This is a genomic window from Enterobacter sp. UPMP2052 (assembly GCF_053709675.1).
Window position 1 is genome coordinate 1 of the sequence record NZ_JBSKJR010000006.1, and the last position, 57671, is coordinate 57671.

Annotated in this window: 55 protein-coding genes and 1 other RNA gene (1 of these 56 running past the window's edge); 31 read left to right on the top strand and 25 right to left on the bottom strand. The window is 55.0% G+C overall.

The window, feature by feature from the left end; all coding sequences use genetic code 11:
* Positions 1-233: 233 nt before the first annotated feature.
* Positions 234-1475 carry a serine/threonine transporter SstT gene (gene sstT, locus ACWKX3_RS16040; protein ID WP_137903677.1) on the top strand — a complete coding sequence of 414 codons (1242 nt, stop codon included), beginning with the start codon at positions 234-236 and terminating at the stop codon, positions 1473-1475.
* Between the two features lie 138 nt (positions 1476-1613).
* On the opposite strand, the gene ACWKX3_RS16045 is transcribed toward sstT, so the two are convergent.
* Positions 1614-3101: a UxaA family hydrolase gene (locus ACWKX3_RS16045; protein ID WP_042322348.1), complete on the bottom strand. Its 1488-nt coding sequence runs from the start codon at positions 3099-3101 to the stop codon at positions 1614-1616.
* Positions 3102-3118: 17 nt separating this feature from the next.
* Positions 3119-4531 carry a glucuronate isomerase gene (gene uxaC / locus ACWKX3_RS16050; protein ID WP_042322071.1) on the bottom strand — a complete coding sequence of 471 codons (1413 nt, stop codon included), beginning with the start codon at positions 4529-4531 and terminating at the stop codon, positions 3119-3121.
* Between the two features lie 475 nt (positions 4532-5006).
* Here uxaC and ACWKX3_RS16055 point away from each other — a divergent pair, with 475 nt between their 5' ends.
* From ACWKX3_RS16055 to ACWKX3_RS16105, 11 genes are all read left to right on the top strand, one after another.
* Positions 5007-6305 carry an MFS transporter gene (locus ACWKX3_RS16055; protein ID WP_006178677.1) on the top strand — a complete coding sequence of 433 codons (1299 nt, stop codon included), beginning with the start codon at positions 5007-5009 and terminating at the stop codon, positions 6303-6305.
* Positions 6306-6421: 116 nt separating this feature from the next.
* Positions 6422-7198 carry a transcriptional regulator ExuR gene (gene exuR / locus ACWKX3_RS16060; protein ID WP_006178678.1) on the top strand — a complete coding sequence of 259 codons (777 nt, stop codon included), beginning with the start codon at positions 6422-6424 and terminating at the stop codon, positions 7196-7198.
* Positions 7199-7540: 342 nt separating this feature from the next.
* Entirely contained in the window at positions 7541-8203 is a 663-nt protein-coding gene (gene yqjA, locus ACWKX3_RS16065; RefSeq protein WP_006178679.1) for a DedA family general envelope maintenance protein YqjA, read from the top strand.
* A 2-nt stretch (positions 8204-8205) separates the two neighbouring features.
* Positions 8206-8589 (top strand): EnvZ/OmpR regulon moderator MzrA, encoded by a 384-nt coding sequence (gene mzrA, locus ACWKX3_RS16070; protein ID WP_454542067.1) that lies wholly within the window; start codon positions 8206-8208, stop codon positions 8587-8589.
* 142 nt (positions 8590-8731) lie between these two features.
* The gene (locus ACWKX3_RS16075; protein WP_042322076.1) at positions 8732-9100 is read left to right on the top strand and encodes a DUF1090 domain-containing protein; all 369 of its coding nucleotides are present in this window, start codon (positions 8732-8734) and stop codon (positions 9098-9100) included.
* Between the two features lie 29 nt (positions 9101-9129).
* A complete protein-coding gene (locus ACWKX3_RS16080) occupies positions 9130-9435 on the top strand; it encodes a DUF883 family protein (protein WP_006178686.1) in 306 nt (101 codons plus the stop codon).
* A 2-nt stretch (positions 9436-9437) separates the two neighbouring features.
* A complete protein-coding gene (locus ACWKX3_RS16085) occupies positions 9438-9836 on the top strand; it encodes a phage holin family protein (protein WP_006178687.1) in 399 nt (132 codons plus the stop codon).
* Positions 9833-10129: a YqjK-like family protein gene (locus ACWKX3_RS16090; RefSeq protein WP_006178688.1), complete on the top strand. Its 297-nt coding sequence runs from the start codon at positions 9833-9835 to the stop codon at positions 10127-10129. Before ACWKX3_RS16085 ends, ACWKX3_RS16090 begins: the two co-directional genes overlap by 4 nt.
* A gap of 280 nt (positions 10130-10409) precedes the next feature.
* Positions 10410-10802 (top strand): DoxX family protein, encoded by a 393-nt coding sequence (locus ACWKX3_RS16095; RefSeq protein WP_006178691.1) that lies wholly within the window; start codon positions 10410-10412, stop codon positions 10800-10802.
* Positions 10803-10872: 70 nt separating this feature from the next.
* Positions 10873-11859 carry a glutathione S-transferase family protein gene (locus ACWKX3_RS16100; RefSeq protein WP_454542068.1) on the top strand — a complete coding sequence of 329 codons (987 nt, stop codon included), beginning with the start codon at positions 10873-10875 and terminating at the stop codon, positions 11857-11859.
* A gap of 106 nt (positions 11860-11965) precedes the next feature.
* On the top strand, positions 11966-12331 hold the full coding sequence (locus ACWKX3_RS16105; RefSeq protein ID WP_006178697.1) for a DUF805 domain-containing protein: 366 nt from the start codon (positions 11966-11968) through the stop codon (positions 12329-12331).
* Between the two features lie 41 nt (positions 12332-12372).
* Here the strand turns inward: ACWKX3_RS16105 and ACWKX3_RS16110 are convergent, their stop codons facing one another.
* Complete coding sequence (locus ACWKX3_RS16110; RefSeq protein ID WP_006178698.1) at positions 12373-13275, bottom strand: LysR family transcriptional regulator; 903 nt, start codon at positions 13273-13275, stop codon at positions 12373-12375.
* Between the two features lie 104 nt (positions 13276-13379).
* On the opposite strand from ACWKX3_RS16110, the gene ACWKX3_RS16115 reads away from it, so the two are divergent.
* On the top strand, positions 13380-14081 hold the full coding sequence (locus tag ACWKX3_RS16115; protein WP_006178701.1) for a pirin family protein: 702 nt from the start codon (positions 13380-13382) through the stop codon (positions 14079-14081).
* Positions 14082-14169: 88 nt separating this feature from the next.
* Here ACWKX3_RS16115 and ACWKX3_RS16120 read toward each other — a convergent pair whose 3' ends face one another.
* From ACWKX3_RS16120 to ACWKX3_RS16160, 9 genes are all read right to left on the bottom strand, one after another.
* Positions 14170-15471: an L-cysteine desulfidase family protein gene (locus ACWKX3_RS16120; RefSeq protein ID WP_101736930.1), complete on the bottom strand. Its 1302-nt coding sequence runs from the start codon at positions 15469-15471 to the stop codon at positions 14170-14172.
* A gap of 21 nt (positions 15472-15492) precedes the next feature.
* The gene (locus ACWKX3_RS16125) at positions 15493-16824 is read right to left on the bottom strand and encodes an SLC5/6 family protein (protein WP_006178704.1); all 1332 of its coding nucleotides are present in this window, start codon (positions 16822-16824) and stop codon (positions 15493-15495) included.
* Positions 16825-17097: 273 nt separating this feature from the next.
* The gene (pflB, locus tag ACWKX3_RS16130) at positions 17098-19392 is read right to left on the bottom strand and encodes a formate C-acetyltransferase (protein ID WP_454542069.1); all 2295 of its coding nucleotides are present in this window, start codon (positions 19390-19392) and stop codon (positions 17098-17100) included.
* Between the two features lie 15 nt (positions 19393-19407).
* On the bottom strand, positions 19408-20616 hold the full coding sequence (gene tdcD / locus ACWKX3_RS16135) for a propionate kinase (protein WP_006178707.1): 1209 nt from the start codon (positions 20614-20616) through the stop codon (positions 19408-19410).
* 30 nt (positions 20617-20646) lie between these two features.
* A complete protein-coding gene (gene tdcC / locus ACWKX3_RS16140; protein ID WP_006178708.1) occupies positions 20647-21978 on the bottom strand; it encodes a threonine/serine transporter TdcC in 1332 nt (443 codons plus the stop codon).
* A gap of 10 nt (positions 21979-21988) precedes the next feature.
* Positions 21989-22978, bottom strand: coding sequence for a bifunctional threonine ammonia-lyase/L-serine ammonia-lyase TdcB (gene tdcB, locus ACWKX3_RS16145; protein WP_006178709.1), 990 nt, complete (start codon positions 22976-22978; stop codon positions 21989-21991).
* A 100-nt stretch (positions 22979-23078) separates the two neighbouring features.
* Positions 23079-23999, bottom strand: coding sequence for a transcriptional regulator TdcA (gene tdcA, locus ACWKX3_RS16150; protein WP_006178710.1), 921 nt, complete (start codon positions 23997-23999; stop codon positions 23079-23081).
* Positions 24000-24839: 840 nt separating this feature from the next.
* Positions 24840-25535 (bottom strand): hypothetical protein, encoded by a 696-nt coding sequence (locus ACWKX3_RS16155; protein WP_454542070.1) that lies wholly within the window; start codon positions 25533-25535, stop codon positions 24840-24842.
* A 76-nt stretch (positions 25536-25611) separates the two neighbouring features.
* Positions 25612-25800 carry a hypothetical protein gene (locus ACWKX3_RS16160; RefSeq protein WP_454542071.1) on the bottom strand — a complete coding sequence of 63 codons (189 nt, stop codon included), beginning with the start codon at positions 25798-25800 and terminating at the stop codon, positions 25612-25614.
* Positions 25801-25980: 180 nt separating this feature from the next.
* On the opposite strand from ACWKX3_RS16160, the gene ACWKX3_RS16165 reads away from it, so the two are divergent.
* The 3 genes from ACWKX3_RS16165 to ACWKX3_RS16175 all read left to right on the top strand — a co-directional run bounded on the left by ACWKX3_RS16165 (position 25981) and on the right by ACWKX3_RS16175 (position 29704).
* Positions 25981-26736 carry an OB-fold protein gene (locus ACWKX3_RS16165; protein ID WP_454542072.1) on the top strand — a complete coding sequence of 252 codons (756 nt, stop codon included), beginning with the start codon at positions 25981-25983 and terminating at the stop codon, positions 26734-26736.
* A gap of 391 nt (positions 26737-27127) precedes the next feature.
* On the top strand, positions 27128-28879 hold the full coding sequence (locus ACWKX3_RS16170; protein WP_454542073.1) for a hypothetical protein: 1752 nt from the start codon (positions 27128-27130) through the stop codon (positions 28877-28879).
* Positions 28880-29125: 246 nt separating this feature from the next.
* Positions 29126-29704 (top strand): recombinase family protein, encoded by a 579-nt coding sequence (locus ACWKX3_RS16175; RefSeq protein WP_454542074.1) that lies wholly within the window; start codon positions 29126-29128, stop codon positions 29702-29704.
* 220 nt (positions 29705-29924) lie between these two features.
* Here the strand turns inward: ACWKX3_RS16175 and ACWKX3_RS16180 are convergent, their stop codons facing one another.
* The 9 genes from ACWKX3_RS16180 to ACWKX3_RS16220 form a co-directional block, all read right to left on the bottom strand.
* Positions 29925-30587 (bottom strand): YagK/YfjJ domain-containing protein, encoded by a 663-nt coding sequence (locus ACWKX3_RS16180; RefSeq protein ID WP_454542075.1) that lies wholly within the window; start codon positions 30585-30587, stop codon positions 29925-29927.
* Between the two features lie 273 nt (positions 30588-30860).
* Positions 30861-31187, bottom strand: coding sequence for a hypothetical protein (locus tag ACWKX3_RS16185; protein WP_454542076.1), 327 nt, complete (start codon positions 31185-31187; stop codon positions 30861-30863).
* Positions 31188-31483: 296 nt separating this feature from the next.
* A complete protein-coding gene (locus ACWKX3_RS16190; protein WP_454542077.1) occupies positions 31484-31828 on the bottom strand; it encodes a hypothetical protein in 345 nt (114 codons plus the stop codon).
* A 93-nt stretch (positions 31829-31921) separates the two neighbouring features.
* Positions 31922-33370: a tyrosine-type recombinase/integrase gene (locus ACWKX3_RS16195; protein ID WP_454542078.1), complete on the bottom strand. Its 1449-nt coding sequence runs from the start codon at positions 33368-33370 to the stop codon at positions 31922-31924.
* Positions 33371-33612: 242 nt separating this feature from the next.
* An RNA gene (gene rnpB / locus ACWKX3_RS16200) (RNase P RNA component class A) lies at positions 33613-33991 on the bottom strand.
* Between the two features lie 32 nt (positions 33992-34023).
* Entirely contained in the window at positions 34024-35169 is a 1146-nt protein-coding gene (gene garK / locus ACWKX3_RS16205) for a glycerate 2-kinase (protein WP_006178713.1), read from the bottom strand.
* A gap of 59 nt (positions 35170-35228) precedes the next feature.
* Positions 35229-36119 carry a 2-hydroxy-3-oxopropionate reductase gene (gene garR, locus ACWKX3_RS16210; protein WP_006178715.1) on the bottom strand — a complete coding sequence of 297 codons (891 nt, stop codon included), beginning with the start codon at positions 36117-36119 and terminating at the stop codon, positions 35229-35231.
* A 20-nt stretch (positions 36120-36139) separates the two neighbouring features.
* Entirely contained in the window at positions 36140-36910 is a 771-nt protein-coding gene (gene garL / locus ACWKX3_RS16215; protein ID WP_454542079.1) for a 2-dehydro-3-deoxyglucarate aldolase, read from the bottom strand.
* A gap of 15 nt (positions 36911-36925) precedes the next feature.
* Complete coding sequence (locus ACWKX3_RS16220) at positions 36926-38260, bottom strand: MFS transporter (protein WP_006178718.1); 1335 nt, start codon at positions 38258-38260, stop codon at positions 36926-36928.
* 412 nt (positions 38261-38672) lie between these two features.
* On the opposite strand from ACWKX3_RS16220, the gene garD reads away from it, so the two are divergent.
* Positions 38673-40244 (top strand): galactarate dehydratase, encoded by a 1572-nt coding sequence (garD, locus tag ACWKX3_RS16225; protein WP_454542080.1) that lies wholly within the window; start codon positions 38673-38675, stop codon positions 40242-40244.
* Positions 40245-40336: 92 nt separating this feature from the next.
* Here the strand turns inward: garD and ACWKX3_RS16230 are convergent, their stop codons facing one another.
* Complete coding sequence (locus tag ACWKX3_RS16230) at positions 40337-41140, bottom strand: DeoR family transcriptional regulator (RefSeq protein WP_006178723.1); 804 nt, start codon at positions 41138-41140, stop codon at positions 40337-40339.
* Positions 41141-41379: 239 nt separating this feature from the next.
* Between ACWKX3_RS16230 and kbaZ the strand changes: the two genes are divergently transcribed.
* The 10 genes from kbaZ (at position 41380) to ACWKX3_RS16280 (ending at position 51573) form a co-directional block, all read left to right on the top strand.
* Positions 41380-42687 (top strand): tagatose-bisphosphate aldolase subunit KbaZ, encoded by a 1308-nt coding sequence (gene kbaZ, locus ACWKX3_RS16235; protein WP_454542081.1) that lies wholly within the window; start codon positions 41380-41382, stop codon positions 42685-42687.
* 20 nt (positions 42688-42707) lie between these two features.
* The gene (agaV, locus tag ACWKX3_RS16240; protein ID WP_006178725.1) at positions 42708-43181 is read left to right on the top strand and encodes a PTS N-acetylgalactosamine transporter subunit IIB; all 474 of its coding nucleotides are present in this window, start codon (positions 42708-42710) and stop codon (positions 43179-43181) included.
* Between the two features lie 10 nt (positions 43182-43191).
* Positions 43192-43971 carry a PTS N-acetylgalactosamine transporter subunit IIC gene (agaW, locus tag ACWKX3_RS16245; protein WP_006178726.1) on the top strand — a complete coding sequence of 260 codons (780 nt, stop codon included), beginning with the start codon at positions 43192-43194 and terminating at the stop codon, positions 43969-43971.
* Entirely contained in the window at positions 43961-44839 is an 879-nt protein-coding gene (gene agaE / locus ACWKX3_RS16250) for a PTS N-acetylgalactosamine transporter subunit IID (RefSeq protein ID WP_088208481.1), read from the top strand. The genes agaW and agaE overlap by 11 nt, the downstream gene beginning before the upstream one ends.
* Before the next feature lie 16 nt (positions 44840-44855).
* On the top strand, positions 44856-45290 hold the full coding sequence (agaF, locus tag ACWKX3_RS16255; protein WP_006178729.1) for a PTS galactosamine/N-acetylgalactosamine transporter subunit IIA: 435 nt from the start codon (positions 44856-44858) through the stop codon (positions 45288-45290).
* Complete coding sequence (gene nagA, locus ACWKX3_RS16260; RefSeq protein ID WP_454542082.1) at positions 45287-46420, top strand: N-acetylglucosamine-6-phosphate deacetylase; 1134 nt, start codon at positions 45287-45289, stop codon at positions 46418-46420. Before agaF ends, nagA begins: the two co-directional genes overlap by 4 nt.
* 243 nt (positions 46421-46663) lie before the next feature.
* Complete coding sequence (locus ACWKX3_RS16265; protein ID WP_202561262.1) at positions 46664-47812, top strand: SIS domain-containing protein; 1149 nt, start codon at positions 46664-46666, stop codon at positions 47810-47812.
* A 12-nt stretch (positions 47813-47824) separates the two neighbouring features.
* On the top strand, positions 47825-48697 hold the full coding sequence (gene kbaY, locus ACWKX3_RS16270; protein ID WP_101736919.1) for a tagatose-bisphosphate aldolase subunit KbaY: 873 nt from the start codon (positions 47825-47827) through the stop codon (positions 48695-48697).
* Positions 48698-48816: 119 nt separating this feature from the next.
* Entirely contained in the window at positions 48817-50388 is a 1572-nt protein-coding gene (malX, locus tag ACWKX3_RS16275) for a maltose/glucose-specific PTS transporter subunit IIBC (protein WP_368747308.1), read from the top strand.
* 12 nt (positions 50389-50400) lie between these two features.
* Positions 50401-51573: a MalY/PatB family protein gene (locus ACWKX3_RS16280; protein ID WP_454542083.1), complete on the top strand. Its 1173-nt coding sequence runs from the start codon at positions 50401-50403 to the stop codon at positions 51571-51573.
* Between the two features lie 25 nt (positions 51574-51598).
* On the opposite strand, the gene ACWKX3_RS16285 is transcribed toward ACWKX3_RS16280, so the two are convergent.
* Both ACWKX3_RS16285 and rsmI read right to left on the bottom strand, forming a co-directional pair.
* A complete protein-coding gene (locus tag ACWKX3_RS16285; RefSeq protein WP_454542084.1) occupies positions 51599-52579 on the bottom strand; it encodes a Fic family protein in 981 nt (326 codons plus the stop codon).
* 3 nt (positions 52580-52582) lie between these two features.
* A complete protein-coding gene (gene rsmI, locus ACWKX3_RS16290) occupies positions 52583-53446 on the bottom strand; it encodes a 16S rRNA (cytidine(1402)-2'-O)-methyltransferase (protein ID WP_454542085.1) in 864 nt (287 codons plus the stop codon).
* A 61-nt stretch (positions 53447-53507) separates the two neighbouring features.
* On the opposite strand from rsmI, the gene ACWKX3_RS16295 reads away from it, so the two are divergent.
* The 4 genes from ACWKX3_RS16295 to dolP are packed head-to-tail and all read left to right on the top strand — an operon-like array spanning position 53508 to position 57210.
* Positions 53508-55661, top strand: a complete 2154-nt coding sequence (locus tag ACWKX3_RS16295) for a penicillin-binding protein activator (protein WP_446187740.1) — start codon at positions 53508-53510, stop codon at positions 55659-55661.
* Positions 55619-56014 (top strand): YraN family protein, encoded by a 396-nt coding sequence (locus ACWKX3_RS16300; protein WP_102890138.1) that lies wholly within the window; start codon positions 55619-55621, stop codon positions 56012-56014. Before ACWKX3_RS16295 ends, ACWKX3_RS16300 begins: the two co-directional genes overlap by 43 nt.
* 20 nt (positions 56015-56034) lie before the next feature.
* Positions 56035-56625 (top strand): DnaA initiator-associating protein DiaA, encoded by a 591-nt coding sequence (gene diaA / locus ACWKX3_RS16305; protein ID WP_006178740.1) that lies wholly within the window; start codon positions 56035-56037, stop codon positions 56623-56625.
* Positions 56626-56634: 9 nt separating this feature from the next.
* On the top strand, positions 56635-57210 hold the full coding sequence (dolP, locus tag ACWKX3_RS16310; RefSeq protein WP_058609413.1) for a division/outer membrane stress-associated lipid-binding lipoprotein: 576 nt from the start codon (positions 56635-56637) through the stop codon (positions 57208-57210).
* A 50-nt stretch (positions 57211-57260) separates the two neighbouring features.
* Here the strand turns inward: dolP and ACWKX3_RS16315 are convergent, their stop codons facing one another.
* Positions 57261-57671, bottom strand: partial view of a permease gene (locus ACWKX3_RS16315; RefSeq protein ID WP_454542086.1) — the 3' portion only. 627 nt of this gene lie beyond the right edge of the window; 411 of the gene's 1038 nt are visible here — the last part of the coding sequence; its start codon lies off the right edge, out of view — the gene reads right to left on this strand; the stop codon is at positions 57261-57263.

A 57671-nucleotide genomic window follows, 5' to 3' on the forward strand; every position in this document is an offset into this window, starting at 1 on the left:
CGCTTACCGGGCCTACAACGTGACCCCGAAGGCCGGGTAAGCGCAGCGCCACCCGGCACTTTCGTTAATCAATAGTTAAAAAATATGACGCAACACGTAAAATCCAGCATTTTACGCTTCCCTCCTTTCGCGCATTCCCTATACTCGACCAGGCAAACATTTTCTTACATCCGGACATAAATGTGACTTAGAGCACATCCGGAATGGAACACAATTTCACTTAAGGACTTCCTATGAGCGTATCGTCATCGGGTCTTCTTGCGCGTCTGTCGCGTGGCAGCCTGGTTAAGCAAATCTTGATTGGTCTGGTGTTGGGCGTGGCGCTGGCGCTCATTTCCAAACCTGCCGCCGAGGCCACCGGCCTGCTCGGGACGTTGTTCGTTGGTGCACTAAAAGCGGTCGCGCCGGTTCTGGTGCTGACGCTGGTTATGGCCTCCATTGCTAACCATCAGCAAGGACAAAAAACCAACATCCGCCCGATCCTGTGGATGTACCTGCTGGGCACGTTCTCTGCGGCGCTGACGGCGGTTGTAGTGAGCTTCGCATTTCCCTCCACGCTGCAGCTTACGACCGGTGCAACCGACATTACCCCACCTACGGGAATTGTGGCGGTGATGCACGGCCTGCTGATGAGCATTGTCGCCAACCCTATCCATGCCCTGATCAATGCCAACTACATTGGCATCCTGGTGTGGGCCGTCGGGCTGGGCTTTGCCCTGCGCCACAGTAATGACACGACCAAACATCTGATCACCGATGTGTCGAATGCCGTAACCTTTATCGTCACCGTCGTGATTCGCTTTGCGCCCATTGGCATCTTCGGTCTGGTGGCGTCGACGCTGGCAACTACCGGCTTTGGTGCGCTATGGGGCTACGCCCAACTGCTGCTGGTGCTGATTGGCTGTATGGCCGTGGTGGCGCTGGTCATTAATCCGCTGCTGGTTTTCGTACAGACGCGTCGCAACCCCTATCCGCTGGTGTTGATGTGTCTGCGTGAGAGCGGCGTGACCGCCTTCTTCACCCGCAGCTCGGCGGCGAATATTCCGGTTAACATGACACTGTGCGAGAAGCTGAACCTGGACCGCGATACCTACTCGGTGTCGATTCCGCTGGGCGCAACCGTCAATATGGCGGGCGCGGCCATCACCATTACCGTGCTGACGCTGGCGGCGGTGCATACGCTGGGTATTCCGGTGGATCTGCCCACGGCGCTGCTGCTGAGCGTGGTGGCATCGCTGTGTGCCTGTGGTGCATCCGGCGTGGCGGGCGGTTCGCTGCTGCTGATCCCGCTGGCGTGTAATATGTTCGGCATCCCGAACGAGGTCGCCATGCAGGTGGTTGCCGTAGGCTTTATCATCGGCGTGCTGCAGGATTCCTGCGAGACCGCGATCAACTCCTCAACCGACGTGATGTTTACCGCGGCCGTGTGCCAGGCGGAAGACGCGCGTTTAGCGAAGAACGCCCTGCGCAGTTAAAAAGAAAAGCCCGGTGGCGGCTACGCCTTACCGGGCCTACAAGGTAAATGCAAAACGGCAACATGTGTTGCCGTTTTTTAATGTTTGTACCCTCTCCCCGTGGGAGAGGGCCAGGGTGAGGGCATCAGGCCGCACCGATTAAAGCGTCACTCCACTCTTGAAGATCGCCAGCTCGCGGAAGTCGTTTTTCTCGTTGCAGGTCTGCTTGCCGTTAGCAAATTCCACGATGGTATCGACAAATTCATTAAGTAGCTGCGGCATCGCTTTGCCGTGGATCAGCTGTCCCGCATCAAAGTCGATCCAGTGTTTCTTCTTCGCCGCCAGCTCGCTGTTGGTGGCGATTTTTACCGTCGGCACAAAGCCGCCGTAAGGCGTACCACGACCGGTACTGAACAGCACCATATGGCAGCCCGCCCCGGCCAGCGCGCTGGTCGCCACCGCATCGTTACCCGGCGCACTCAGCAGATTCAACCCGTGCGTTTTCAGACGTTCACCGTAGCGCAGAACGTCGACCACCTGGCTGGCGCCTGCTTTCTGGGTACAGCCGAGGGATTTCTCCTCAAGCGTCGTAATGCCGCCCGCTTTGTTGCCCGGCGACGGGTTCTCATAAATAGGCTGGTTGTGGGCGATAAAATACTGTTTGAAGTCGTTCACCATCGCGACGGTCTTTTCGAAGGTCTCTTCGTCGCGGCAGTGGCTCATCAGAATACGCTCAGCGCCGAACATCTCCGGCACTTCGGTCAGCACCGTGGTGCCGCCGTTGGCAATCATATAGTCCGAGAAACGGCCCAGCATCGGGTTGGCGGTGATGCCCGAAAGCCCGTCCGATCCGCCGCACTCAAGGCCAAATTTCAACTCGCTCAGCTTGCCCGGCTCACGTCTGTCGTGGCGCATCACCTCATACAGCTGGTGAAGTTGCTCCAGACCCGCTTCCACTTCGTCGTCCTGATGCTGACACACCATAAAGTGCACGCGCTCAGGATCGAACTCACCCAGCGTTTCGCGGAAGGCATCCACCTGGTTGTTTTCACAGCCCAGGCCAATCACCAGCACCGCACCCGCGTTCGGGTGGCGCACCATGTTTTGCAGCATCGTGCGGGTATTGATGTGATCGTCACCCAGCTGCGAGCAGCCGTAGGTGTGGCTGAAAAGATGTACGCCGTCGGTGCCTTCAGCGTCATTGGTCTCTTTCAGGAAACGCGTCTGGATTTGACGCGCAATCCCGTTTACGCAGCCAACGGTTGGCAGGATCCACAGCTCATTGCGGACCCCTACCTCGCCGTTCGCACGGCGGTAGATCTGTACGTCACGATCTGCCGCCTGCGCCTCTTCCGTCTGGAAATCCGGTTGATAGCTGTACTCGTCCAGATCGCTAAGATTGGTGCGGGTATTGTGGGAATGAATATATTCACCCGGCGCAATGTCCGCCAGCGCATGACCAATTGGCAAACCGTACTTCACGACGTTTTCCCCTTTGGCGATGGGGATCAGGGCAAACTTATGCCCGCGTCCAACGGCCTGGCGCAACGTCACCGACTGCGTATCGAAAGTCACTTCCGTGCCTTCGGACAGATCCGCCAGTGCGACGGCAACGTTATCCAGCGAATGGATTTTGATGTATTGCATATCAACCTCAGACAGCACTAGTTCAGTTCAATGGCGAAGTAGTCACGCGCATTGTTAAAGCAGATGTTTTTCACCATCTCGCCGAGCAGCTGGATATCCGCCGGAGCTTCGCCAGCCTGTACCCAACGGCCAATCATCTGGCACAGAATGCGGCGGAAATATTCGTGGCGAGTGTAAGACAGGAAGCTGCGGCTGTCGGTCAGCATGCCGACAAAGCGGCTTAACAGGCCAAGCTGCGCCAGCTGCGTCATCTGACGTTCCATGCCGTCTTTCTGATCGTTGAACCACCAGCCGGAACCGAACTGCATCTTGCCCGGCATCCCTTCACCCTGGAAGTTGCCGATCATAGTGCCCAGCACTTCGTTATCGCGCGGGTTCAGACAGTAGAGAATGGTTTTTGGCAGCAGGTTTTGTTCGTTCTGCTTGCTGAGCAGCTTAGAGAGCTCTTCCGCCATCGGACGGTCGTTAATGGAGTCGAAGCCCACGTCTGCGCCCAGCAGTTTGAACTGGCGCAGGTTGTTGTTGCGCAGCGCCCCAATGTGGTACTGCTGCACCCAGCCGCGACGGGCATATTCCGCGCCGAGGAACACCAGTACCGCGGTTTTGAACTGCGCCACTTCGTGTTCGCTTAACGTCTCACCCGACAGACGACGCGCCAGGATACTGTCCAGCTCGGCTTCGTTTGACTCGGCAAACAGCACCACGTCAAGCGCGTGGTCAGAGACCTTACAGCCGTGCGCCGCAAAGTGGTCCAGACGTTTGGTCAGCGCGCTTTGCAGGTCAGCGAAGCGGCGGATGTCGGTGTCGGACACGTCCGCCAGCTTAGCCATATAGTCGTTGAAGGTCGCCTGCTCAATGTTGAAAGCCTTATCCGGACGCCAGCTCGGCAGGACCTTAACATCGAAAGTGCTGTCTTTCGCCACGACGGCGTGATGTTCCAGCGAATCGATTGGGTCGTCGGTGGTCCCGACCATTTTGACGTTCATCTGCTTCATGATGCCGCGCGCGGAGAAGGCATCCTGCGCCAGCAGCGCGTTGCACTCATCCCAGATTTCATCTGCGGTAGCCGGAGAAAGCAGCTTGCCGGTGATGCCAAACGGACGGCGCAGCTCGAGGTGCGTCCAGTGGTATAACGGGTTACCGATGGTGTGCGGCACGGTTGCCGCCCAGGCGTCAAACTTCTCGCGGTCAGTGGCATCCCCCGTACACAGACGCTCCGCGACGCCGTTGGTGCGCATCGCGCGCCATTTATAGTGGTCACCTTTCAGCCAGATGTCATACAGGTTTTTGAAGCGGTAATTTTCGGCAACCTGCTGCGGCGGTAAATGGCAGTGGTAGTCGAAAATCGGCTGGTCTTTTGCATAGTCATGATACAGGCGACGGGCAAATTCGGTATCTAACAGAAAATCGTCGGTCATAAACGGGGTCATTATCGTCATCCTCTGTAACGGGAGCGTCAGAAAGCATATGTTCAGATGCTGCAAAGTTATCACACCAATTTCCAGCACCCGAAGGTTTTTTCGTGAGTTAGATCAATAAACGCCGACAAATAAATTACCCTCAAAGGAGTAAACCCGCCTGTAAGCCGCGCCAGTTCTGGCTTCCCACGACTGAGCGAAAGCCCCTACAAAGATTCCAGCATTTGTGATGTCACTCACCTTTTAAAGTTGTATGACAAGTTATCTTTTCGCCGTCGCAAACGATAAGCCGACTAAATGCATTCCCGGTGAGAGATACACCGGATTTACGGTACGGATACCGACTTAAGCACGATTACTTATGGCAAGGTTCGGGCCGTACCGGGAAATACCGCCGGTAGCGCCCCTCCCGTTAACAGCCACTCCCGAACACGGTTGAGAGGTTGCCGCGCCCCGGTGCAGAAATAACATAACGATGAGGTTTTAGATGCGTAAAATTAAAGGGTTACGTTGGTACATGATCGCGCTGGTGACGCTCGGCACCGTGCTGGGCTATCTGACACGTAATACCGTGGCAGCGGCCGCACCCACGTTGATGGAAGAGTTACATATCTCCACGCAGCAATATTCTTACATCATCGCTGCTTATTCCGCTGCTTACACCATCATGCAGCCTGTGGCGGGCTATGTCCTTGATATTCTGGGTACGAAAATCGGTTACGCCTTCTTCGCCGTGGCCTGGGCCGTGTTCTGCGGCGCGACGGCGCTGGCCGGCAGCTGGGGTGGCCTGGCGCTGGCACGTGGTGCAGTCGGTGCCGCAGAAGCCGCGATGATCCCGGCGGGCCTGAAAGCCAGCTCCGAGTGGTTCCCGGCGAAAGAGCGTTCCATTGCGGTGGGTTACTTTAACGTTGGCTCCTCTATCGGGGCGATGATTGCACCGCCACTGGTGGTGTGGGCTATCGTGATGCACAGCTGGCAGATGGCGTTCATTATCTCCGGTGTGCTGAGCTTTGCATGGGCGATGGCGTGGCTTGTCTTCTATAAGCATCCGCGCGATCAGAAAAAACTGTCCGAAGAAGAACGCGATTACATCATCGGCGGTCAGGAATCTCAGCATCAGACCAACAACGGCAAAAAAATGTCCGTCTGGCAGATCCTGGGTACCCGCCAGTTCTGGGGTATTGCCCTGCCACGCTTCCTGGCCGAACCCGCCTGGGGGACCTTCAACGCGTGGATCCCGCTGTTCATGTTCAAGGTCTACGGCTTTAACCTGAAAGAGATCGCCATGTTCGCCTGGATGCCGATGCTGTTTGCCGACCTCGGCTGCATCGTGGGCGGCTACCTGCCACCGCTATTCCAGCGCTGGTTTGGCGTGAACCTGATTGTCTCCCGTAAAATGGTGGTCACCATGGGTGCGCTGCTGATGATTGGCCCGGGCATGATCGGCCTGTTCACCAGCCCATACGTCGCCATTGGCCTGCTGTGCATCGGTGGTTTTGCTCACCAGTCGCTGTCCGGCGCGCTGATCACCCTCTCTTCTGATGTCTTTGGCCGTAACGAAGTGGCGACGGCAAACGGCCTGACCGGCATGGCCGCCTGGACAGCAAGTACAATGTTTGCTCTGGTCGTGGGTGCGCTGGCCGATACCATTGGCTTTAGCCCACTGTTCGCGGTGCTGGCTATCTTCGACCTTTTGGGGGCCGTGGTTATCTGGACGGTGCTGAAAAGCAAATCCGCAGATGAGTTGGCAAAAGAGTCGCTCGGACGACCGGCCACGCAGAGTTAGCGCGAGCGGCACCCGGCAAAAGCCGCCTTCGGGCGGCTTTTTTGATGGCAAAATCTGGAGACTGGCACGCAGAAGTGGTATAACAAATAATCCGCCGTACCCTGCCTGGAGCGCATATGGAAATCACCGAACCACGACGTTTATATCAACAACTTGCTGCCGAGCTGAAAGATCGCATCGAGCAAGGGGTGTATCTTGTCGGTGACAAACTTCCCGCTGAGCGCTTTATCGCGGATGAAAAGAGCGTGAGCCGCACGGTTGTGCGCGAAGCAATCATCATGCTGGAAGTCGAAGGCTATGTTGAGGTGCGCAAAGGCTCCGGCATTCACGTCATCTCGAATCAGGCAAAACACTCCCCGGCACCGGACGAAAGCCTGGAGTTCGCCAACTACGGTCCGTTTGAACTGCTGCAGGCCCGCCAGCTGATTGAGAGCAACATCGCTGAATTTGCCGCCACGCAGGTGACCAAACAGGACATCATGAAGCTGATGGAAATTCAGGATAACGCGCGTAAGGAAAAATGCTTCCGCGATTCTGAATGGGATTTACAGTTCCACGTGCAGGTCGCCCTGGCAACCCAGAACACGGCGCTGGCGGCAATCGTTGAAAAAATGTGGACTCAGCGCGTTCATAACCCGTACTGGAAGAAACTGCACGATCACATCGATTCCCGCACCGTCGATAACTGGTGCGACGATCACGACCAAATCCTTAAGGCGTTGATTCGCAAGGACCCGCACGCGGCCAAACTGGCGATGTGGCAGCATCTGGAAAATACCAAGCAGATGTTGTTCAACGAAACCAGTGACGACTTCGAATTTAACGCAGACCGCTATCTTTTTGCCGATAATCCTGTCGTTCATCTCGATACGGCGTCCAGTCTGGCAAAATAGCTTGCCTTATCGCTGGCAGGCGCTTCGTTGCGCCTTACGCCAAAGGTGGGTAAGCAAATATATAGAGTGTCAGCCTTTGTAAATCCCCTCGCGCCCCTCCAGGGGTTACGCCAAAATCATCTCATCCCTGCAAATTCTGTGACGCAGATGGTTGGGCTTTGTTACAATTGGATTCAATTCGCTATTTTTAAGTTAGTGCTTGCTAACCAGCCAATTAACAGGGAACAGTGTTGGCCACATCGTAATGTGTCCGCGAGCGACCACAATGAAATCACAATAATGTCGCCGTGCTGTTTTACCCGGATAACAGGCGTGACGTTAACCGATTTCCAGGAACACTGAATGGAACTTTTGACCCAACTTCTGCAGGCCTTGTGGGCGCAGGATTTTGAAACGCTGGCCAATCCCTCCATGATTGGCATGCTCTATTTCGTCCTCTTTATGATCCTGTTCCTTGAGAACGGATTGCTTCCTGCCGCCTTTTTACCCGGCGACAGCCTGCTGGTTCTGGTTGGCGTGCTGTGTGCCAAAGGGGCCATGGCGTTCCCGCAAACCGTCTTGCTTCTGACTATTGCCGCCAGCCTCGGCTGCTGGGTGAGCTATATTCAGGGCCGATGGCTGGGCAATACGCGCATCGTACAAAACTGGCTCTCGCACCTCCCGGCCCATTACCACCAGCGAGCGCATCACCTTTTCCATAAGCACGGGCTATCTGCCCTGCTGATTGCACGCTTTATCGCGTTTGTTCGCACCCTGCTGCCGACTATCGCCGGCCTTTCCGGGCTGAGCAGCACGCGCTTCCAGTTCTTCAACTGGATGAGCGGCCTGCTGTGGGTGCTGATCCTCACCACGCTCGGCTACGCCCTTGGTAAAACACCGGTATTCATGAAATATGAAGATCAGCTGATGTCCTGCCTGATGCTGCTGCCGGTTGTGCTGCTGGTTGTCGGTCTGGTCGGTTCGCTGGTCGTGCTGTGGAAGAAGAAATACGGGGCAAGGAGCTAACCATGGTTATCTCTCCGCTCGCCCTTCGCCGCTTGTCCTGGTCCATGATTGCGTTATTGATGTTCATCGCCCTGTTCCTAGCATGGACGGCGGTGCAGAATCAGGAATCTACGCTGGCGATACGTTCTGTGAATCAGGGTGCCAGCGTGCCGGACGGTTTTTCCGTCTGGCATCATCTGGATGCGAACGGCATTCGCTTTAAGAGCATTACGCCGCAAAACGACGTGCTGCTGATAAAGTTTGATTCCAGTGCGCAAAGCGCCGCCGCGAAAGCGGTGCTCGACCGAACGCTGCCGCGCGGTTACATCATCGCGCAGCAGGATGATGACAGCCAGCCAGCGGCGTGGTTATCACGTCTTCGCGATACCTCGCATCGGTTTGGTTAATTACCAGGATTCCGAATCTTTTCACTAACTTTGGTGAATCCCCCGTTTACTTACTATGCTTAAGTACGCGGAGCACCCCTCAGATGTTCTCCGCAATGAACTGGAAACGGCTCACGCCGTAACACAATGGAAGGTTTCGATAATGAAATACCGCATGACTCTGGCTCTGGCCCTTTTTTCTTTAAGCACAGCGTCCTTCGCGAACACTCTCTGTCAGGAGAAAGAAAAGGACATTCAACGCGAAATCAGTTATGCCGAAAAGCATAATAATCAGCACCGTATTGACGGTCTGAAAAAAGCGTTAAGCGAAGTGAAAGAGAACTGCACGGACAGCAAACTGCGTGCCGATCATCAGAAAAAAATCGCTGAACAAAAGGACGAGATCGCCGAGCGCCGTCAAGACCTGCAGGAAGCGAAAGAGAAAGGTGATGCGGAAAAAATTGCCAAGCGTGAGAAAAAGCTGCAAGAGGCGCAGGACGACCTGAAAGCGCTGGAAGCTCGCGAATATTGAGTTAACGGAAATCTCAACAGGAGAGAATCATGTCAAAAGATACGACGTCAGAAAACCTACGCGCTGAACTGAAATCCCTGGCAGACACCCTGGAAGAGGTGCTTAGCTCCTCTGCCGACAAATCAAAAGATGAAGTCAGCAAACTGCGCAGCAAAGCCGAGAAAGCACTGAAAGAGAGCCGTTACCGCCTGGGTGAAACCGGCGATGTGCTGGCAAAACAGACGCGTGAAGCTGCCGCGCGCGCTGACGAATACGTGCGTGACAATCCATGGACTGGCGTAGGTATTGGTGCCGCGATTGGCGTGGTGCTGGGTGTCCTGTTGACGCGTCGTTGATTATGGAAGATCCACGTCACGCACAAGGGCCTGCTAATAACGTCCTCGGCATCGGTCAGCGTATCTTAACGACGCTGGTCGGGATTGCCGAAACGCGCGTCCGCCTGGCGGTAGTCGAGCTGGAAGAAGAGAAAGCCAACCTCTTCCAGATGCTACTGATGCTCGGGCTTACCATGCTCTTCGCCGCGTTTGGTCTGATGAGCCTGATGGTATTGATCATCTGGGCTATCGATCCGCAGTATCGTCTTAACGCGATGATTGCAACAACCGTGGTTCTGCTGGTTGGGGCCTTGATCGGTGGCGTCTGGACGCTTCACAAAGCCCGCACGTCTACCTTCATGCGCCACACTCGCCAGGAGCTAGCCAACGATCGCTCGCTTCTGGAGGATGACAAATCGTGAGCAGCGCAGCCGAACGTCAAAAACGAAAAGCGTATCTGTTGAGCCAGATCCAGCAGCAACGGCTGGATCTGTCCGCCAGCCGTCGTGACTGGATAGCATCCACGCGTCGTTTTGACCGTGGCTGGAATACTGTCCTGAGCCTGCGCTCCTGGGCGCTGGTCGGCAGTAGCGTCATGGCTATCTGGACGGTTCGGCATCCCAATATGCTGATCCGTTGGGCCCGCCGCGGCTTTGGTGTCTGGAGCGCCTGGCGTCTGGTCAAGACCACGCTGCGCCAGCAGCAGTTGCGGTAGCCTTCTCGTCGGGTGGCGGCTTCGAGGTAAAAGCAAAACGGTAACTCAGGTTACCGTTTTTTGTTTTTGCGCCATCTCCCCGTGGGAGAGGGTTGGGGTGAGGGCACCAGCGCGCACCTCTTCTTACTCAATATCTTTGAAGAAGATTGACAGTTTTCCTAGCTAACAATTCTTTTCCGCCCCGTTTACACTCCTCTCCATCGACAGCAAAGACGCGGTATCTACCCGAATTTGCACATAAATAACGTTATGCCGCGCATGTGGTTTCCTGGAGAGTAAAATGAAAAAATTAGAAGATGTTGGCGTACTGGTCGCACGTATTTTGATGCCTGTGCTGTTTATCACCGCAGGCTGGGGCAAAATCACCGGCTATGCAGGCACTCAACAGTACATGGAAGCGATGGGCGTTCCGGGGTTCCTGCTGCCGCTGACCATCCTTCTTGAGTTTGGTGGCGGTCTGGCCGTGCTGTTTGGCTTCCTGACCCGTACCACCGCCCTGTTCACCGCAGGCTTCACCCTGCTGACGGCGTTCATCTTCCACAGCAACTTTGCGGAAGGCGTGAACTCCCTGATGTTCATGAAGAACCTGACCATCGCAGGCGGCTTCCTGCTGCTGGCCATCACCGGCCCGGGCGCATACAGCATCGACCGCGTTCTGAATAAGAAGTGGTAAGCACGCTATACTGAATGAACAAAGCGAGGAGACATCTCCTCGCTTTTGCTATCTGACGGAGGAGAAAAAAATGGGACAACTCGTAGACGGCGTCTGGCAGGATGTCTGGTATGACACCAAATCCACCGGCGGACGCTTTAAGCGCTCCGTTTCCGCCTTCCGTAACTGGCTGACCGCCGATGGCGCACCCGGCCCAAGCGGCGAAGGCGGCTTTGCGGCCGAGAAAGATCGGTATCATCTGTATGTTTCTCTCGCCTGCCCGTGGGCGCACCGCACGCTGATTGTACGCAAACTGAAAGGCCTTGAGTCGCTGATCCCGGTGTCGGTTGTTAACCCGCTGATGATGGAAAACGGCTGGACGTTCGACAGCAACTTCCCGGCAGCCACCGGCGATGATCTTTATCACCACGATTTCCTGTACCAGCTCTATCTGCGTGCCGACCCGCACTACACCGGGCGCGTCACCGTGCCGGTCCTGTGGGACAAAAAAAACCAGACCATCGTCAGTAATGAGTCTGCGGAGATCATCCGCATGTTCAACACCGCGTTTGATGCTCACGGCGCGCTCGCCGGAAACTACTACCCGGTGGAACTGCGCGATAAAATCGACGAACTGAATAGCTGGATCTACGACAACGTTAACAACGGCGTCTATAAAGCCGGTTTTGCCACCAGCCAGGAAGCCTACGATGAGGCGGTCGGGAAAGTGTTCGAGTCGCTGGAACGCCTGGAGCAGATCCTCGGCCAGCACCGCTACCTGACGGGCGATCGCCTGACAGAGGCGGATATTCGCCTGTGGACCACGCTGATCCGTTTCGATCCGGTCTACGTCACCCACTTTAAGTGCGATAAACATCGCATCGGTGATTACCTGAATCTGCACGGTTTCCTGCGCGATATCTACCAGACGCCAGGCATTGCTGAAACGGTCGATTTTGACCATATCCGCACCCACTACTACCGCAGCCATAAGACCATCAACCCAACGGGCATTATCTCAATTGGGCCATGGCAGGATCTGGATGAACCGCACGGGCGTGACGTCCGTTTTGGATAAATATGAAGGGCATCAATAGATGCCCTTTTTTAATTCACAATATCCATCTATTCTTACCTCGATCGCTTAGAAAACAAGTGATTGACTGATTAATGAGGCAAGGAAAATGGACTGGTATTTAAAAGTACTGCGCAATTACGTTGGATTTGGTGGCCGCGCCCGCCGCAAAGAGTACTGGATGTTCATTCTGGTGAACTTCGTCCTGCTCATGGTGCTGGGCATTGTTGATAAATTACTCGGCTGGCAGCGGGACGGCGGGGAAGGCATTCTTACGTCAATCTATGGGATCTTTATTCTGCTGCCGTCCTGGGCCGTCCAGTTTCGGCGTCTGCACGATACCGACCGTTCAGCCTGGTGGCTACTGCTGCTGTTGATCCCGATTATCGGCTGGCTGGTAATTCTGATTTTCAACTGCCAACGCGGCACGCCGGGCGAAAACCGCTTTGGCCCGGATCCTAAGATCGCTGCGTAAATTATTGCCCGGTGGCGCTTACGCTTACCGGGCCTACACGCTTATTTATTGTAATGCGCAAAGAGCTTCGGGATTTCGCGTAAGCACCATGACTTCGCCTCGCCCATGCTGTCGCGTCGCCACGCCATAATGATATCCACTTCGCTGGTGTACTCCGGGCTGACGACCCGCAGCCGCCCTTCGGCAATATCCTTTTCAACAAACGGATACGGCATGGTGGCAACGCCTAAACCTGCCAGCAACGCCTGACGTTTATCTTCCAGTGACGTGACGGTCAGGCGCGGCTGTTTATCCAGCAACTGCACCGTTAACACCGGGCGCTCGCGTGCGGTATCGGCGACCGCCACGCCGCGATATTTCACGCGCGTCACCTCTGAGAGCGGCTCCGCCTCCTGGTGGATCGGGTGATCCGGTGCCGCGACGTAGACGTTCATCACGCTGTAGAGTTTTTTCGAGTTAATCTCTGAGGAAGAACGGAAGTGCATGTCCGGCGCGATCACGATATCCGCTCGCCCCGTCTCCAGACGCTCCCAGGCACCGGCCAGCACTTCGGTGATGATCGACAGCTGGGTGTTGGCCTTGTCCGCCAGACGCTCCACCAGCGGGAACAGCGCCTCGGTCGGGACCAGCGCTTCCGTGACCAGCGTCAGGTGCGTTTCCCAGCCGCGGGCCAGGGCTTCGGCATCGGTTGTCAGCTTGTCTGCCGCTTCCAGCAGCACGCGCCCGCGCTCAAGCAGCATACGGCCTACATTGGTGAATTTTGTTCGATGACCGGAGCGGTCGAACAGCACCACGTCCAGCTCTTCCTCCAGCTTCTGCATGGTGTAGCTCAGCGCAGACGGAACGCGCCCCAGTTCATCTGCCGCTGCGGCAAAGCTGCCGCGACGGTCTATTGCGTCCATGACGCGAAGCGCCTCAAGCGTCAATGCTCTCTCTTTAGCCATCTCGTTCTCATTCAGGAAATTTGAACATACCGGGCAGAATATCTGGCTAACAATGCAGCGTCCATACCTTTACCATTGTTTTAGTGTAAAGAGAGGTCAAGTTTATGATTACGACAAGAACAGCTAAACAGTGCGGACAAGCCGATTTCGGTTGGCTGCAGGCGCGCTACACCTTCTCCTTTGGACACTACTTTGACCCGAAACTCCTCGGTTACGCCTCACTGCGCGTGTTGAATCAGGAAGTGCTCGCCCCTGGCGCCTCTTTCCAGCCGCGTACGTACCCGAAAGTCGATATTTTGAACCTGATCCTGGAAGGCGAGGCAGAATACCGCGATAGCGAGGGCAATCATGTCCAGGCGAAGGCTGGCGAAGCCTTACTGATTTCAACGCAGCCGGGCATTAGCTATAGCGAGCACAACCTCAGCAAAGACAACACGCTGACCCGCATGCAGCTGTGGTTAGATGCCTGCCCGGAGCGGGAAAATCCGCTGGTACAGAAGCTGGATCTGAAAGGCGGTCAGCAGCAGCTGATTGCCTCGCCGGACGGCAGCAACGGCAGCCTGCAACTGCGCCAGCAGGTATGGCTGCACCACATCGAGCTGAAGAAAGGCGAGCAGGTTAGCGTGCAGCTTCACGGCCCGCGTGCATACCTGCAGTCGATTCACGGGACGGTGCATGCCGTCACGCACACAGAAGAGAAAGAAGCGCTTACCTGCGGTGACGGGGCGTTTATTCGCGACGAAGCGAATATTACGCTGGTTGCCGATACGCCGCTGCGGGCACTGCTGATTGATTTGCCGGTTTAATTAAACCTTTCCCCTCTCCCCAAAGAGGAGAGGGAACGATCGAGCCCCTCGCCCCTTTGGGGAGAGGGGTGGGGGTGAGGGGAATTCTTTACACCTTACTCGCCATTATCTCAATAATCTGCCGGTCCGTTGCCTGCATTGAACGACACGCCAGCGCGCACAGATTAGCGATAGACTGCTCCACGTCGTGCGCCACAATCCCTTCGTTGCCCGTCACGGCCGTTTCATCCAGCGCCATCATCACCGCTTTCCAGGCGCTGCCTACGCTGGTAGAGACCTTCATCGCGCAGCTGTTCGATGCGCCATCGCAGATCATCCCGCTGACATCCCCGATCATGCTGCCGATCGCCATGGCAATGGTCTGGTAGCCTCCGCCCATCAGCCACGCCATCCCGGCCGCAGCGCCCATTGCTGCCGTCGTTGCCGCACACAGCGCGGATAAACGTGGAAGCTGATGATGGATGTAGATAGCCGACAGGTGCGAGAGCATCAGCGCCCGGGCAAGCCGCTCTTGATCGGCCTGTACGTGCTCTGCCACAACCACCACGGGCATGGTCGCGGCGATCCCCTGGTTGCCGGAACCCGAGTTGCTCATCGCCGGGAGCGTCGCCCCGCCCATACGCGCATCTGACGCCGCGCTGGTGCGGATAACGATATCCGATCCGACATCCTGCGCCAGCCAGCCGCGCGCGCGTTGCCTGGTGAGCGTTGCGCCAATGTGCAGCCCCCATTTACCGCTCAGCCCCTCGCGGGAGAGCGCATCGTTCAACTCCCCCGCTTGCAGAATAAAACGGATCGCCCCGAACGGAACCTGTTCGGCAAACGCCACAATCTGCGCAAGCGTGGTGTCCGAAAGCACCGACAGGGGATCGGCGTTCACCTCGCCCTGCGGCTCGTCGAGCGTAAAGCGCGTTTCGCCCCGGCACACCACCTCGACAACGCGTGTATGCCCCCCTGCGATGGTCACCATCGCAGAGGCCTCTCCGGCGTAAACACAGGCGCGGGAATAGAGGATCTCATCGCACGGTTCTTGCAGTTTCACCTGCACCAGACCGGCCTCCAGCAAGGCTTTGGCGCGCGCCAGCGCCTCAGGCGTGGCATCTTTCAACACCTCCAGCCCGGCCTGCGCGTTGCCGCCAATGGCCCCCAGCGCCGCCGCAATCGGCAGGCCGACCATGCCAGTACCGGGCACCGTAACGCCCAGACCGTTTTTCATCAGGTTTGGCGATACCCACGCCTCAATTTTCGTGACCTCAGCGCCCAGCTGCTCAGCGGCAATCGCACAGGCCAGCGCCAGAGAGACAGGTTCCGTACACCCCAGGGCAGGCTTAACTTCTTCCTGCACCGCACGAATAAACTGCGTCCATAAAGGATTCATTTGCTCAGACATCGTGACAACCTTATTCACTCCTCAGGAAAACGCGAGGAAAGGAGAAACACACAGCAGCAGTCCGGTAATAACGATAATCACCAGCGACACGCCTTTATATTTGTGCAGCGCCGGGACTTTGTAGACCAGCCACGCCGGAATTAAGCAGCCCACCATGCCGAAAATGGGGCTGCAAATTGAGGTAAAGCTCAGCACGGGCGCATTTAACACAATGGCGCTCCAGGCCAGCAGAATGGCGAACAGCATGATGCCGCGCTGCACGGTACGTTCATTGATTTTGTCTGTCGGCATTTTGCGGCGCAGGATATTCATCACAATGCCCTGCGTCGCCTCGCGAAAGCCGAGATACACCCCGAAGAACGCGGTCATGACGGCGAAAATATTGAGGATCACGCTGACGATTTTGACCCAGCCCGCGCCGTCGCCGCTGATAAACTGCGCCGCAATCGCCAGAGCTGAAATATTCTGCTCGTAGGCTTTTACCGCTTCGTCGTGGCCCATTGCCAGGGTGAAGGAGACGGCGTAAAAAAAGACCGTCACAAACAGGATGCCGAAGGCGATATTCATTGCCCGCAGAGCCTTGTGGCGCGCGACCTCAACGGACTTCTCACGTGAGCGATACGAAATGACCATCGGGCTTAAGGTCTGAATAAACAGGATCGACGTTAAGGTAAACGGCAGCGTGATAATGGCGTTTTTAATCAGCAGCCCCATCGGCGGCAGCATGCCCACGTTGGCTAAATGCCAGAGGCCGATCATCGACAGCCCAAGCGCCGCCACCACAAACAGCTTGGTGAGCACCATCAGGCTTGAGACTTTAAACAGCAGCTTCTCACCGCGCGACGAGATCGCGACCAGAATGCAGATCAGGAATAAGCCGTAGAACGGGTTTTCCGAGAGCAAGCCGTCGGTCAGACCAAAGGTGTGCAGATAAGAGGCGCTGTCGTTGGTGATGGCAGTGGAATAGACGAACATCCAGATCACCAGCATCACGAAATAGAGCGCGCCTAATAATATGCCCCAGTTTTTCCCGAGATAACCGCTGATCACGCTCGGGTAATCTTTGCATTCCGGGGATTCTGCCAGCGTGTTAATAAACAGACGCTGGAATAAATACATGGCCGGATAGCCAATGATCGACGAAAGTAAAAACACCCACAGGCCCATTAATCCGACCTGCACCGGGAGAAAAACGATCCCCGCGCCGATAGCCATCCCGATACTCATGATGACCCACCCCGTGTCGGTGCTGTCGAATTTAATCGCCTCGCGCCATTCGCTTTCACTCATACCTGCCCGCCTTGCCGCGGACGAGTCTTTCACAATCACACTGCTTTTTGTTGCCGTTTCCATTGGGCACTCGCTTATTTTGTAGGGTAACTAATTAATTTTTATTTGGTTTTTCTCATCAGCGATAATGAGCAGAACTGCCGCAGGTGTGTGTTTTTAGAATGAAAAGATGATATCCGCAGAGGAAGAGAAAAAAGTCACAATTTTTATGAGGATTTACGCAAGCGGGAGGAAATTTTACTTCTTAATGGAGGGTTTTCGCCCTGTTTTGCTAAAAGTGACGGCGATCAAGAAAAAAAAGCCCCCTGTTATCGAGGGGGCTGGAGACATCGCAGGTTACATCGCCTGAGTAAAGGTTCGGGAGATCACGTCCTGCTGCTGCTCGCGCGTCAGGGCGTTAAACCGCACCGCATAGCCTGAAACGCGGATCGTCAGGTTCGGGTAATTCTCCGGGTGCTCAATGGCATCCATCAGCATCTCCCGGTTCATGACGTTGACGTTCAGATGCTGCCCACCCTCTATGGCCGCTTCGTGATGGAAGTACCCGTCCAGCAGCCCCACAAGGTTGGTTTTGCGCACGCCTTCATCTTTGCCCAGCGCCTGCGGCACAATCGAGAAGGTGTACGAAATACCGTCTTTGGCGTAGGTAAACGGCAGCTTCGCGACCGACGTCAACGAGGCCACCGCCCCTTTCCTGTCGCGTCCGTGCATCGGGTTAGCGCCTGGTGCAAACGATGTCCCGCCGCGGCGGCCATCCGGCGTGTTGCCGGTCTTCTGACCGTAGACCACGTTCGAGGTGATGGTCAGGATCGACTGGGTCGGCACGGCGTTACGGTAGGTTGGCAGCGCCTGAATCTTCTTCATAAAGCGCTCGACCAGATCGCAGGCGATGCTGTCCACCCGATCGTCATTGTTACCGTACTGCGGATAGTCGCCTTCAATCACAAAATCCACCGCCAGGCCAGTGTGGTCGCGCACCGGCTTCACCGTGGCGTACTTGATGGCTGACAGCGAATCCGCCGCCACTGACAGCCCGGCGATGCCGCAGGCCATGGTGCGATAGACATCGCGATCGTGCAGCGCCATCAGCGAGGCTTCGTAGCTGTACTTATCATGCATGTAGTGAATGAGATTCAGCGCGCTGATGTACTGTACCGCCAGCCAGTCCATAAAGTGATCGAGGCTCGCCATCACGGTGTCGTAATCCAGCACCTCGTCCAGCAGCGGATCGGTTTTCGGCCCCACCTGGATCTTCAGCTTCTCGTCCACGCCGCCGTTGATCGCGTACAGCAGCGTTTTGGCGAGGTTGGCACGCGCCCCGAAGAACTGCATCTGCTTGCCGATCACCATCGGACTGACGCAGCAGGCTATCGCGTAATCGTCGCTGTCGAAGTCTGCGCGCATCAGATCGTCGTTTTCATACTGCAGCGAAGAGGTGACGATCGACACCTGCGCGGCATATTTCTTGAACGCGATCGGCAGGTGTTCAGACCAGAGGATCGTCAGGTTCGGCTCCGGCGCAGGCCCCATGGTGTGCAGCGTGTGCAGGTAGCGGAAGCTGTTTTTGGTGACCAGCGTGCGGCCATCCAGCCCCATACCGCCAATCACCTCCGTGGCCCAGATAGGATCGCCGGAAAAGAGCGTGTCGAACTCCGGCGTGCGCAGGAAGCGCACCATGCGGATCTTCATAATGAAGTGGTCGATCAGCTCCTGCGCCTGCATTTCGCTCAGGCGGCCTGCCTGCATATCCCGCTCAATGTAGATATCCAGGAACGTAGCCGTGCGCCCCAGCGACATCGCCCCGCCGTTCTGGGATTTCACCGCCGCCAGATAAGCAAAGTAGACCCACTGCACCGCCTCCTGAGCGTTCATTGCCGGGCGGGAGATGTCAAAGCCATAGCCCGACGCCATCTGCTGGATCTGCAGCAGCGCGCGTTTATGTTCCGCCAGCTCTTCGCGCAGGCGGATCGTCGCCTCCAGATCTTCACCGCGCTCAAGTTTTCCCTGCAGATCGGCGAACTGCAGCTCGCGCTCGCGCACCAGATAGCTGATGCCGTACAGCGCCACGCGACGATAATCACCGATGATCCGCCCGCGTCCGTAGCCGTCCGGCAATCCCGTCAGCACGCCCGATTTTCGGCAGCGCATCATCTCCGGGGAGTACACATCAAATACACCCTGGTTATGGGTTTTGCGCAGATCGGTAAACAGGTACTCAAACTGCGGATCCATTTCGCGCCCGTAGGCCTCGAAAGAGCTGCGGATCATGTTGATCCCGCCGTACGGATGCAGGGCGCGCTTGAGGGGTTTATCGGTTTGCAGACCGACGATCGTCTCCAGATCTTCGTCGATATAGCCCGGCCCGTGCGCGGTAATGGTGGTAGCAATATTGGTGTCAAAATCCACCGGGGCGTGGGTGGCATTCTCCTGACGAATGCCGACCATCACCTTCTGCCACAGCGCCGTCGTTGCAGGCGTCGCCTGCGCGAGGAAAGCCTCATCACCTTCATAAGGGGTGTAGTTATGCTGAATAAAATCGCGCACGTTGACGGCGTCTTTCCATTCTTCACCGCGAAACCCGGCCCATGCGTCGCTGTAGGGCGCAACGCGCGTATCGATAGTTACTTTCATTCTCTTCTCGCTTTATCAGGCATAAGCCGCAGCCGATGTGACCTTCCCAAGACGGAGGGCATCCAGCGCGATCATTTTTTCTTCGTTGGTCGGGATCACCGCGCAGGCCGCACGGGACGCGTCGGTGGAAATAATGCGCTCGCCTGCGCTGCCCGGCAGGGCGTTTTTGGCGTCGTCCAGCGTGATGCCAAAGACCTTAAGCCGTTCAACCACCAGCGCGCGGATAAGCGTTGAGTTCTCGCCGATTCCACCGGTGAAGATCACAGCGTCCAGCCGGTGCAGCGACGCCGCGTGCCCGGCAATGTGCCGCGCGATACGGTGCACAAAGGTGTGTATCGCCAACTGCGCCCGCTGATGGCCTTCATGCCAGGCTTTTTCGAGCGTTCGCAGGTCGGACGATATTCCGGAGATCCCCAGCAGACCGGACTCTTTGTTAACCATGCGTTCCAGATCGTCGAGCGATTGACCCGTCTGCCGGGCAATCCACGCCATCGCGCCAAAATCCACGTCGCCGCAGCGCGTGCCCATCATCAACCCTTCCAGCGGCGTCATGCCCATAGAGGTATCGACGCTTTCACCGTTACGCACCGCACAGATGGATGCCCCATTGCCCAGGTGGGCGATAACCAGCCCGCTGTCGTCAGGCGAAAGCCCGAGAAGCGTATGCGCCTGCCCGCTAACGTAGCGGTGCGAGGTGCCGTGGAAGCCGTAGCGGCGCACGCCCAGCTCTTCGAAATAGCGATACGGCAGCCCATAGAGCCAGGCGTGCGGTGCCAGCGTCTGGTGGAAGCTGGTATCAAACACCGCAACCTGCTGCACGCCCGGGAACATGCGTTCAGCCGCTTCCACGCCGCTCAGGTTGGCGTAATTGTGCAAAGGCGCCAGCGGAGACACCTGGCGGATCTGCTCGATGACCTCCCCGGTGATAAGGGTGGATTCGCTGAAGCGATCGCCGCCGTGGGCAATGCGGTGGCCAATCAAGGCCACGCTGCTCATCAGATCGCGCTTCTCCAGCTCAAGGGCGATGGCCGCCAGCGCCCCTTCGTAATCCTGGTGAGCCAGTTTGACCGGCTCACCGCCGTTCACCGAGATACAGGCGTTCTCAGTGTTGATGCCGTCTGCAATGCCCGTCATCAGGGCATCGCAGTGTGCTGCGTCGAGTACTGAAAACTTAACCGAAGACGATCCGCAGTTAATGACCAGTACAACCGGAAATTCAATCATGGTGTGACTCCGCTCATCCTGAGCTTTGGGTTAGAACAGTTTGTAAACGATATTCAGAATGGTCAGCAGGCCGACCGCAGTAACGAAAATGTTCTCCGCTCTGCCTTTATATTTCGCCAGCGCCGGTGCCTTGCGGATGGCATACATCGGCAGCAGGCACAGCAGTGAGGCGATGATTGGCGCACCCATGGCTTCAATAAGGTCGAGAATGTTCGGGTTGGCGTAGGCCACCACCCAGGTTGACCCCATGATGAATACCATGCTGATGGTGTTCAGTTTGCCGACCGAGACGTTCTTCTTGTCACCCTTGTAACCAAACTTCAGGATCAGGCCGTTCAGCCCTTCCAGGGTGCCCAGGTAGTGGCCAAAGAAGGATTTGAAGATCGCCACCAGCGCGATGATAGAAGCACCGTATTCCAGTACCGTCGCGAAGGTAGATTTGCTGCCCGACATCGAAGCAAAGTGGTTCGCCAGATAAGAGAGCACCGGAATGTTCTGCGCTTTGGCTTCCGCCATGTTCTGTGGGGAGAGCGTGAACAGGCAGCTAAAGGCAAAGAACATCACCACGGCGACCATCAGCAGGCTGGCGCGACTGATGATTTTGGAACATTTCTGCTCGGTGAACGCTTTGCCAAACTCCGGCTCGTACTCTTCGCGTTTGGAGACCACAAACGAGGAGACGATAGGCGAGAAGTTAAAGGAGAAGACCATGATGGAGATCCCCAGCCAGACCGTCACCAGAATGCCGTCGTGCCCGGTAAAGGCGATATCGCTCAGGTTGACCTGGTCGATCACCGCCGAGTTCCAGTAGGGGATCAGCGACAGGGAGATCAGCACCAGACTGGCGATAAACGGGAACACCAGGAAGCTCATCACCTTCACCATCAGGTCTTTACCAAACCAGATCACAAAGGCCATCAGCAGCAGCAGGAACAGCGCCACAAAGCCACGGTTAAGCGCCGGGAGCTGCAGTTGGTTTTCCCAGAAGGTCATAAAGGTGTTGGTAATGGTGACGCCGTAAATCCACAGCAGCGGGCAAATCGCAAAGAAGTAGAGGAAGGTGATCACCACCCCACCGGTCTTGCCGAAATGCTCTTCCACCGTTTCGGTGATGTTCCCGGAGACGTTGCTCCCGGACAGGCACAAACGCGCCAGCGCGCGGTGGCAGTAAAAGGCGATGGGATAGGCCAGCACCAGCATCAGCAGGATCGGGATCAACCCGCCAAAGCCTGCACGTATCGGGAAGAACAGCACGCCTGCGCCAATGGCGGTACCAAACAGGCCCAGCGTCCAGGTGGTATCAGACTTACGCCATGCGGACGTTTTTGTCTGGCCAACGATAATGCTTTCTGTGTTGCTCATAGGTCATCCTTTATGCGTCAACGAAGCCGGTAATTTGCGAAACGCGGGAAAGATCGATATTGCCGCCGGAAATAATGCACACCGTTTTGCGGCCCTGAATATAGTGGTCCAGTTTGCCGCTTAATAAGGCGGCACAGGCCAGCGCGCCCGCCCCTTCTGTCACCACTTTATTTCGCTGAATAAGCGCAATCATGCTGTTGCGAATGTCATCCTCGCTGACCAGCACAATGTCATCGACTAACTCACGAACAATGTCGAACGTTAATTTACCCGGGCGAGAGACATCGCAGCCGTCGGCTAATGTGCCGGTTACACGGTGATTAATGATTTCTCCGGCTTGCCAGGACGCCGCCATACCGTGAACGTTTTCTGACTGCACGCCGATAATATTAATGGTTGGGTTAATGGATTTAATGGCCGTAGCAATGCCGGCAATTAATCCGCCGCCGCCAATAGGCACAATCACGTTATCCACATCATAGAGATCTTCGAGAATTTCCAGGCCAATCGTTCCCTGCCCGGCAATGACCTTAGGATCATCATAAGGCGGGATAAAAATGCGCCCTTCCATCTCAACGATTTCGCTCACTTTCGCGATGGTATCGTTGAAGTTTTCGCCGTGGAGCACCACCTCGGCGGAGTAGTCGCGCGTAGCGGCGACCTTGGATTTCGGTGCGCCCATCGGCATGACCACTTTGCCATCGATACCGAGCATGGCGCAGGAGAGCGACACGCCCTGAGCATGGTTTCCGGCGGAACACGCCACCACACCTTTGCGTTTCTCCGCCTCCGTGAGCGAACTGAGTTTATTAAACGCACCGCGAATTTTAAAAGATCCGGTGCGCTGCATATTTTCAAATTTCAGAAAAATTTCACCCTTGCAGCGTTCGCTGAGATAATTTGATCGCGGCATTCCGGTTTTATAAACCTTACCGGCCAGGCGTTTTCTGGCATCCTGAATATCTTCGATGGTCACCGGGAGGTCGTAGGTAATGTGCATAATATCCTCGTTATAATAATTGATTGTTTTCAGGCAAAGTCAGGGTATCAGAGCGCTAAAACGACACGCTCCGGGTGTTTTTTAAACTGTTGTTACGATTTCATCGTCGTCGTTCGATATTCATTGACGAATATTGTTTCGCCAGTTCGACTAATACCGAAGCGGATTTTTTAATACTGTAATTTTTGGACCACACCGCGGCGTAACGTGCCACGGGTAATTCATCTTCAACCGGCAGCATAATAAACTGGTCAGAACCGAACGGCGCAATCATGTCGCGAGGAATAACCGTCAGGTAATCGGCATTCAGGACAAGGTTATAAATGGTGACGACCGAATCGGTCTGGACGATATTTTCAATGCTGATGTGGTTGTCTTGCAGGGTAGTCAGAAGTTCTTTGTAGTAGCCCATATCGGTTTGCGGCATCACCCACTGTTCATGCGTGAGCGATGCCAGTGTAGTCGAGCCGGTGCACGTTCGTGATTTGCTGGCGACCAGCACAAACTCGGACTCAAACAGCGGCTCCACGTGAAGATCCTGCAGCAGCATCTCGTCGCTCAGCGTGCCGATAGCAAAATCCAGCCGACCATCGCGAATGGCGGGCAGGAAAGAGGAGAGCTGCGCTTCATACATGGATACCCGCGCTTTCGGGAACACTTCCTTGAACTTTTTGATCATCTCCGACAGAAAGGTGAAGCCGATGAGCGACGGATAGCCGAATGAAACGTCCATGACGGTGCTAAAGCTGAGGCTGTTAATTTCGCTCACCATGTTCTTCATCTCTCGGGTGATCGACTCTGAGTACGACAGCAACACCTGGCCTGCGGCAGTGAGCTTTACGCCGGTATTTTTACGAACCATCACTTCGACGCCGAAGTAGGATTCGATATCGCTGATGATTTTGCTGACCGCGGGTTGCGTCAATCCCAGTTGTCTTGCAGCAGAACCTATGGAGCCACTTTTAATGACTTCCTGAAATACCACGAGATGCTGTGTTTTCGGTAGAATAATAGTGTTCATAATATTCTGCGCTTATTTCCCTATGACGGGGCGAATTCTACCCAATATTGTTTCAGGGGGTATGTGCTGTTACTCACAATTTGCCTTTACGCGCTTTCACCACTCATAATAAAAAGCCATTAAATTTCTTTTTATTCAATCAGTTAAACAAAAACAAACACGCTATTTGGCTGATATTGATCAACAAAATCGCAGGTAATAAAAATATTTTATGGTGATAACTGAGATGAATTTCTTGGATATATAAGCGGCAAGAAAGGCGATATTTCAAGCAATTAAAGACTACTAAGTAACCATTATTTTATTAAAACATTCCTGTATTTTATCAAATAAAGCGATAACGAATGATTGCTGCCAAAGTAAAGAGTGGAGCGGGTCACATATTCACATGGCAAATGTATTGAATTTCAATATATACATTTCAATTACGAAAACTTTCACTCTCATTCATGTAACAATATTCACATCAGAACAACACTGCGAATCGTCACTTTTTTAGCGTGAAATTTTGTGATTGCGATCGTCTACGGATGATGACCTGCCAGCAAAACGGCGTTGGGAGTGAAATGTGCTTAATGTCGCAAATTTGAGAATTGATGTCGTTTACCGGGGTTATGGGTAGTACGGCGCTTAACTGGCCAACGACCGACAGATAGCAAATCATGTAGCGCAGGTAGCAAAAACCCCGCCGAGGCGGGGTTCTTTAAGAAGTTGAAGCTGACCGATAAGGCGGCTTCGTTCATCCATACGTCAGGCATCTGCGGCGCTTGAGTTGTCTTGTATCGCAGACTGTATCGCACTTTGTGTGGCAGATAAAGCCAATCAGCGACGGTTCATTCTCTACTCTTTCTTATTGGCTTGCCTGCTTTCCCATTCTTCTCTAGCCATTTGAAGCTGCTCATCTCTCAGCTTTTTTTCGTCAATTCTATCTTCTGAGTCATATATGTCTGTTTGAATTCGCCTCGTACCTTTCGCGATATGCTTCCAGTCCTCACGAATTCCTTTAATTTGTTGTGAAATTTCTGTCATTGGGTTTTTGGCACCCAATTGACTAATACCAGCAAAGGAAGCCATGTCGTATGTATAACTCATGATCTCTTTCACCGTAGAGTTTGGTTTTTTGGTCCAGCTAATGCTGACTTGGAATACCTTACCTTCTATCTGTTTGTATTCACATAGATTACTGGTCATTTGTTGACCATTTCTTAAGACACTTATTTGCTTTAAAGGGATAATTTTATCTTTTCGATGGGAGGCATTTTCAAGGGGAGGATCAAATGTGACCTCAATGTTGAAAGCTGGCGCGTTTCCGGTGTTAACGACACTGATATCAAAGTAAAGCATTGACCATGCGTTAGGTTCCAGCGTTGCCACTACTTGAGGCTGCTCGGAAGCGTCGACCATTCGCTTTGTCTCTTCTGCCAAGATACGGGTTACACGCCATAAGAAAAAAGTTGCTATGGCAGTTAACAGTGCAGCAAAAGCAGAAATGAAAGTGCTGATTTTATCAATGTGCTCTAAGAAATATGGAATCATTTTGTTCGTACCCTATGGCTTACCCCTATTGATTTTCCCATATTGTATGCTGCTGTGAGTATTAATTGGTTGAAATCTACTCACTTTCACTTACATCAAAACTTTTCGAATAAGGGCAACGCTTCGACTTAGTGATGTAGATGAAGCTATAAATACTATTGGAGTAGACGCACAAGGTTCGCCCGTTCGCAGTGGTCGTCTGCTCTGGTTTGCTCATAGTTATGCGTCCGGCGCTGGCACTGAACACAGCAAGAATAAACCCCATCTACAGCACTTTTCTTACCATCTCTAAACCTCCATTGAAGTGGATTTCTGCCGTCTTTCTGCAAGCGGCGTATGTAGGATGCATCTCAATTATTGATCTATAAAAACGATCGATAATATAATTTCGATCGATAAAATCTATTATTAATTTTAACGGTCAAGTCTGCATACAGGAAGAAGCATGAAAAAAATTATTGCGTTACCTCTGGTGTTCTGTTCATTCGCGTCTTTTGCCGATGTGGCTCCAACAATGGATGTTCAACCATACCGTGAGTATCTGGCTGCTTATGTGAAAAAGCTGATGATCGCCGGGTGTGAGCAGACCTTGAAAGGTGATTCTGAGGACGTATTGATCGAACGAGCCGCGCAGGGGATGAAAAAAGATACTGAGAGTTACAACACTGTTTATAACTCGGTCATCTTGGGCGCAGGCGCAGGTAAAGGACTCAAAGAGAAAGGGAGGCTGATTACGAAAGAGAAGGTTGAACTTACCAGTTGCGATAAATTTGCCTCGTATGTCATGACGGAAAAAAAAGATCTTATAAAGGCGGTGGTTGCTGGTTTGGTTTCACCAACTAAGTCACAAAAAACCGCAGCAGAATCAAAGGTGACAACTTCAGATAGCAATGTTTACCGTACTACTGCGAAAGACCTGGCGGCAATGTATGAAGAAAATGAAGTTGCAGCCGATGACGAAATTGGTGGTCGCAAAGTGGAAGTCACTGGGATTGTTCAGGATATTACGAAAAATTTCGCGAATGATGTGATAGTCCGGTTTGAAAGCGGTAATCGGTTTATGCCTACCAGCCTGAGTATGGAAGACACGGAGAAGTCGAAAGCGTCGAAATTGAAGAAAGGACAAAAGATCGCCATTACATGCGAAAAGATGCAGTTGTTCATTGGTGCCCCATCGGGTCGCAACTGTACATTTAACTAATCTGCCGTATTGTCTGCCGGGGTGATACTCGGCATCTTACCCAACGCCCCCGCCGAGCCAGCTCACGATATCCCCCTTCCTTGTCCATATCCAGCGGCGAAAATATCACAGCAGATTGTTTGATCGGCCAGACAGATTTTCATCGTCTGTAAAGTATGCCGTCAATCTTTATGAAATATCAGGAGGTACGGGCGTTGACTACTCAATACCTCGAGCCTTGCTCATAAGAAAAATCAGGGATATAACGTTTTTTGCATGATTTTTTTGCGTACGGCTGGATCGATGTAGTTAGTTGCATTAAATGGTATTTTGAAGTCAGGTATAGCCTGCTTAACAGACCGAGTGCAGAACGTTTGATTAGTCAGTTATGCTCATGAGGGGTTAACGACAGATGGATAAAGATTGGATTCTTCAACAGAAAGAGACTCGACGTACATTTTCCAAATCAACTTGGATACCTTTGCGGCAAGCGTCAGATAATGAGCAGGGAAATGTTAAGGATATTGGCTATATCAATGAATTTTTTGGGTGTGGATCAGTTGCATTTCCGCCTGAGAATCGGGAAGTCGCCGAAGGCTTGAGCTGGGGCGAAATCGGGATTGGTACAACCATATCACCTTACGCATATGAGGATGGGCATTATTCTACTATTTATGAGTACCAATATAATGATAAAGAACCGATTGGCATTCACTTAGTTTTGGAATTGCCTCTGCCAGTAGTCGGAGGAAGACAGTGGATACTCAATCCTGACCTTGTTGCCGCACTTCGTCTCATTAAAGAAGGAGAACAATGGGTCAGACCAGAAGAAAATTTTGTAGTTGTCGCTCGTGAAGTTCTAGATGAAAACGGTGAGCAGCGTCTGATCGAAATTAAGAGAGAATTTTTACTCGATTACTTAGCGGCAAGAAATCTGTCGTTACGGCTCTCTTATTACCGTCAACGAGTGGAAAATGTAGCTTCACTTGCAACTAGCCCGTATATGAATTTGGAAAGCTACAAAGAACAGCGTGATGGTGGGCGATACGAGCTACTTATCCGCGAAGTAAATGATGTTTTCGGTGGAAGTTGGGCGATGTTCCGTACATGGAGAACTGATGTTGACGAAGATGAAGATGCACCGGTAATGGGGCCTGAAACTGACGAGAATACTGCCTATGAAAAATCTCAAGGACAAAAAGGTGGATTCCAGGGGGTTCGAGTCGAGGGTGAATTCTGGCGAGATGAGTGGATAGAACACCAAGGTGTAAGCTCGCGCGTAAGAGGCGATTTAGATAGAAATTTGCCTAATTTTATCGTTGATACCGATGGAACTCGCTTAGCATCGACTGAATTAGATAACGAAAATGTTGGAAGATGGTTGTGGTTTAGAACTAGTATTGTAAGCGAGTTGCTTGCGTTCCGAGGATTTTCACTCAGATGGTATTCAGCAGAAACGGGGGGCATCGTTTCACCTTCCGGATATTCGATTCATTTTGGTATAAATTCTTCAGATCTGATAACCATCTACGCTTATGATGTAGCTCGGCTTCCTGCCTGGGAACAGCACATTTGGGCGGCCCATAATGTTGTTCCTGATGGGAAAGTTTCAAGCGAGTTATTAGACTCACAGGTGAAAACTCAACCGGCATCTACCCACGCGGTTGAAGACCTTTTGTTCAAAGTTATAGACATGTTAGAGGATGGTTTTCGAGAGGTTTTCAGTGTTCCTCTTTTCACTCATAACATTGATAGTGCTGAGTCTATGAAGCATATATCACGCTTTGCGAGTAAGGATCAGGCTTCCCTTTTGAGGTTAGCAAAAGAGCTTGTACGTATTTTTACTGATAGGTTAGATGTGCGCGAACTACGTAAACTTTCGACACACACGAATAAAGACAAGCTGGGTTCAAATAAACTTCTTGAGGATGTTCTGGCTCAAAAAGTTGGGATAGAGGTAGCTCGCAAGGTTTTTGGCCCTATCGCTGGGGCATACGATATGCGTGTAGGTGATGCTCACCCTACTAGTTCAAAAATCGGGGACGCATTAAGGCTCGTTGGTATTGATGACAGCAGTTCATACCTGAAGCAGGGTGAACAGCTAATATCCCATTTTGGTCAATCAATTTGGTGGATTGGAAAGCTGCTGTTTGAAGAAGACTGAACACGGTGATATCGCTTCAGCGGCGGTGCTTGACAGGCATGAATCATTGCGTAATCTATCGCCGTTTTTTTCTAAATCATTTTTGTGAGTGTCGCTAATTTAGTTGCTTGATTGGTGTCAATAATCGTTCGTTTTATGATGCCAGCAAACACCCCGCAAAACAGGTATCAATAAAATAGGGTATTGACATAATGATACCAATCATAAATTATGATACCGTTTTTGATACCAGATAAGGGGAAAATTATGAGCCGCACCTTTGCATACTGCCGAGTTTCCACCAGTGAGCAGGCGACAGAAAACCAGATTGTAGCCATCCGTCAGGCTGGTTATGACATTCTTGATAGTCGTGTGATATCGGAAACTGTATCCGGTGGCGTGCAGGCAATGCAGCGTAAAGGCTTTGCCGATATGGTCACCCATAAACTGGAGAAAGGCGATCGGCTGGTGGTGTTGAAGCTGGATAGGTTGGGCCGCGACAATATCGATGTGCAGCAAACTATAGCGATGCTGGTGGACAAGGGGATTGATATAGTGTCGTTGGATCTGCCCGTCCGTGATCTTGCCAGCGCGGAAGGAAAGCTGATGCTGCAAATGTTTTCAGCTTTCGCGGAGTTCGAAAAGTCCCGCATAATTGAGCGTACCAAAGAGGGTCTTGCTCGGGCTAAGACTGAGGGTAAGAAGTTGGGCCGTCCGGCTGCGGTAGATACCGTTAAACGTGTGCAGGAAGCCAAAGCAAAGGGACTGAGCCAATCCAAGGCAGCGCTTGACTTGGGTTTGAGCCTGCCAACAGTCAAACGTAACTGGAACATCAAAGGAGCATAAGCCGCCGCCGCAAATCCCTTTTTTGTCCCATAGCCTCGCCGGTGCACGGGGCTTTATTTTATAAATTACATATCGTTATTTATAATTTAATCTGAGAAAAGCGGCGTCGTGCGGATCGCGGTGGGCATTGGTGCGTCTGCTGGCGACAAATTTGTCATGGGAAATGACCCCCAAATATTTTTTCGTGTGCGTAAGGCTGGCCCGGTGGGGGTGACCCCGGTTAAGCGGTGGTCTTTATTTTCAACTTTGATGCTGAAAACATACGCTGCCCATCTCCAGTGGAGTATTTCCCTCGGGCCTTGGCGAGGTAAGAGACACGCTCAACCAGCTTCACCAGCGATGAGTGATCCTCCCGGTTGATAGTGTATGAGTCATCACATAGGTGGACGCGACCAGCCAGGGTTGTCAGTTCACTCCAGAGTGTGCTTATCAGTCCGAACGTGCCCTCATTGCCGAATCCGGCAACTCTGACCTGGAAGTGCGGCAAGGCTATCCAGCAGTGGTAATGAACCTGTTTTGCCTTCTCTTTCTCCCTTACCCAGCCGTATGCAAATTTCTTGATTGGCTGTCCGTTCCATGCCTTTGCGGTGAACTTGCCGCGTAAGCGGGTAAACAGGTCACTGATTAATTTATTGCTATCTGATACGGGCATTCCTGACGGGACTGACAGGTCGAACCGGAAGGCGAAGACTTTGCTGTAATGGGACTGCATCGCGCAGAGCTGGGTAATGAAGGTATCCATTATCTCCTGACGGATCGGCGCGTGACGCTTGCTGTCAGGTTTGAAATTCAGGTTGTATTCTTTGTCGTTGAAGGTGTAGTTAGCTGAGTGGATAAGGTGATATCTGCCGTTGTCGTAATGGCTGGTTACTGCATGAGTCAATGATCCTCCAGTTGATGGTTGGTATGTACAGGTATTAATAAGAACCAGTACGTTTACTGCCTTAGTAAAGTCTCCCGATGCCGCGCCACTGCTGACGCGGAGATGTACTTATTGCCAGATTTTTCACTCAGAAAAGTTTCGGCGATACGGGGATAGATTTGTACCTGTCCGGGTTGGCTTCCCGGATTTTTCGAGCGGCGGCTATAGCTCGCTCCAGCGCGTCCGGGTCGATATGTGCGGGCGCTGGTGGCCCGCTTTTTATCTTGGTAACTGTCATACGGTCGCCCCGGTCAGGAGCATATCTTTGAGGCGCTGGCGCATAGCGTCCCGTTCTGCTGCGGCAGCTTCCTCTGCACGGCGCTGTGCCTCGTCTGCTGCGTCCTGCACCAGCTTGTCCACTTCTCTCTCGATCGCGGCGGCCAGCTCGTTATGATATGTATCCTCCACCTGCCGTTTCAGGTCAGCTCTCTCCTGCTCCACCAGCTCCGCCGGTTTGCGAAGCGTGATACTCATATTCCCCGTACCGGCAAGGTAGACCGACTGCGGGATAGCGATATCGTACCTCCAGCCCTCCAGAATCCGCTCTTGTAGCTGTTGCATTGCAAGTGCTGCCGGAGCATTAAAACGCTGTGTGGTGCTGGTGGCAGTGTACCGTTGGACGGCGGTATCTATACGTGCGGCCAGCACGGCGGCGTCGGGTTTGAACCTGGCGGCGGCTTCGCTCAGGAATGTCTGTAAATCGCTCTCAGCAGCCCTGTGGGCGGTCTTTTTTGTCATGGGGTAATCCTCTGTAATCGTTCAATAAAGGCCATAGCAGGCCGCTGGCGCTCTGTGGTGAGCGTCATTTGGTGTGACCGTTAGTGCGGTCATCTTTTCGGTGTTTGTGTATCGGATGGTCAGGTGTATTCGCCGTGAAGGCTTTGTCCGCACGCCGGGCAATGTTGCTGCCTGTCCGGTGTAAACCGGAACCAGCGAGTCACGTCCCCGCGTCCGAATGTCACTCCCGCCAGACGATTAATTTCGAGCGCAGCCAGTACCCGGTAAGCAGTCGATAACGGGAGGTCAACGAAGCGGCTGATCATCTCAGCAGTAACGGGAATGTCGGTTGTGTTCAGGTAATACAGGACGCTGATCCGTGGGGCAGTTGCGCGAAGGTCAACGGTATTTAGTATTGTTGCCAGGTTGGTGCGTTCTGCGTCATCGGGTGACGTAAACGGTGCTGGCATGGGCGTTACATACATTATGCTCCTTTGATTGTTGAGGGAAGGGATTGAACCCTACCCTATGATTTTACACGATTTATTAGAAAATCGCAACGTAAACGAGAATCATTATCACATTGACCAGTCAAGCTCTTTCACTACGGGCAGTAAATCAGAAACCGTATATCGGTGGGTGTAGCGCTGCGTCTGGCCTATCTGTGAATGCTCATGCCCCACCACCTGTTGCACAAGTAGTGTGTTATTGGTCTTTTGTGCTTCGGTGATAAAAGTGTGACGCAGACTATGGACGATACGGCGGCTTTTATAATCGTCCATATACTCGATACCCAATGTTTCACGGATAACGTGGAAAATACGGGTAAGCTGTGTATTGTTGGTTATTTGAGGAAAGAGCTTTTCATTCGGCCTTTTCCCTTCAAGGTAATTCAGAAAACCCATATCGATAAGACGAGGGGCAAGCGGGACTTGTCGCGTTCCTGCATCAGTTTTGCTGTCCTCGATCATAATGTAGTGCCACTGGCTGTCATCATCGAAACGAACGTCCGATACAATCAGTTTCGATATCTCAGCACGTCTGGCCCCTGTGTATGAAAGTAACAAGAACACCCATTTCTTCCAGTCTTCGAGTGTCGCAAAGTGCTCAACCAACTTCCGCATCTCTGTACGGCTATAATTGCCATAGCTCTTGCTTTGAGCTTCGTATCTGACGCTGTTCGTTGGAGGGGTCTCAAATACTCCAATCTCCACGGTCAGGTAGGTGGAAAATAGTCCCTGACATAGTTTCAGGTAATCTTTGACCGTTTTGGGGGACACGACATCATCCTCCGGGACATCATCCAAATCCAAGCACTGTTGGATCGTCATGCTGTTGTATGGCCTCTTGTTCTGACGCGGAAGCCCCTCCACTATTTCGAGCAAATTTTTAATATCGCGCCGGGTAATGTTTGTTACCGGGGTATCAGCCCCAAGCACTGACTTAATAACCTCAAAGTACTTTTCATTGCCCTGTCTAATCTTCGGTTTCCAGTCGGATTTAAATTTAAGGAATCCCATCCACGCCTCGGACAAGGTTAACACCTCTTCTTCGGCGCTATCTGACGGAGTAGTTAACGACGCAAAGGTCACTGGAATGCTTTGCTTCATGCTGGCAAGAGTCTGTGAATAACCAGCAAAATCTTTGCGTAGAAAAGCGGACAGTGCCGATTGTGACTGATGCAGGGCAACAGAATATTTTGCTGCGGCATCTGCTATCGCCGTTTCCATTCCGTCGATATCAAAGCCGGACGACAAGGACTTTTTGAAATAAACCTCGGTCGCGGATTCTTCACCACTAAACAGGACATCCTGGTAATAATTTTGGAAGAAGGACGAACTGACTTCTTTCAGGCCCACTGGCGTGGGTGACGTAGCGAGTTCCAAACGTTCTAAACGAGCCTCCGCAGGGATAGATTCGACGTAGGCAAGGATTTCAGCATTCAGACCCGCAACAAATAAATCGATATCCTGCAAGGTAAGTTTTTTCATCGTTCTTATGATTTCCGCAAATTGCTGTCGCGTCATCCTACCAAGCCTGAACATAGATATGTAAGGCGCGAGACGAGAAATCATTACTCGACAACGGCGAGGACTATCAGTCCCTAAAGAGCAGCGGAAAAACTGGCGAACGGGCAGGCGAAAGTAGACATAGTAAATGTCGTTTCTGCGAAGGGTATGGGGGATGTAGCAACCGTTGGTGTATCCCATTATGTATCTCATTTCTGCTTCTGAGCGCCTGAGATACACCAACGTATTGTTTTGGAATGAGTTGAAGCTGACCGATAAGCCGGGTTCTGTCGTGGACAGTCATTCATCTAGGCCAGCAATCGCTCACTGGCTCAAGCAGCCTACCCGGGTTCAGTACGGGCCGTACCATGTGAACCCCTATTTGGCCTTGCTCCGGGTGGAGTTTACCGTGCCACGGACTGTTGCCAGCCGCGCGGTGCGCTCTTACCGCACCCTTTCACCCTTACCTGATCCCGCTTGCGCGGGCCATCGGCGGTTTGCTCTCTGTTGCACTGGTCGTGGGTTTCCCCCCCAGGCGTTACCTGGCACCCTGCCCTGTGGAGCCCGGACTTTCCTCCCCTCCGCCCGTCTCCCCCCGAAAGGGGACGACGACGAAGCGGCGACTGTCTGGTCAGCTTCGGCGCGAAGTATAGAGGGTTTGCGTCTCGCTGTCACCCTTGCGTGCGCATCCCCACCTGCAAAGTGGCGGCGATATTGCGCGAGGCGCGATAAATATTGTCATAGGCCCCGCGAAACGCCTCCTCCAGCGAGCCAATACTGGTCAGCACGCTGAACACCGCGTCGATGCCATACTGATGCACCACGCCGACGTCCTGCGTCAGGCTTCCGGCAATGCCGATCACCGGCTTATGGTATTTTTTGGCGACGTTCGCCACGCCCACCGGCACCTTGCCATGAATGCTCTGGCTGTCGATGCGCCCTTCCCCCGTCAGCACCCAGGTACAGTCATGGATATGCTCTTCAAGGTTGAGTGCCTGGGTGACAATCTCAATGCCGCTCTTCAGCTCTGCGCCGAGGAAGGCCATCAGCGCCGCCCCCATTCCGCCTGCGGCCCCCGCGCCCGGCACCTGTTTAACATCGATGCGCAGGGATTTTTTAATCACGTCGGCATAATGGCTAAGATTGGCGTCGAGTTCGAGGATCATCCCCTCGGTCGCCCCTTTCTGTGGGCCAAAGATCCGCGACGCACCCTTTTCGCCCACCAGCGGGTTCGTCACGTCACAGGCGACGCGGATCGTGCAGCCTTTGAGCCGGGCATCCAGGCCCGTGAGATCGATACTGTTCAGCGCCATCAGGCTGCCGCCGCCATAGCCAATGTCCGTGCCGTTCGCGTCGGTGAGCTTCGCGCCCAGCGCCTGCATCATACCCGCCCCGCCGTCGTTGGTTGAACTTCCGCCGATGCCGATAATAATGTTGCGTGCGCCTTTATCCAGCGCACAGAGGATCAACTCGCCCGTGCCGCGCGAGGTGGTCACCAACGGGTTACGCCGCGTGGGAGGCACCAGCGCCAGGCCGCTGGCCGCCGCCATCTCGATAAAGGCGGTGCCGCCATCGCCAGACATCCCCCAGCAGGCATTGACCTTCTCGCCCAGCGGGCCAGTGACCACGGCATGCTGTTCTGTGCCCCGGGTCGCGGCAATCATCGCTTCGACTGTCCCTTCTCCACCGTCAGCAACAGGCACAGAAACATAAAGTGCATCGGGGAAGATTTCCCGAAATCCTTTTTCAATCGCCTGTGCTACCTCGGTGGCAGAAAGGCTTTCTTTATACGAGTCTGGCGCGATTACGATTTTCATAGTTGTAGCCTGTTACTACACAACGCCCGGCAGGCGTAGCGCCGCCGGGCAGGACGTCATTAGCGAGAGACTTCCACCTTCGCCAGCTTTTCGTAGTAGCACGCAATCGCGCTATGGTCGGCGGTGCCCAGACCGTCGGCGCGCAGCGCCTGCATCATCTCCATCACCGCGGCGGTCAGCGGCAACTGCGCGCCCACGCCGTGTGAGGTATCCAGCGCGTTCGCCAGATCTTTAATGTGCAGATCGATACGGAAGCCCGGCTTGAAATTACGATCCATCACCATCGGCGCTTTGGCGTCCAGCACGGTACTGCCCGCAAGGCCGCCACGGATCGCCTGATACACCAGGTCCGGGTTAACGCCGGCTTTGGTTGCCAGGGTCAGGGCTTCAGACATCGCGGCGATGTTCAGCGCGACAATCACCTGGTTTGCCAGCTTGGTGACGTTGCCCGCCCCGATTTCACCGGTATGCACTACGGAACCGGCCATCGCTTTCATCAGGTCGTAGTATTTGTCGAAGATGGCCTTATCACCGCCGACCATGACGGAAAGCGTGCCGTCGATGGCCTTTGGCTCACCGCCGCTTACCGGCGCATCCAGCATATCGACGCCCTTCGCTTTTAGCGCTTCGCTGATCTCGCGGCTCGCCAGCGGGGCGATAGAACTCATGTCGATCACCACCAGGCCCGGCTTCGCGCCCTCGATAATGCCGTTCTCACCCAGCGCCACCTCTTTGACGTGCGGGGAGTTGGGCAGCATCGTAATGATGACATCGCACTGTTCGGCAATGGCTTTGGCCGTGGTCGCGGCTTCTGCCCCGGCCGAAATAACCTCAGCCACCGACTCCGGATTACGGTCAGAAACCACCAGTGAGTAACCGGCTTTGATGAGATTTTTGCTCATGGGCTTGCCCATGATCCCCAGGCCAATAAATCCGACTTTCAGCGTCATAATCTTTTCCTCGATGATGGTTATTTTTTAAAAGCGTCCGCTAATTTCTGCGTGGCCGAGCGGAACACGCCGAGATCGCTACCCACGGCGACGAAGGTTGCCCCCCACTCCAGGTAACGACGGGCGTCTGCCTCAACCGGTGCCAGGATGCCGCACGGTTTGCCGTGTGCTTTGGCGCGGGCAAAGATGTGCTGGATGGCGCGCTGCACCTCCGGGTGCCCGGCATTGCCGAGGTGGCCGAATGCAGCCGCCAGATCGCTTGGGCCGACGAAGATGCCGTCCACGCCGTCGGTCGCCGCGATAGCATCCACGCTATCAACGCCCTGCTGGCTCTCGATCTGCACCAGGATGGTGATGTTCTTGTTGGACTGCGCGAGGTAGTCCGGCACGGTGCCAAACATATTGGCGCGATGCGAAACGGACACGCCGCGGATGCCTTCCGGCGGGTAGCGGGTAGAGGCCACGGCCTGCACCGCCTCTTCTTCACTTTCCACAAACGGGATCAGGAAGTTGTAGAAACCGATATCCAGCAAACGTTTGATGATCACCGGCTCGTTAGTCAGGACACGTACCACCGGCGCGCTCTGGCTGCCTTTCAGCGCCATCAGCTGCGGGATAAAGGTGCTGATGTCGTTCGGCGCATGTTCGCCGTCCAGCACCAGCCAGTCGAAACCGGCAAGACCCAGCACTTCGGTACTGATGGGGTTCGCCAGCGCAGACCAGCAGCCAATCTGGATCTGGTGTGCCGCGAGGGCCGCTTTAAATTTGTTCGGGAAGATATCGTTACTCATCGCTTATACCTTTGCTTATTTCTGCAATTCCATACGTTTGATGTCGCCTACCACAAACAGGTAGCAAACCATCGCCATCAACGCTGAACAGCCCACGAATACCAGCGCCGCGTTGAACGAATGCAGCTCGCTGACCAGATAACCAATGACCAGCGGCGTCGCGATAGACGCCACGTTACCAAAGACGTTAAATACCCCACCGCACAGGCCGACAATCTCTTTTGGTGCGGTGTCGGAAATGACCGGCCAACCGAGTGCACCAAATCCTTTACCGAAGAAGGCCAGCGCCATCAGCGCTACCACAAGCGTGGTGTTATCGGTGTAATTACACAGGATGATGGAGGACGCCAGCAGCATGCCCAGCACAATCGGCAGCTTACGCGCCAGGGTGATCGACTTGCCCTGCTTAATCAGATAGTCCGAGAACACTCCGCCGAGCACGCCACCGGCAAACCCGCACAGCGCCGGAATAGAGGCCACCAGGCCCACTTTCAGAATCGACATGCCTTTTTCCTGCACCAGATAAATCGGGAACCAGGTGAGGAAGAACCAGGTGATGGTGTTGATAAAGTATTGACCAAAAAAGACGCCCAGCATCATGCGATTGGTCAATAACTGTTTGATGTAATGGAGCTTAGGCCCGCTGGCAACCTGCGCGCCCGGCTTTTTATGATCCATATCCACCACGGCGCCGCCTTCAGTAATGAAGTTCAGCTCCTGCGCGGACATCCGCGGATGGTCGGTCGGGTTATGGATAAACTTCACCCAGATGCCCGTCAGGACAAAACCGATCGCGCCCATCACGGTGAACACATGTTCCCAGCCCCAGGCGAAGGTCAGCCAGCCCAGCAGCGGAGAGAAGATCGCCAGCGAGAAATACTGCGCGGCGTTAAACAACGCGGAGGCCGTCCCGCGCTCTTTGGTCGGGAACCAGGCCGCCACAATACGGGCGTTCGCCGGGAAGGACGGCGCTTCAGAGAAGCCGAGCATAAAACGCATGACAAACATCGACACGCCCGCCCAGGCCAGGGGGAAAACGTCCACAAAGCCCTGCAGGAAGGTGAACAGCGACCAGAAAAACAGGCTATAGGTATAGACCTTTTTGGAGCCAAACTTATCGAGAAGCCAGCCGCCGGGGATTTGCATCAGCAGGTAGGCCCAGCCGAATGCGGAGAAAATATACCCCATTGAGACGGCGCTAAGCTGCAGCTCTTTCGCCACTTCCGTACCGGCAATCGACAGCGTGGCACGGTCAGCGTAGTTAATGGCCGTCACGATAAAAATAATAAGCAGAATTAAATAGCGGGTAGGCATACCCTTTCTAGATTCTACGGTCGTATCCAGTATCATGTTTATTTCCTCGGGCACATCGGGAGTTTTATATTTATAATTTTAGGAAGAGTCTCTCCTGATTATTTATCGATAGCAGCTCATATCAGGTAATTAACCAGACGCAATGAAATCGTGATTCAGTATAGCCACCGTCCAATGGCATCACATTGGATTAACGCTCAATTATTACGGCAATTTTCAATAATGTTTTGAGCATATGCACAACGTACTGGGCGCTGATGCACAGAATCATCGATAACCTGCCGGGTGGCGTGTTCTCTCGCCTGACGAGGTGATCTTGATCACATTTTTATATCCCAGGTCCTGACATTCTTTATTTAGAAAGCAGCGTCTTTATTTCGACAATAAGAAAATAAATACACATCTGGCTGCATTTATTATCAGACACTTTGCTGGAGAATACTGAACAATGGCCGACATTGAAATTCGACAAGCATCGCCAACGGCGTTCTATATTAAAGTTCACGATACCGATAACGTGGCGATTATTGTCAACGACAACGGCTTAAAAGCGGGGACGCGTTTCCCGGACGGGCTGGAATTAATTGAGCATATTCCTCAGGGGCATAAAGTCGCACTGGTGGATATCCCGGCTCACGGTGAAATCGTGCGTTACGGCGAAGTGATTGGCTACGCGGCGCGAGCCATTGCCCAGGGAAGCTGGATTGAGGAGTCCCTGGTTGAGCTGCCAACCGCGCCGCCACTGAACACCCTGCCGCTGGCGACCCGCGTACCGGAGCCGCTGCCGCCGCTGGAAGGCTATACCTTTGAAGGCTACCGCAATGCGGACGGCAGCGTCGGCACCAAAAACCTGCTCGGTATTACCACCAGCGTGCACTGCGTGGCAGGCGTGGTGGATTTCGTGGTGAAGATCATTGAGCGCGACCTGCTGCCGAAATACCCCAACGTCGACGGCGTGGTGGGTCTGAACCATCTCTACGGCTGCGGCGTAGCCATCAACGCCCCCGCTGCCGTGGTCCCGATTCGTACTATTCACAATATCGCCCTGAACCCCAACTTTGGCGGCGAGGTTATGGTGATTGGTCTGGGCTGTGAAAAACTCCAGCCTGAGCGCCTGCTCCAGGGCACCGAAGATGTCAAAGCCATTGCGGTCGACGACGCCAGCATCGTGCGCCTGCAGGACGAGCACCACGTCGGCTTTCGCTCAATGGTTGACGATATTCTTCAGGTGGCAGAGCGTCATCTCAACAAACTGAACATGCGCCAGCGCGAAACCTGTCCGGCTTCCGAGCTGGTAGTGGGCACCCAGTGCGGCGGCAGCGACGCGTTCTCCGGCGTGACCGCTAATCCGGCGGTCGGCTATGCGTCCGATTTGTTAGTACGCTGCGGGGCGACGGTGATGTTCTCCGAAGTTACCGAAGTACGCGATGCCATTCATCTGCTCACGCCGCGCGCCGTCAATGAAGAGGTCGGCAAACGTCTGCTGGAAGAGATGGCCTGGTACGATAACTATCTTGATATGGGCAAAACCGATCGCAGCGCCAACCCCTCGCCGGGCAATAAAAAAGGCGGCCTGGCAAACGTGGTGGAAAAAGCCCTCGGTTCGATTGCGAAATCTGGCCAGAGCGCGATTGTCGAAGTGCTTTCGCCGGGCCAGCGCCCGACCAAACGCGGCCTGATCTATGCGGCAACCCCCGCCAGCGATTTCGTCTGCGGCACGCAGCAGGTGGCGTCAGGCATTACGGTACAGGTCTTCACCACCGGGCGCGGCACGCCGTACGGCCTGATGGCAGTACCGGTGATCAAAATGGCGACCCGCACCGAGCTGGCAAACCGCTGGTATGACTTAATGGATATTAACGCGGGCACTATCGCGACTGGGGAAGAGAGCATTGAGGAGGTGGGCTGGAAGCTGTTCAACTTTATTCTGGATGTGGCGAGTGGACGTAAGAAAACCTTCTCCGACCAATGGGGACTGCACAATCAGCTGGCGGTGTTTAACCCGGCGCCGGTGACGTGATTATTCCCCTCACCCTGCCCTCTCCCCAAAGGAGAGGGTGAAAATCGCACCGAACGGTTCCCTCTCCCCGTCGGAGAGGGTTAGGAAGCCCTTTAAACCAGCACCACTTCAATCCCGCTCTTACGCAGCCCCTCCAGGCTTTCAACCGGTATCCCTTCGTCAACGATAATCATATCAATTCGCTGCGTATCGATAATTTTATGCAGGCTGGAGCGGTTAAACTTGCTTGAGTCGGTCACGACAATAATACGCTCGGCCACTTCGCACATTTTACGGTTCAGGCGGGCCTCGTCCTCGTTGTGCGTGCTCACGCCGCGATCGAGATCGATGGCATCAACCCCCAGGAACAGCAGGTCGAAATGGTAGTTCTGCAACGACTGTTCCGCCTGGTCGCCATAGAAAGATTGCGACTGGCGTCGCAGGTGTCCACCGGTCATCAGCAGTTCTACCCCATCCGCTTCCAGCAGAGCATTCGCAACGTTCATACCGTTCGTCATGGCAATCACATCCGTATGCTGGCGCAGCATGCGGGCGATTTCAAAGGTGGTGGTACCGGAGTCCAGAATAATGCGATGCCCCGGCTTCACCAGCCCGGCCGCGGCCTGGGCGATGCTGCGTTTCACCGCCGTGTTCAGCGAGCTTTTGTCCTCAACGGAAGGCTCGACCCCGGCGGCAGTGCCTTCGCAAATGAGTGCGCCGCCATAGGCGCGAACCGCAATCCCCTGCTTCTCAAGAAACGCAAGGTCGTTGCGGATGGTCACCGTCGACACGCCGTATAAAGAGGAGAGATCGTTCACCTGCACGCTCCCCTGCGCCCGCAACCGCTGAATAATGTGTTCTCGCCTTTCACTGGTCCCGGTGATGCGCTTCTCTGCGGAGGAATCGGTGCTGCTCATGCGAGCTCCTTAATCAATAAACTTTCGTTTCATTTCGTTTTATCTATTAACGCCTTTCTTTTACGAAAATGCAACCCCGCCACGGCCCCGTGGCGTCAGCACTTTTCGCGCTGAAACCTTTCATTATGTTTCTTTTGTGAAACAGATCGGAAAACCATTATCTTTCGTTTTATTTTTATACCACCATAATGCAGTATCAAATGAAACAAAACGAAAGATTGACACCATCACCATCCGAAATGGAGAGGAAAGTGAAACATCTGACAGAAATGGTGAAGCAACATAAACGGGGGAATGCAAACGGGATTTATGCCGTCTGTTCCGCACATCCGCTGGTCCTTGAAGCCGCAATTCGTTACGCCCAATTGCACCAGACACCGCTGCTGATCGAAGCCACCTCGAACCAGGTGGATCAGTTTGGCGGCTATACCGACATGACGCCCGCCGATTTTCACGGGTTTGTCTGCCAACTGGCGGAGTCTCTTGGCTACCCGACGTCACAGCTGATCCTCGGCGGCGACCATCTGGGGCCAAACCGCTGGCAAAGCCTGCCTGCGGATCAGGCAATGGCCAATGCCGACGATCTGATCAGGTGCTATGTCGCAGCCGGTTTTAAAAAGATCCACCTCGATTGCAGCATGTCCTGCGAAGACGATCCGGTCCCGCTAACCGATGCCATTGTTGCCGAACGCGCGGCGCGTCTGGCAAAAATTGCCGAAGAGACCTGCCGCGCGCGGTTTGGCACCGCTGACCTGGTCTACGTCATCGGCACGGAAGTGCCGGTGCCCGGGGGTGCGCATGAAACATTAAGCGAGCTGGACGTCACCACGCCCGAGGCAGCACGCGCCACGCTTGAGGCGCACCGTCACGCGTTCGAAAAGGAAGGATTAAATGCTATCTGGCCACGCATCATTGGCCTGGTGGTGCAGCCCGGCGTCGAATTCGACCACACCCAGGTGTGTGATTATCAGCCGCAAAAAGCCGTCGCGCTCAGTAAAATGGTAGAGGCTTACGACACCCTGGTGTTTGAGGCACACTCCACCGATTACCAGACGCCGCAGGCCCTGCGACAATTAGTGAACGATCACTTCGCGATCCTCAAAGTCGGCCCGGCGCTCACCTTTGCCCTGCGTGAAGCCTTGTTCTCTCTGGCCGCGATAGAAGAAGAGTTATTACCCGCCAAAGCCAGCTCTGGCCTGCGTGAGGTGCTGGAAAACGTCATGCTCGACCGCCCGGAATACTGGCAAAGCCACTACCACGGCGATGGCAACGCACGGCGTCTGGCACGTGGCTACAGCTATTCCGACCGCGTGCGCTACTACTGGCCAGACGGCCAGATTGAAGATGCCTTCGCGCGGCTGGTGCGTAATCTGGCAGACGAACCAATCCCCCTGCCGCTTATCAGCCAATATCTGCCGTTGCAGTACAGCAAAGTTCGCGAGGGTGCTCTCAAGTCGACGCCACGGGACCTCATCATTGACCACATTCAGGACATACTCCAGCAGTACCATGCCGCCTGCGAAGGCGTAACGACTCAACACGCATAATTAAAAAAGAGGAACACGCTATGCCAAACATTGTTTTATGCCGCATCGATGAACGCCTGATCCACGGTCAGGTAGGCGTGCAGTGGGTTGGGTTTGCGGGGGCAAACCTGGTGCTGGTGGCTAATGATGAGGTTGCAGAGGATCCGGTTCAGCAAAACCTGATGGAAATGGTGCTCGCAGAAGGCATTGCCGTGCGCTTCTGGTCGCTGCAAAAAACGATCGACAACATTCACCGCGCCGCCGACCGCCAGAAAATTCTGCTGGTTTGCAAAACCCCCGCTGATTTTCTGACGCTGGTAGAAGGCGGCGTACCCATCACCCGTATCAACGTCGGAAATATGCACTATGCCAATGGCAAACAGCAAGTTGCCAAAACGGTGTCTGTAGACGCGAACGATATCGCCGCGTTCAACGGCCTGAAAACCGCCGGGGTGGAATGCTTCGTTCAGGGCGTTCCAACAGAAACTGCTTTGGATCTCTTTAAACTGCTCTGAGGGATTCACAATGGAAATCAGTCTGTTGCAGGCATTTGCGTTAGGCATTCTCGCCTTTATCGCAGGCCTGGATATGTTTAACGGGTTAACACACATGCACCGCCCGGTGGTGCTTGGGCCGCTGGTCGGCCTGATTCTGGGCGATCTCCACACCGGTATTTTGACCGGCGGTACGTTAGAACTGGTCTGGATGGGGCTGGCACCGCTGGCAGGCGCACAGCCGCCGAACGTGATTATCGGCACCATTGTCGGTACCACGTTCGCGATTACCACGGGCGTGAAGCCGGACGTGGCCGTTGGGGTCGCCGTGCCCTTCGCCGTGGCGGTACAGATGGGCATAACCTTCCTGTTCTCGGTTATGTCCGGTGTGATGTCGCGCTGCGATCGCATGGCGGCCAATGCGGACACCGACGGCATTGAACGGGTCAACTATCTGGCGCTGCTGGCGCTCGGGGTCTTCTACTTTCTGTGCGCGTTTCTGCCCATCTACTTTGGTGCGGAACACGCAAAAACCGCCATTGATGTCCTGCCGGAGCGTTTGATCGACGGCCTCGGCGTCGCGGGCGGCATCATGCCGGCTATCGGCTTCGCCGTGCTGCTGAAGATCATGATGAAAAACGTCTATATCCCTTACTTCATTATCGGTTTCGTGGCGGCGGCCTGGCTGAAGCTCCCGGTGCTGGCCATTGCGGCAGCGGCGCTGGCGATGGCCCTGATCGACCTGCTGCGTAAATCCCCTGAACCGACGGCGCCCGCAGCCCAGAAAGAGGAATTCGAAGATGGCATCTAATCACACTACCCTGCCGGACGTCATCGAAAGCGAAACGTCGCTGCTCACCGGCGTAAACGAAAACGTCTACGAAGACCAGCAGATCGGGGCTGAGCTGACAAAAAAAGATATTAACCGCGTGGCCTGGCGTTCGATGCTGTTACAGGCGTCGTTCAACTATGAACGTATGCAGGCTTCCGGCTGGCTGTATGGCCTGCTGCCCGCGCTGAAAAAAATTCACACCAACAAACGGGACCTGGCGCGCGCCATGAAAGGCCATATGGGCTTCTTCAATACCCACCCGTTCCTGGTGACCTTTGTGATCGGCATTATCCTGGCGATGGAGCGCTCCAAGCAGGATGTGAACAGCATTCAAAGTACCAAGATTGCCGTGGGCGCCCCGCTCGGCGGCATCGGCGATGCCATGTTCTGGCTCACCCTGCTGCCCATCTGCGGCGGTATTGGTGCCAGCCTGGCGCTGCAAGGCTCCATTCTTGGCGCAGTGGTCTTTATCGTGCTGTTCAACGTGGTGCATCTCGGCCTGCGCTTTGGCCTGGCGCACTACGCATACCGAATGGGCGTTGCCGCCATTCCGCTGATTAAAGCCAACACCAAAAAAGTGGGCCACGCGGCCTCTATCGTCGGGATGACGGTGATCGGCGCGCTGGTAGCAACCTACGTACGCCTCAATACCACCCTTGAAATTAAGGCCGGGGATGCGGTGGTCAAACTGCAAACCGACGTTATCGACAAGCTGATGCCCGCATTTCTGCCGCTGGTCTATACCCTGACCATGTTCTGGCTGGTACGCCGTGGCTGGAGCCCGCTGCGCCTGATTGGTATCACCGTGGTCCTGGGCGTTGTCGGTAAATTCTGTCACTTCCTGTAAACGCGAAGAGGTTGCGATGTTAGGCATTATTTTGACGGGCCATGGCGGTTTTGCCAGCGGGCTTGAGCAGGCGATGAAGCAGATCCTCGGCGAACAACCACAGTTTATCGCCATTGATTTTCCCGCGTCTTCCACAACCGCGCGGCTGACCGCTCAGCTCGAGCAGGCGGTGAGTGAACTGGACGGGCAATTCGACATTGTGTTCCTTACCGACCTGCTGGGCGGTACGCCGTTTCGCGTGGCTTCAACGCTGGCGATGCAGCGGCCCGGCAGCGAAGTTATCACCGGCACGAATCTGCAGCTTCTGCTGGAGATGGTGCTGGAGCGCGAGGGACTGAGCAGCGAAGCGTTCCGCCTTCAGGCGCTGGAGTGCGGGCACCGCGGCCTGACGAGCCTGGTGGATGAACTTGGCCGCTGTCGCGAGGAAGCGCCTGCCGAGGAAGGGATATGAGCCAGGTACTGCGCGCGCGGCGGCTACTCACCGAAGGGGGCTGGCTGGATGACCACCAGCTGCGCATTGAAAAAGACGTGATCGTTGCCATCGAACCCATACCGACGGGCGTGACCGCGCGCGATGCCGAACGGCTTTGTCCGGCTTATATCGATACCCACGTTCACGGCGGCGCGGGGGTGGATGTGATGGATGAGGCGCCCGGCACGCTGGATACGTTAGCCCGGCATAAAGCGCGTGAAGGCGTGGGGGCGTTTCTGCCCACCACCGTCACCGCGCCGCTGGAGGCCATTCACGGTGCGCTCACGCGGATTGCCCGGCGCTGTCTGGCCGGTGGTCCCGGCGCGCTGGTGCTGGGCAGTTATCTGGAGGGGCCGTACTTTACGCCGCAGAATAAAGGGGCGCACCCGCCCGGACTGTTTCGCGAACTGGATATCGCCGAGCTGGATACGCTGATGGCGGTCTCGCAACACACCCTCAAAGTGGTGGCACTGGCACCAGAAAAACCGGGTGCGCTGCAGGCGATTCACCATCTGAAGCAGCGAGGCATCCGCGTGATGCTGGGCCACAGCGCCGCCACCTACGGGCAGACGCTTGCCGCCTTTGACGCAGGGGCAGACGGGCTGGTCCACTGCTATAACGGCATGACGGGGTTACATCACAGGGAACCCGGTATGGTGGGTGCCGGGCTAACGGACGAGCGGGCGTGGCTGGAACTGATTGCCGACGGGCACCACGTTCACCCCGGCGCCATGCGCCTGTGCTGCTGCTGCGCAAAAGATCGCATGGTGTTGATTACCGACGCCATGCAGGCGGCCGGTATGCCCGATGGCCGTTATCGGCTTTGCGGTGAAGACGTTACTCTGCACGGCGGCGCGGTGCGTACGGCGGCAGGTGGGCTGGCGGGCAGTACGCTATCGCTGGATGCTGCCGTACGCAACATGGTTGAACATACGGGCGTAACGGCAGAAGAGGCGATTCATATGGCCTCCCTGCACCCTGCCCGCTTGCTGGGCATTGACGGGCAGCTCGGATCGCTCGCCCCGGGAAAACGCGCCAATATTATCGCGCTGGACGGCGGTTTACACCTCCAGACGATCTGGATCCAGGGTCAGGCTCTCTCCCTCTGACCTTTCACTTTGCGCTTTTTGGCTTTACGACCCCCCTCGTAAGGCCTTTCTTTTCCTTTCCTTCATTCTTTGCTTTTCCTTTTCGATCACACTTTTCGTTTTATTTCTTTTTTCGCATTGAACTTTCGATTTCTTTTCTATAAATTTTATTCAACTGCTTAAGTGAAAAAGTGAAACGAAACGAAAGATAGCGACACGTTTGCCAGCGTCTGATGTGGAATTCACACGACTAAGGACTGAGTTATGCCAGAAACTATCCCCACCGCCACGACCGGCACATGGACTGAAGAAGAGATCCGCCAGCAGCCATCAAGCTGGATCCGATCGCTGAACAACATCGATAGCCTGCGCGCCTCGATTGACGGTTTTCTTCAACCGCTGCTGCGCAAGCGCGATCTTCGGATCGTACTGACAGGCGCAGGCACCTCCGCATTTATCGGCGATATCGTTGCGCCGTGGATCGCCAGCCACACCGGGAAAAACATTACCGCCGTACCCACAACCGACCTGGTCACTAACCCAATGGACTACTTCAGCGCCGCGCATCCGCTGCTGCTGGTCTCCTTTGCCCGCTCGGGCAATAGCCCGGAAAGCGTCGCAGCCGTACAGCTGGCTAACCAGTTCGTGCCGGAGTGCTATCACCTGACCATTACCTGCAACGAGGCGGGAAGCCTCTACCAGAACGCGGTCGACGGTGATAACGCCTTTGCCCTGCTGATGCCTGCCGAAACGCACGATCGCGGGTTCGCGATGACCAGCAGCATCACCACCATGATGGCGAGCTGCCTGGCGGTGTTCGTGCCAGAAGTCTTTAACAGCCAGGCATTCCGTGCCGTCGCCGATCGCTGTCAGGCGATCCTCTCCTCGCTGGGCGATTTTAGCCACGGCGTTTTTGGCAACGAGCCATGGAAGCGGATCGTCTATCTGGGGAGCGGCGGCCTGCAGGGCGTAGCACGCGAGTCGGCGCTGAAAGTGCTGGAGCTGACCGCGGGCGAGCTGGCGGCCTTTTACGATTCCCCAACCGGCTTCCGCCACGGGCCAAAATCCCTGGTAAATAACGAAACGCTGGTGGTGGTGTTTATCTCCAGCCATCCGTATACCCGCCGCTACGATCTGGATCTGCTGGCCGAACTGCGCCGCGATCGTCAGGCGATGCGCGTGGTGGCGATCGCAGCCGAAACAGATCCCATTATTGAGGCTGGTCCGCATATTTTGCTGCCGCCTTCCCGCGCGTTTAACGACATGGAACAGGCGTTCTGCTTCCTGATGTACGCCCAGGTCTTTGCGCTCACCCAGTCCATTCGCGTGGGCAACACGCCAGATACCCCGTCTGCCAGCGGCACGGTCAACCGTGTGGTGCAGGGCGTGGTTATTCATCCGTGGCAGGCTTAAGAGGATCGCATTATGAGTATCATCTCAACCAAATACCTTCTGCAGGACGCGCAGGCCAAGGGCTACGCCGTACCGGCATTCAACATTCATAACGCCGAAACGATCCAGGCGATCCTTGAAGTGTGCAGCGAAATGCGATCACCGGTGATCCTCGCGGGCACGCCGGGCACCTTCAAGCACATTGCGCTCGAAGAGATCTACGCCCTCTGTAGCGCTTACTCCCTCAGCTATGACATGCCGCTGGCGCTGCATCTCGATCACCATGAATCGCTGGACGATATTCGTCGCAAGGTGAACGCCGGTGTGCGCAGCGCCATGATCGACGGCAGCCACTACCCGTTTGAACAGAACGTGAAGCTGGTGAAATCGGTTGTCGATTTCTGCCACCTCAACGACTGCAGCGTCGAGGCCGAACTGGGGCGACTGGGCGGCGTGGAAGATGACATGAGCGTGGACGCCGAGAGCGCATTTCTGACCGACCCGCAGGAAGCGAAACGCTTCGTTGAACTGACGGGCGTGGACAGCCTCGCCGTCGCCATCGGAACGGCCCACGGTCTGTACACCAAACGGCCAAAAATTGATTTCCAGCGCCTGGCGGAGATCCGCGACGTGGTGAGCGTTCCGCTGGTGCTCCATGGCGCGAGTGATGTGCCGGATGAATATGTACGCCGCACCATCGAGCTGGGCATTTGCAAAGTCAACGTGGCTACCGAGCTAAAAATTGCCTTTTCTGATGCGGTTAAAGCCTGGTTTGCCGACAACCCGCAGGGCAACGATCCGCGCTATTACATGCGCGTCGGCATGGACGCCATGAAAGAGGTGGTCAGAAGCAAAATCAACGTGTGCGGCTCGGCTAACCGACTGCTGCTTACGGCTGATGCCTGAATCCCGTCGTAAATAACATCGCTCTCTGAAAATAACTATAAGCCTCGCAAATATGAAGGCGCGTCCTTAAGCCGGACAGCGCCTTCCATTACCATAAAAAAATTCCGAGGAGTCCCTACATGACACAGGAAAAGTCGTTTAAATCGAAAGCGTGGGCGTTTTTTCAAAGTCTGGGAAAGACCTTTATGTTCCCGGTCTCGCTGCTGGCCTTTATGGGCCTGCTGCTGGGGATCGGCAGTTCCGTCACCAGCCCTTCAACCATTAAAAGTTTCCCTTTTCTGGGTGGCGAGCTCACGCAGCTCACCTTTGGTTTTATTGCCATGGTCGGCGGTTTCGCCTTTACCTATCTTCCCCTGATGTTCGCGATGGCGATCCCGATGGGGCTTGCCAAACGCAACAAGGCCGTGGGCGCGTTTGCCGGGTTCGTGGGCTACATGCTGATGAACATGAGCATTAACTATTACCTGACCGCAACCCACCAGCTTGCCGATGCGGCCACCATGAGGCAGGTGGGACAATCCATTGTGCTGGGGATCCAAACCCTGGAGATGGGTGTGCTGGGTGGGATCGTGGTTGGGGTGATTACCTATTTTCTGCATGAGCGTTTTCAGGACACGGTATTACACGACGCCTTCGCTTTCTTTAGCGGCATCCGCTTTGTGCCCATTATTACCGCGCTGACCCTCTCGCTGGTCGGCCTGTTCATTCCCCTGCTGTGGGAATACGTGGCGCTGGGCATTGCCGGAATTGGCCATATCATTCAGAGCACCAGCGTTTTTGGCCCGTTCCTGTACGGCGTGGGCGTGCTGCTGCTCAAGCCTTTTGGCCTGCACCATATCCTGCTGGCAATGGTGCGTTTCACCCCGGCGGGCGGCATTGAGATGGTCAATGGTCATGAAGTGGCCGGTGCGCTGAATATCTTCTACGCCGAACTCAAGGCCGGACTGCCGTTTAGCCCGCACGTCACCGCATTCCTGTCGCAGGGCTTTATGCCGACCTTTATCTTTGGGCTTCCGGCGGTGGCATATGCCATCTACCGCACCGCGCGCCCGGAGAATCGCCCGGTAATCAAAGGGCTGCTGCTCTCCGGCGTGCTGGTTTCCGTTGTTACCGGTATTTCAGAACCGATTGAGTTCCTGTTCCTGTTTATCGCGCCGGCGCTTTACGTCTTTCATATCGTGATGTCTGGTCTGGCGCTGATGGTTATGGCCCTGCTGGGCGTCACCATCGGCAACACCGACGGCGGCATTCTGGACCTGCTGATCTTCGGTGTAATGCAGGGCATGTCGACCAAATGGTATCTGCTGTTCCCGGTAGGCATCGCCTGGTTCGCCATCTACTTCTTCGTCTTCCGCTGGTACATCCTCAAGCACGACATTAAAACGCCAGGGCGAGAAGTGGATACCCAGGGGGCGCTGCAGGCCGTTGAGGCCAACACCCGGGCGCGCGGAAAATCGAAATACGATCATGGGCTTATCCTGCGTGCGCTCGGCGGTAAAGAGAATATTGAGTCCCTCGACAACTGCATTACCCGCCTGCGTCTGGTGGTGAAGGATATGGGGCTTGTGGATCAACAGGCGCTTAAAACGGCCGGGGCGTTATCCGTCGTGGTGCTCGACGCACACAGCGTGCAGGTGATTATCGGCCCGCAGGTCCAGAGCGTGAAAACCGGCATTGAAGCCTTAATTTAACAGGGGGTAGTTGTGTTTGATTTTGACAAAATCATAGAGCGCAAAAGCGATAGATGCCGCAAATGGGATCATGCTTTTGTCTGTTCACGCTTCGGTGATGTGCCTGAGGGGTTTATCCCGCTGTGGATTGCGGATATGGATTTCACCTCACCGCCCGCCGTGATTGAAGGCTTTCAGCGCATCGTGGAGCACGGCACCTTTGGCTATACCTGGTGCTTCGACGAATTCTACGATGCCGTTATCGCCTTCCAGCGCCAGCGCCATCAGGTAGAGGTTGAGAAAGCGTGGGTAACGTTAACCTACGGCACCGTCTCTACGCTGCATTACACGGTCCAGGCATTCTGCGAGCCCGGTGACTGCGTGATGATGAACACACCGGTATACGACCCGTTTGCGATGGCAACGCAGCGTCAGGGCGTGCAAGTACTTGCTAACCCGCTGCGTGTGGACGACAACCGCTATTACCTGGATTTTAACCGGGTGGAGGAGCAGCTTAAAACGCACCGACCCCGGCTGTGGTTCTTCTGCTCGCCGCATAACCCCTCCGGAAGGATCTGGTGGGTAGATGAGATTTGCCAGGTCTCCGAGCTGTGTCAACGCTACGGCACTCTCCTGGTGGTGGACGAGGTGCACGCGGAACACATTCTCGACGGCAGGTTTGTTAGCTGTCTGACAGCTGGCTGCGCTGCGCAGGACAATCTGATTGTTCTGACCTCGCCGAATAAGGCGTTCAATCTGGGGGGGCTGAAAACCTCTTATTCCATTATCCCGAATGATTCTCTGCGCCAGCGCTTCCGCCAGCAGCTGGAGAAGAACTCCATCACCTCACCCAACATTTTCGGCGTATGGGGAATTATTCTGGCCTATCAGCACGGCCTGCCGTGGCTTGACGCGCTGAACAATTATTTGCGCGGCAATGCACGTTATCTGGCAGATGCCTTCCAGACCCACTTCCCGGCATGGAAAATGATGAACCCGGAGTCGTCGTATCTCGCCTGGATAGACGTCAGCGCCGACGATCGGAGTGCCACCGAGTTGACCCGGCATTTCGCCCGGCAGGCGGGCGTGGTTATCGAGGATGGCAGCCACTACGTACAAAACGGCGAAAACTACCTGCGGATTAACTTCGGCACCCAGCGCGACTGGCTGGAGCAGTCCATCGACCGCATGCTGAAGCATTACTGATATCGACCCGCGTCGGCTGGTCAGGTCAGACTATGACCTGCCAGCTGCCTCCTTTCCTGGCACCTTCACGCTTCACTTTATTTTTATGTTGTAACGTACGGAGATAACGCTCAACGGTGCGGGAACTCACGCCTAACGCGGATGCCAGCACCGCGGCGGTCATCTGAGGATGGGCGGTAAGAAGGTGCAGAATCGCGATCTCTTTTTCCGACATTTGTTCCGACATTTGTTCCGACATCTCTGTCGGAACGGCAATACCTTCACGCAGCGTATCCGCCATATTCCGCAGCATAAACTCGATAAAAGCGGTGCAATCGCTCGCACGATCGCACTGGCCCAGGATTTCGTAATAACGTGATTGCTGGAAATGGATCAACGTCTCGACAGGCAACCAGGCAAGTTCAGCCCGCCAGTGGCTCAGGATAAGCGTTTGCCACAACCGTCCCATACGGCCATTGCCATCGGAAAAGGGATGAATAAATTCAAACTCGTAGTGAAACACAGAGCTGGCTATCAGGGGATGGATGTCGGTTTGCTCCAGCCAGCAGAGGAGATCGTTGATAAGACGTTGCATTTGCGAAGCGGGCGGGGCCATATGAACCAGCTGCGTTCCACGGTAGACCCCCACATCACCCTGCCTCAGTTTACCAGGATTATCGACCAGACCAGACATCAACACCCGATGCGCGCTGAGCAAATCGTTGAGACGCCAGGGTTCCCAGTCGGGCAGTTTCTCGTAGGCAAGGATAGCGTTGCGCACCTCCTGAATATCCTTCTCAGGTGCAAGTACACGTTTCCCGTCCATAATCGCCGTTACCTGCCCGGTCGTCAGAGAGTTATGCTCAATCGCCAGGGATGCCTGAATGGTCCGAATGCGATTCTCTTTGCGTAGCAGAGGGGATGTTCTGCCAGAATGCGCCGCCCAGAGCCCCAGTAGTTCGCCGATCTCAATAACCTGATTGAGGATAGAGGGCGTAATCGTAAAAGGAGGCTGATAGCGGCTCATGTGTTACTCCCCCTGCTGCTCCAGCGCATACTTATACAACGCATTTTTCTTCACGCCGTGAATCTCTGCAGCCAGCGCGGCGGCTTTCTTGAGCGGCAGTTCAGCCTGCAGCAGCGCCAGGGTGCGCAGCGCATCGGCGGGCAGTGCATCTTCCTGCGCTTTATGGCCTTCGACTATCAGAACCATTTCGCCCTTGCGGCGGTTTTCGTCCTCTTTGACCCATGCCAGCAGTTCGCCCACCGGCGCGCCGTGGATGGTCTCCCAGGTTTTGGTCAGTTCACGCGCCAGCACCACATAGCGGGATTCGCCCCAGACGGTGACCATATCGTCCAGGCTTTCCAGCAGACGATGGGTGGATTCGTAGAAAATCAGCGTACGCGGCTCGGCTTCCAGATCTTTTAACACATCGCGACGGCCTTTGGATTTCGCGGGCAGAAAGCCTTCGTAGCAGAAACGGTCGGACGGTAAACCGGCCGCGCTTAACGCCGCAATGGCCGCGCATGGGCCTGGCAGAGGGACTACGCGGATGCCCGTTTCACGGCAGGTACGCACCAGATGGTAGCCCGGATCGTTGATCAGCGGCGTGCCGGCGTCGGAGACGAGCGCAATGTTCTGCCCCTCTTTCAGCTTTGCCACCAGCGTTTCTGCTTTTTGTTGCTCATTGTGATCGTGCAGGGCAAACAACCGGGCGCTAATGGCGAAGTGTTGCAGCAGTAAACCGGTATGTCGGGTGTCTTCAGCAGCAATTAAATCAACGGTTTGCAATACGGTAAGTGCACGTTGGGTAATATCAGACAAATTCCCGATAGGAGTAGGTACAATATAAAGCTGGCCTTGAGAATTATCTGCCGTTTCGTGTTGTTTCATTGTTTAGTCCGGATTGCCGATTTAATATTGAGCATTGCGTAAAAAAATCACTGGATACAGTATGGTACCGTTAACGTTTATAAGAACAAAAGCCGCACGCAGCGTGCCTCTCCTGCTGGCCGCCCTGATCTTCGCAGGCTGTGGCACCCAGGCACCCGACCAGAGCACGGCCCACATGCAGGGTTCGGCTCAGGCTGATTCTGGCTTTTATCTGCAACAAATGTCGCAGAGCTCGAATGATACCAAGACCAACTGGCAATTACTCGCCATTCGTGCACTGCTGAAAGAGGGTAAAACCCAGCAGGCCGCCGAACTGTTCAACCAGCTGCCGCAAGATCTGACCGACACCCAGCGTCGTGAGCAGGGTTTACTCTCTGCCGAGCTGAAAGTGGCGCTGAAAGATTACGAATCAGCGAAGAAAATCCTCGGTAACATTGACGTGGGCGCGCTGGATAAAAACCAGCAGGCCCGCTTCTGGCAGGCCGGTATCACCGCGGAGCAAGGCCGTCCGTCCCTGACGCTGCTGCGCGCGCTGATTGCCCAGGAGCCGTTGCTGAGCGGGGCCGATAAACAGAAAAATATCGATGCCACCTGGCAGGCGCTCGCCTCCATGACCCAGGATCAGGCCCGGGCGATGGTCATCAATGCGGACGAAAACGTGCTGCAGGGCTGGCTGGATCTGCAGCAGATGTGGTTCACCAACCGCAGCGATCCGAACATGCTGAAAGCGGGCATTACCGACTGGCAGACACGTTATCCGCAAAACCCGGGAGCCAAAATGCTGCCCGGGCAACTGGTCAACGTGCAGAACTTTAAGCCAGCCTCCACCAGCAAGATTGCCCTGCTCCTGCCGTTGAACGGTCAGGCGGCGGTGTTTGGCCGCGCGATCCAGCAAGGTTTTGAAGCCGCGAAGAACGGCACAACGACAGTGTCAGGCAGCGCGGTTCCGGATCAGGCAGCCCAGGCGGCGAACGTCAGTGACGTGATCAGCCCGTCCGCCGCAGAGACCAGCGACCTGACCACGGCGCAAGCTCCGGCTCAGGGGACCCTGCAAAACCCGGTTACGGCACCGACGACGCCACCGGCTGAGACAGCGGCACCGGCCCCGGCGGCCCAGGCCCCTGTTGAAACGCCAGCCGCGCCGGCGACCGAGGCGACAACCACAGCGCAACCGCAGGCCACTCAGCCAGAGCAACAGCCTGCCGCGCAGCAGCAGGCCGTAGCAACGCCCGGCGCTAACCCGGGCGCGGAGCTGAAAATCTACGATACCAGCGCCCAGCCGCTCGACCAGGTTCTGGCGCAGGTGCAGCAGGACGGCGCGAGCATCGTTGTCGGCCCGCTGTTGAAAAACAACGTAGAAGAGCTGATGAAGAGCAACACTCCGCTGAACGTGCTGGCGCTTAACCAGCCGGAGCAGGTGCAAAACCGTGCCAATATTTGCTATTTCGCCCTCTCACCGGAAGACGAAGCACGCGATGCGGCGCGGCATATTCACGAGCAGGGCAAACAGGCCCCGCTGCTGTTGATCCCGCGTAGCGCGCTGGGCGACCGTGTCGCTACCGCCTTTGCCGACGAGTGGCAAAAACTGGGCGGCGGCGTCGTGCTGCAGCAGAAATTTGGCTCAGCCGGTGAATTGCGCGCTGGGGTAAACGGCGGCGCAGGCATCGCGCTGAACGGCAGCCCGGTCGCCTCCAGCCTGCCACAGCAGCAGAGTGTGACCATCGGCGGCCTGACCATCCCGGCACCGCCAACGGACGCACAAATCAGCGGTGGCGGTAAGGTCGATGCGGCTTACATCGTTGCCACGCCGGAAGAGATTGCCTTCATCAAGCCGATGATCGCCATGCGTAACGGCAGCCAGAGCGGGGCGACGCTCTACGCCAGCTCCCGCAGCGCGCAGGGCACCGCAGGCCCGGATTTCCGTCTGGAGATGGACGGCCTGCAGTACAGCGAAATCCCGATGCTGGCAGGCAGCAACCCTGCGCTGATGCAGCAGGCGCTCGGCGCAGTACGTAACGACTACTCCCTGGCACGCCTGTATGCCATGGGCGTTGATGCGTGGGCGCTGGCCAACAACTTTACCCAGATGCGTCAGGTACCGGGCTTTGAGCTGAACGGTAACACCGGCGATCTGACGGCAACGCAGGACTGCGTGATTAACAGGAAGTTATCATGGCTCAAATACCAGCAGGGGCAAATCGTCCCGGCCAGTTAAGCCGTAAAGAGACCGGCGACGCGTGGGAGATAAAAGCGCGTCGCTGGCTTGAAGGCAAAGGACTGCGCTTCATCGCCGCCAACGTTCGCGGACGCGGCGGCGAAATCGACCTGATTATGAAAGACGGCCCGGTCACCGTGTTTGTTGAAGTGCGCTATCGACAGTCGTCTCGTTTTGGCGGTGCTGCCGCCAGCGTGACGCTCGCCAAACAACATAAATTATTACAGACTGCCCACTTGTGGCTCGCCCGCCATAATGGGAGTTTTGATACTGTGGATTGCCGGTTTGATGTGGTAGCCTTCACCGGAAATGAGATCGACTGGCTTAAAAACGCTTTTGGCGAAGACGCATAATTACGATTTAAAGGGATAACGTGCTCGATAGAATTAAAGTGTGCTTCACAGAAAGCATTCAAACGCAGATTGCCGCGGCGGAAGCTCTCCCGGACGCGATTTCCCGCGCCGCGATGACGCTGGTGCAGTCCTTGCTCAACGGCAACAAAATCCTCTGTTGTGGTAATGGTACCTCGGCCGCCAACGCACAGCATTTTGCTGCCAGCATGATCAATCGTTTTGAAACCGAACGCCCGAGTTTACCCGCCATTGCACTAAATACCGATAATGTGGTCTTAACTGCGATTGCAAACGACCGTCTGCATGACGAAATTTACGCAAAACAGGTGCGCGCCTTAGGCCATGCCGGAGATGTGCTGCTGGCGATTTCAACCCGCGGCAACAGCCGTGACATCGTCAAAGCCGTTGAAGCGGCCGTCACCCGTGATATGACCATCGTGGCATTAACCGGCTATGACGGCGGCGAACTGGCCGGTCTCCTTGGGCCGCAGGATGTGGAAATCCGCATTCCTTCTCACCGCAGCGCCCGCATTCAGGAAATGCACATGCTGACGGTGAACTGCTTATGCGATCTGATCGATAACACGCTTTTCCCTCACCAGGATGATTAAGGAGTTTTCATGAAGGCTTTATCGACCCTTGCAGTCCTTATGTCTGCACTGCTACTCCAGGGTTGTATCGCGGCGGCCGTCGTCGGTACCGCCGCCGTGGGTACCAAAGCGGCGACCGATCCGCGCACCGTCGGCACACAGGTTGATGACGGCACGCTGGAGCTGCGCGTCAACAGTGCGCTGTCTAAAGACGAACAGATTAAGAAAGAAGCGCGCATCAACGTGACGGCCTATCAGGGCAAAGTTCTGCTGGCAGGACAGGCGCCAACCACTGAACTCGCGTCACGTGCTAAACAGATTGCGATGGGCGTAGAAGGGACAACCGAAGTGTTTAACGAAGTGCGTCAGGGGCAGCCAATCAGCCTTGGTACCGCATCGTCAGATACCTGGATCACCACCAAAGTGCGTTCCCAGCTGTTGGGTTCTGACCAGGTCAAATCCTCTAACGTGAAAGTGACCACCGAGAACGGCGAAGTGTTCCTGCTGGGTCTCGTGACCGAACGTGAAGGGAAAGCGGCAGCGGATATCGCCAGCCGGGTGAGCGGCGTGAAACACGTCACCACCGCGTTTACTTACATCAAGTAACCTAAACCTGACCCCAGGCCCGGTAAGCGCTAGCGCCACCGGGCTTTTTTTTACAGCAGTGAAATACTTCCCACAATTATCCCACTCAAGGCCACCAGCCCCGCCGTCAGCCACAGCGCTTTCGCAGGGAATGACTTACGCAGCATAACGAACGAGGGCAGGCTTACCGCAGGTAGCGTGATAAGCAGCGCCAGCGCGGGCGCGGTGCCCATTCCGGCCAGCATCATGGTCTGGACAATCGGAATTTCTGCCGCCGTTGGGATCACAAACAGGCACCCTGCCACCGCCATCGCAATCACCCACATCAGCGTGTTGTCGATAGCCCCATCCGCATGGGGGAACAGCCAGACGCGCGCCGCGCCGAGAACCAGTACCGCCAGGATATAAACCGGGATAGTGCTCCAGAAGAGCTGCCACAGCGCTTTGCCCCAGCGAGCGAAGAACCCGCCCTGCGGCTCGCG

Bases quoted from the DNA above. Each gene is read 5' to 3' on its own strand.
- sstT (WP_137903677.1), top strand. From the start codon at position 234: ATGAGCGTATCGTCATCGGGTCTTCTTGCGCGTCTGTCGCGTGGCAGC.
- ACWKX3_RS16045 (WP_042322348.1), bottom strand. From the start codon at position 3,101: ATGCAATACATCAAAATCCATTCGCTGGATAACGTTGCCGTCGCACTG.
- uxaC (WP_042322071.1), bottom strand. From the start codon at position 4,531: ATGACCCCGTTTATGACCGACGATTTTCTGTTAGATACCGAATTTGCC.
- ACWKX3_RS16055 (WP_006178677.1), top strand. From the start codon at position 5,007: ATGCGTAAAATTAAAGGGTTACGTTGGTACATGATCGCGCTGGTGACG.
- exuR (WP_006178678.1), top strand. From the start codon at position 6,422: ATGGAAATCACCGAACCACGACGTTTATATCAACAACTTGCTGCCGAG.
- yqjA (WP_006178679.1), top strand. From the start codon at position 7,541: ATGGAACTTTTGACCCAACTTCTGCAGGCCTTGTGGGCGCAGGATTTT.
- mzrA (WP_454542067.1), top strand. From the start codon at position 8,206: ATGGTTATCTCTCCGCTCGCCCTTCGCCGCTTGTCCTGGTCCATGATT.
- ACWKX3_RS16075 (WP_042322076.1), top strand. From the start codon at position 8,732: ATGAAATACCGCATGACTCTGGCTCTGGCCCTTTTTTCTTTAAGCACA.
- ACWKX3_RS16080 (WP_006178686.1), top strand. From the start codon at position 9,130: ATGTCAAAAGATACGACGTCAGAAAACCTACGCGCTGAACTGAAATCC.
- ACWKX3_RS16085 (WP_006178687.1), top strand. From the start codon at position 9,438: ATGGAAGATCCACGTCACGCACAAGGGCCTGCTAATAACGTCCTCGGC.
- ACWKX3_RS16095 (WP_006178691.1), top strand. From the start codon at position 10,410: ATGAAAAAATTAGAAGATGTTGGCGTACTGGTCGCACGTATTTTGATG.
- ACWKX3_RS16100 (WP_454542068.1), top strand. From the start codon at position 10,873: ATGGGACAACTCGTAGACGGCGTCTGGCAGGATGTCTGGTATGACACC.
- ACWKX3_RS16105 (WP_006178697.1), top strand. From the start codon at position 11,966: ATGGACTGGTATTTAAAAGTACTGCGCAATTACGTTGGATTTGGTGGC.
- ACWKX3_RS16110 (WP_006178698.1), bottom strand. From the start codon at position 13,275: ATGGCTAAAGAGAGAGCATTGACGCTTGAGGCGCTTCGCGTCATGGAC.
- ACWKX3_RS16115 (WP_006178701.1), top strand. From the start codon at position 13,380: ATGATTACGACAAGAACAGCTAAACAGTGCGGACAAGCCGATTTCGGT.
- ACWKX3_RS16120 (WP_101736930.1), bottom strand. From the start codon at position 15,471: ATGTCTGAGCAAATGAATCCTTTATGGACGCAGTTTATTCGTGCGGTG.
- ACWKX3_RS16125 (WP_006178704.1), bottom strand. From the start codon at position 16,824: ATGGAAACGGCAACAAAAAGCAGTGTGATTGTGAAAGACTCGTCCGCG.
- pflB (WP_454542069.1), bottom strand. From the start codon at position 19,392: ATGAAAGTAACTATCGATACGCGCGTTGCGCCCTACAGCGACGCATGG.
- tdcD (WP_006178707.1), bottom strand. From the start codon at position 20,616: ATGATTGAATTTCCGGTTGTACTGGTCATTAACTGCGGATCGTCTTCG.
- tdcC (WP_006178708.1), bottom strand. From the start codon at position 21,978: ATGAGCAACACAGAAAGCATTATCGTTGGCCAGACAAAAACGTCCGCA.
- tdcB (WP_006178709.1), bottom strand. From the start codon at position 22,978: ATGCACATTACCTACGACCTCCCGGTGACCATCGAAGATATTCAGGAT.
- tdcA (WP_006178710.1), bottom strand. From the start codon at position 23,999: ATGAACACTATTATTCTACCGAAAACACAGCATCTCGTGGTATTTCAG.
- ACWKX3_RS16155 (WP_454542070.1), bottom strand. From the start codon at position 25,535: ATGATTCCATATTTCTTAGAGCACATTGATAAAATCAGCACTTTCATT.
- ACWKX3_RS16160 (WP_454542071.1), bottom strand. From the start codon at position 25,800: ATGGGGTTTATTCTTGCTGTGTTCAGTGCCAGCGCCGGACGCATAACT.
- ACWKX3_RS16165 (WP_454542072.1), top strand. From the start codon at position 25,981: ATGAAAAAAATTATTGCGTTACCTCTGGTGTTCTGTTCATTCGCGTCT.
- ACWKX3_RS16170 (WP_454542073.1), top strand. From the start codon at position 27,128: ATGGATAAAGATTGGATTCTTCAACAGAAAGAGACTCGACGTACATTT.
- ACWKX3_RS16175 (WP_454542074.1), top strand. From the start codon at position 29,126: ATGAGCCGCACCTTTGCATACTGCCGAGTTTCCACCAGTGAGCAGGCG.
- ACWKX3_RS16185 (WP_454542076.1), bottom strand. From the start codon at position 31,187: ATGCAACAGCTACAAGAGCGGATTCTGGAGGGCTGGAGGTACGATATC.
- ACWKX3_RS16190 (WP_454542077.1), bottom strand. From the start codon at position 31,828: ATGTATGTAACGCCCATGCCAGCACCGTTTACGTCACCCGATGACGCA.
- ACWKX3_RS16195 (WP_454542078.1), bottom strand. From the start codon at position 33,370: ATGACGCGACAGCAATTTGCGGAAATCATAAGAACGATGAAAAAACTT.
- garK (WP_006178713.1), bottom strand. From the start codon at position 35,169: ATGAAAATCGTAATCGCGCCAGACTCGTATAAAGAAAGCCTTTCTGCC.
- garR (WP_006178715.1), bottom strand. From the start codon at position 36,119: ATGACGCTGAAAGTCGGATTTATTGGCCTGGGGATCATGGGCAAGCCC.
- garL (WP_454542079.1), bottom strand. From the start codon at position 36,910: ATGAGTAACGATATCTTCCCGAACAAATTTAAAGCGGCCCTCGCGGCA.
- ACWKX3_RS16220 (WP_006178718.1), bottom strand. From the start codon at position 38,260: ATGATACTGGATACGACCGTAGAATCTAGAAAGGGTATGCCTACCCGC.
- garD (WP_454542080.1), top strand. From the start codon at position 38,673: ATGGCCGACATTGAAATTCGACAAGCATCGCCAACGGCGTTCTATATT.
- ACWKX3_RS16230 (WP_006178723.1), bottom strand. From the start codon at position 41,140: ATGAGCAGCACCGATTCCTCCGCAGAGAAGCGCATCACCGGGACCAGT.
- kbaZ (WP_454542081.1), top strand. From the start codon at position 41,380: ATGGAGAGGAAAGTGAAACATCTGACAGAAATGGTGAAGCAACATAAA.
- agaV (WP_006178725.1), top strand. From the start codon at position 42,708: ATGCCAAACATTGTTTTATGCCGCATCGATGAACGCCTGATCCACGGT.
- agaW (WP_006178726.1), top strand. From the start codon at position 43,192: ATGGAAATCAGTCTGTTGCAGGCATTTGCGTTAGGCATTCTCGCCTTT.
- agaE (WP_088208481.1), top strand. From the start codon at position 43,961: ATGGCATCTAATCACACTACCCTGCCGGACGTCATCGAAAGCGAAACG.
- agaF (WP_006178729.1), top strand. From the start codon at position 44,856: ATGTTAGGCATTATTTTGACGGGCCATGGCGGTTTTGCCAGCGGGCTT.
- nagA (WP_454542082.1), top strand. From the start codon at position 45,287: ATGAGCCAGGTACTGCGCGCGCGGCGGCTACTCACCGAAGGGGGCTGG.
- ACWKX3_RS16265 (WP_202561262.1), top strand. From the start codon at position 46,664: ATGCCAGAAACTATCCCCACCGCCACGACCGGCACATGGACTGAAGAA.
- kbaY (WP_101736919.1), top strand. From the start codon at position 47,825: ATGAGTATCATCTCAACCAAATACCTTCTGCAGGACGCGCAGGCCAAG.
- malX (WP_368747308.1), top strand. From the start codon at position 48,817: ATGACACAGGAAAAGTCGTTTAAATCGAAAGCGTGGGCGTTTTTTCAA.
- ACWKX3_RS16285 (WP_454542084.1), bottom strand. From the start codon at position 52,579: ATGAGCCGCTATCAGCCTCCTTTTACGATTACGCCCTCTATCCTCAAT.
- rsmI (WP_454542085.1), bottom strand. From the start codon at position 53,446: ATGAAACAACACGAAACGGCAGATAATTCTCAAGGCCAGCTTTATATT.
- ACWKX3_RS16295 (WP_446187740.1), top strand. From the start codon at position 53,508: ATGGTACCGTTAACGTTTATAAGAACAAAAGCCGCACGCAGCGTGCCT.
- ACWKX3_RS16300 (WP_102890138.1), top strand. From the start codon at position 55,619: ATGGCTCAAATACCAGCAGGGGCAAATCGTCCCGGCCAGTTAAGCCGT.
- dolP (WP_058609413.1), top strand. From the start codon at position 56,635: ATGAAGGCTTTATCGACCCTTGCAGTCCTTATGTCTGCACTGCTACTC.